The sequence below is a fragment of the Segniliparus sp. genome (genome assembly GCF_051660745.1).
GTDB lineage: Bacteria > Actinomycetota > Actinomycetes > Mycobacteriales > Mycobacteriaceae > Segniliparus.
This window is the reverse complement of record NZ_JBOFQF010000006.1, coordinates 1-55373: the sequence shown is the minus strand read 5'-3', so window position 1 is coordinate 55373 and position 55373 is coordinate 1. Positions and strand designations below refer to the sequence as shown.

57 protein-coding genes and 1 tRNA gene (1 of these 58 running past the window's edge) are annotated in these 55373 nt (G+C 68.8%); 10 read left to right on the top strand and 48 right to left on the bottom strand.

Annotated elements, in window-relative coordinates:
- The 23 genes from metK to ACRC20_RS02775 form a co-directional block, all read right to left on the bottom strand.
- A protein-coding gene (gene metK / locus ACRC20_RS02885; protein WP_438684835.1) for a methionine adenosyltransferase crosses the window boundary here: on the bottom strand, positions 1-678 show its 5' portion. It extends 534 nt beyond the left edge of the window; the window shows 678 of its 1212 coding nt (coding positions 1-678); the start codon lies at positions 676-678; its stop codon lies off the left edge, out of view.
- A gap of 148 nt (positions 679-826) precedes the next feature.
- On the bottom strand, positions 827-2104 hold the full coding sequence (coaBC, locus tag ACRC20_RS02880) for a bifunctional phosphopantothenoylcysteine decarboxylase/phosphopantothenate--cysteine ligase CoaBC (RefSeq protein ID WP_438684834.1): 1278 nt from the start codon (positions 2102-2104) through the stop codon (positions 827-829).
- Between the two features lie 51 nt (positions 2105-2155).
- Positions 2156-2431: a DNA-directed RNA polymerase subunit omega gene (gene rpoZ, locus ACRC20_RS02875; RefSeq protein ID WP_438684833.1), complete on the bottom strand. Its 276-nt coding sequence runs from the start codon at positions 2429-2431 to the stop codon at positions 2156-2158.
- Positions 2428-3039 carry a guanylate kinase gene (gmk, locus tag ACRC20_RS02870; protein WP_438684832.1) on the bottom strand — a complete coding sequence of 204 codons (612 nt, stop codon included), beginning with the start codon at positions 3037-3039 and terminating at the stop codon, positions 2428-2430. Before gmk ends, rpoZ begins: the two co-directional genes overlap by 4 nt.
- Complete coding sequence (gene mihF / locus ACRC20_RS02865; RefSeq protein WP_438684831.1) at positions 3039-3353, bottom strand: integration host factor, actinobacterial type; 315 nt, start codon at positions 3351-3353, stop codon at positions 3039-3041. The genes gmk and mihF overlap by 1 nt, the downstream gene beginning before the upstream one ends.
- Positions 3354-3577: 224 nt before the next feature.
- Positions 3578-4396 (bottom strand): orotidine-5'-phosphate decarboxylase, encoded by an 819-nt coding sequence (pyrF, locus tag ACRC20_RS02860; protein WP_438684830.1) that lies wholly within the window; start codon positions 4394-4396, stop codon positions 3578-3580.
- Positions 4397-4511: 115 nt separating this feature from the next.
- Positions 4512-7844 carry a carbamoyl-phosphate synthase large subunit gene (gene carB, locus ACRC20_RS02855; RefSeq protein ID WP_438684829.1) on the bottom strand — a complete coding sequence of 1111 codons (3333 nt, stop codon included), beginning with the start codon at positions 7842-7844 and terminating at the stop codon, positions 4512-4514.
- Positions 7845-7927: 83 nt separating this feature from the next.
- Entirely contained in the window at positions 7928-8500 is a 573-nt protein-coding gene (locus ACRC20_RS02850; protein ID WP_438684828.1) for a hypothetical protein, read from the bottom strand.
- 37 nt (positions 8501-8537) lie between these two features.
- Positions 8538-9374, bottom strand: coding sequence for an EamA family transporter (locus ACRC20_RS02845; RefSeq protein WP_438684827.1), 837 nt, complete (start codon positions 9372-9374; stop codon positions 8538-8540).
- Entirely contained in the window at positions 9375-9950 is a 576-nt protein-coding gene (locus ACRC20_RS02840; protein WP_438684826.1) for a hypothetical protein, read from the bottom strand.
- Positions 9947-10813, bottom strand: coding sequence for a DMT family transporter (locus ACRC20_RS02835; RefSeq protein ID WP_438684825.1), 867 nt, complete (start codon positions 10811-10813; stop codon positions 9947-9949). Before ACRC20_RS02835 ends, ACRC20_RS02840 begins: the two co-directional genes overlap by 4 nt.
- 4 nt (positions 10814-10817) lie before the next feature.
- On the bottom strand, positions 10818-11948 hold the full coding sequence (gene carA / locus ACRC20_RS02830) for a glutamine-hydrolyzing carbamoyl-phosphate synthase small subunit (protein WP_438684824.1): 1131 nt from the start codon (positions 11946-11948) through the stop codon (positions 10818-10820).
- Positions 11945-12466: a PH-like domain-containing protein gene (locus ACRC20_RS02825; protein WP_438684823.1), complete on the bottom strand. Its 522-nt coding sequence runs from the start codon at positions 12464-12466 to the stop codon at positions 11945-11947. The genes carA and ACRC20_RS02825 overlap by 4 nt, the downstream gene beginning before the upstream one ends.
- A complete protein-coding gene (locus ACRC20_RS02820; protein WP_438684822.1) occupies positions 12457-13770 on the bottom strand; it encodes a dihydroorotase in 1314 nt (437 codons plus the stop codon). The genes ACRC20_RS02825 and ACRC20_RS02820 overlap by 10 nt, the downstream gene beginning before the upstream one ends.
- On the bottom strand, positions 13767-14744 hold the full coding sequence (locus ACRC20_RS02815; RefSeq protein ID WP_438684821.1) for an aspartate carbamoyltransferase catalytic subunit: 978 nt from the start codon (positions 14742-14744) through the stop codon (positions 13767-13769). Before ACRC20_RS02815 ends, ACRC20_RS02820 begins: the two co-directional genes overlap by 4 nt.
- A complete protein-coding gene (gene pyrR, locus ACRC20_RS02810) occupies positions 14741-15355 on the bottom strand; it encodes a bifunctional pyr operon transcriptional regulator/uracil phosphoribosyltransferase PyrR (protein WP_438684820.1) in 615 nt (204 codons plus the stop codon). Before pyrR ends, ACRC20_RS02815 begins: the two co-directional genes overlap by 4 nt.
- A gap of 71 nt (positions 15356-15426) precedes the next feature.
- On the bottom strand, positions 15427-17115 hold the full coding sequence (locus tag ACRC20_RS02805; protein ID WP_438684819.1) for a long-chain fatty acid--CoA ligase: 1689 nt from the start codon (positions 17113-17115) through the stop codon (positions 15427-15429).
- Between the two features lie 72 nt (positions 17116-17187).
- Positions 17188-18018 (bottom strand): SDR family NAD(P)-dependent oxidoreductase, encoded by an 831-nt coding sequence (locus ACRC20_RS02800; RefSeq protein WP_438684818.1) that lies wholly within the window; start codon positions 18016-18018, stop codon positions 17188-17190.
- Between the two features lie 8 nt (positions 18019-18026).
- Positions 18027-19022 (bottom strand): alpha/beta fold hydrolase, encoded by a 996-nt coding sequence (locus tag ACRC20_RS02795; protein WP_438684817.1) that lies wholly within the window; start codon positions 19020-19022, stop codon positions 18027-18029.
- A gap of 55 nt (positions 19023-19077) precedes the next feature.
- The gene (gene nusB, locus ACRC20_RS02790) at positions 19078-19554 is read right to left on the bottom strand and encodes a transcription antitermination factor NusB (RefSeq protein WP_438684816.1); all 477 of its coding nucleotides are present in this window, start codon (positions 19552-19554) and stop codon (positions 19078-19080) included.
- A gap of 21 nt (positions 19555-19575) precedes the next feature.
- On the bottom strand, positions 19576-20139 hold the full coding sequence (gene efp / locus ACRC20_RS02785) for an elongation factor P (RefSeq protein ID WP_438684815.1): 564 nt from the start codon (positions 20137-20139) through the stop codon (positions 19576-19578).
- Positions 20140-20189: 50 nt separating this feature from the next.
- Positions 20190-21314 carry a M24 family metallopeptidase gene (locus ACRC20_RS02780; protein ID WP_438684814.1) on the bottom strand — a complete coding sequence of 375 codons (1125 nt, stop codon included), beginning with the start codon at positions 21312-21314 and terminating at the stop codon, positions 20190-20192.
- Positions 21315-21355: 41 nt separating this feature from the next.
- Positions 21356-22606, bottom strand: a complete 1251-nt coding sequence (locus ACRC20_RS02775; RefSeq protein WP_438684813.1) for an MFS transporter — start codon at positions 22604-22606, stop codon at positions 21356-21358.
- A gap of 187 nt (positions 22607-22793) precedes the next feature.
- On the opposite strand from ACRC20_RS02775, the gene ACRC20_RS02770 reads away from it, so the two are divergent.
- Positions 22794-23246, top strand: coding sequence for a MarR family winged helix-turn-helix transcriptional regulator (locus ACRC20_RS02770; RefSeq protein ID WP_438684838.1), 453 nt, complete (start codon positions 22794-22796; stop codon positions 23244-23246).
- 43 nt (positions 23247-23289) lie between these two features.
- Here the strand turns inward: ACRC20_RS02770 and ACRC20_RS02765 are convergent, their stop codons facing one another.
- Positions 23290-23646: a DUF2834 domain-containing protein gene (locus ACRC20_RS02765; RefSeq protein ID WP_438684812.1), complete on the bottom strand. Its 357-nt coding sequence runs from the start codon at positions 23644-23646 to the stop codon at positions 23290-23292.
- Positions 23647-23789: 143 nt separating this feature from the next.
- Between ACRC20_RS02765 and ACRC20_RS02760 the strand changes: the two genes are divergently transcribed.
- A complete protein-coding gene (locus ACRC20_RS02760; protein WP_438684811.1) occupies positions 23790-24329 on the top strand; it encodes a hypothetical protein in 540 nt (179 codons plus the stop codon).
- Positions 24330-24349: 20 nt separating this feature from the next.
- Here ACRC20_RS02760 and ACRC20_RS02755 read toward each other — a convergent pair whose 3' ends face one another.
- The 14 genes from ACRC20_RS02755 to ACRC20_RS02690 all read right to left on the bottom strand — a co-directional run bounded on the left by ACRC20_RS02755 (position 24350) and on the right by ACRC20_RS02690 (position 37458).
- Positions 24350-24811 carry a YbaB/EbfC family nucleoid-associated protein gene (locus ACRC20_RS02755; RefSeq protein WP_438684810.1) on the bottom strand — a complete coding sequence of 154 codons (462 nt, stop codon included), beginning with the start codon at positions 24809-24811 and terminating at the stop codon, positions 24350-24352.
- A gap of 105 nt (positions 24812-24916) precedes the next feature.
- Positions 24917-25234 (bottom strand): hypothetical protein, encoded by a 318-nt coding sequence (locus ACRC20_RS02750; RefSeq protein ID WP_438684809.1) that lies wholly within the window; start codon positions 25232-25234, stop codon positions 24917-24919.
- A 193-nt stretch (positions 25235-25427) separates the two neighbouring features.
- Positions 25428-25736: an immunity protein TriTu family protein gene (locus ACRC20_RS02745; protein ID WP_438684808.1), complete on the bottom strand. Its 309-nt coding sequence runs from the start codon at positions 25734-25736 to the stop codon at positions 25428-25430.
- Positions 25736-30313 (bottom strand): TreTu family toxin, encoded by a 4578-nt coding sequence (locus ACRC20_RS02740; RefSeq protein ID WP_438684807.1) that lies wholly within the window; start codon positions 30311-30313, stop codon positions 25736-25738. Before ACRC20_RS02740 ends, ACRC20_RS02745 begins: the two co-directional genes overlap by 1 nt.
- Before the next feature lies 1 nt (position 30314).
- Positions 30315-30608 (bottom strand): WXG100 family type VII secretion target, encoded by a 294-nt coding sequence (locus ACRC20_RS02735; RefSeq protein WP_438684806.1) that lies wholly within the window; start codon positions 30606-30608, stop codon positions 30315-30317.
- Entirely contained in the window at positions 30608-30931 is a 324-nt protein-coding gene (locus ACRC20_RS02730; RefSeq protein ID WP_438684805.1) for a WXG100 family type VII secretion target, read from the bottom strand. The genes ACRC20_RS02735 and ACRC20_RS02730 overlap by 1 nt, the downstream gene beginning before the upstream one ends.
- 166 nt (positions 30932-31097) lie before the next feature.
- Positions 31098-31442 (bottom strand): metal-sulfur cluster assembly factor, encoded by a 345-nt coding sequence (locus ACRC20_RS02725; RefSeq protein ID WP_438684804.1) that lies wholly within the window; start codon positions 31440-31442, stop codon positions 31098-31100.
- A complete protein-coding gene (gene sufU / locus ACRC20_RS02720; protein WP_438684803.1) occupies positions 31439-31924 on the bottom strand; it encodes a Fe-S cluster assembly sulfur transfer protein SufU in 486 nt (161 codons plus the stop codon). The genes ACRC20_RS02725 and sufU overlap by 4 nt, the downstream gene beginning before the upstream one ends.
- 6 nt (positions 31925-31930) lie before the next feature.
- Entirely contained in the window at positions 31931-33184 is a 1254-nt protein-coding gene (locus ACRC20_RS02715; protein ID WP_438684802.1) for a cysteine desulfurase, read from the bottom strand.
- Positions 33181-33969, bottom strand: a complete 789-nt coding sequence (gene sufC, locus ACRC20_RS02710) for a Fe-S cluster assembly ATPase SufC (RefSeq protein ID WP_438684801.1) — start codon at positions 33967-33969, stop codon at positions 33181-33183. The genes ACRC20_RS02715 and sufC overlap by 4 nt, the downstream gene beginning before the upstream one ends.
- A 57-nt stretch (positions 33970-34026) precedes the next feature.
- The gene (gene sufD / locus ACRC20_RS02705) at positions 34027-35178 is read right to left on the bottom strand and encodes a Fe-S cluster assembly protein SufD (protein WP_438684800.1); all 1152 of its coding nucleotides are present in this window, start codon (positions 35176-35178) and stop codon (positions 34027-34029) included.
- Positions 35178-35300, bottom strand: a complete 123-nt coding sequence (locus tag ACRC20_RS02700; RefSeq protein ID WP_438684799.1) for a hypothetical protein — start codon at positions 35298-35300, stop codon at positions 35178-35180. Before ACRC20_RS02700 ends, sufD begins: the two co-directional genes overlap by 1 nt.
- Positions 35300-36739: a Fe-S cluster assembly protein SufB gene (gene sufB / locus ACRC20_RS02695; protein ID WP_438684798.1), complete on the bottom strand. Its 1440-nt coding sequence runs from the start codon at positions 36737-36739 to the stop codon at positions 35300-35302. Before sufB ends, ACRC20_RS02700 begins: the two co-directional genes overlap by 1 nt.
- Positions 36736-37458: a helix-turn-helix transcriptional regulator gene (locus ACRC20_RS02690; protein ID WP_438684797.1), complete on the bottom strand. Its 723-nt coding sequence runs from the start codon at positions 37456-37458 to the stop codon at positions 36736-36738. The genes sufB and ACRC20_RS02690 overlap by 4 nt, the downstream gene beginning before the upstream one ends.
- A gap of 220 nt (positions 37459-37678) precedes the next feature.
- Between ACRC20_RS02690 and mptB the strand changes: the two genes are divergently transcribed.
- The 4 genes from mptB to ACRC20_RS02670 are packed head-to-tail and all read left to right on the top strand — an operon-like array spanning position 37679 to position 42813.
- Positions 37679-39235, top strand: a complete 1557-nt coding sequence (gene mptB / locus ACRC20_RS02685; RefSeq protein WP_438684796.1) for a polyprenol phosphomannose-dependent alpha 1,6 mannosyltransferase MptB — start codon at positions 37679-37681, stop codon at positions 39233-39235.
- Positions 39232-40128, top strand: coding sequence for an ABC transporter ATP-binding protein (locus ACRC20_RS02680; RefSeq protein ID WP_438684795.1), 897 nt, complete (start codon positions 39232-39234; stop codon positions 40126-40128). The genes mptB and ACRC20_RS02680 overlap by 4 nt, the downstream gene beginning before the upstream one ends.
- Positions 40125-40889, top strand: a complete 765-nt coding sequence (locus ACRC20_RS02675; protein WP_438684794.1) for an ABC transporter permease — start codon at positions 40125-40127, stop codon at positions 40887-40889. The genes ACRC20_RS02680 and ACRC20_RS02675 overlap by 4 nt, the downstream gene beginning before the upstream one ends.
- A gap of 16 nt (positions 40890-40905) precedes the next feature.
- A complete protein-coding gene (locus ACRC20_RS02670) occupies positions 40906-42813 on the top strand; it encodes a DUF2339 domain-containing protein (protein ID WP_438684793.1) in 1908 nt (635 codons plus the stop codon).
- Positions 42814-42842: 29 nt separating this feature from the next.
- On the opposite strand, the gene ACRC20_RS02665 is transcribed toward ACRC20_RS02670, so the two are convergent.
- Together ACRC20_RS02665 and ACRC20_RS02660 are read right to left on the bottom strand one after the other, a co-directional pair.
- Positions 42843-43856 carry a DNA polymerase domain-containing protein gene (locus tag ACRC20_RS02665; RefSeq protein WP_438684792.1) on the bottom strand — a complete coding sequence of 338 codons (1014 nt, stop codon included), beginning with the start codon at positions 43854-43856 and terminating at the stop codon, positions 42843-42845.
- The gene (locus ACRC20_RS02660; RefSeq protein ID WP_438684791.1) at positions 43856-44905 is read right to left on the bottom strand and encodes an ATP-dependent DNA ligase; all 1050 of its coding nucleotides are present in this window, start codon (positions 44903-44905) and stop codon (positions 43856-43858) included. Before ACRC20_RS02660 ends, ACRC20_RS02665 begins: the two co-directional genes overlap by 1 nt.
- A gap of 135 nt (positions 44906-45040) precedes the next feature.
- On the opposite strand from ACRC20_RS02660, the gene ACRC20_RS02655 reads away from it, so the two are divergent.
- The gene (locus tag ACRC20_RS02655) at positions 45041-45253 is read left to right on the top strand and encodes a hypothetical protein (protein WP_438684790.1); all 213 of its coding nucleotides are present in this window, start codon (positions 45041-45043) and stop codon (positions 45251-45253) included.
- A gap of 49 nt (positions 45254-45302) precedes the next feature.
- Complete coding sequence (locus tag ACRC20_RS02650; RefSeq protein WP_438684789.1) at positions 45303-46163, top strand: hypothetical protein; 861 nt, start codon at positions 45303-45305, stop codon at positions 46161-46163.
- Between the two features lie 25 nt (positions 46164-46188).
- On the opposite strand, the gene tgt is transcribed toward ACRC20_RS02650, so the two are convergent.
- Positions 46189-47424, bottom strand: a complete 1236-nt coding sequence (gene tgt / locus ACRC20_RS02645; RefSeq protein WP_438684788.1) for a tRNA guanosine(34) transglycosylase Tgt — start codon at positions 47422-47424, stop codon at positions 46189-46191.
- A gap of 285 nt (positions 47425-47709) precedes the next feature.
- Between tgt and ACRC20_RS02640 the strand changes: the two genes are divergently transcribed.
- Together ACRC20_RS02640 and ACRC20_RS02635 are read left to right on the top strand one after the other, a co-directional pair.
- Positions 47710-47799 (top strand) — tRNA-Ser (locus tag ACRC20_RS02640).
- A 164-nt stretch (positions 47800-47963) separates the two neighbouring features.
- Entirely contained in the window at positions 47964-48314 is a 351-nt protein-coding gene (locus ACRC20_RS02635; protein ID WP_438684787.1) for a hypothetical protein, read from the top strand.
- A gap of 185 nt (positions 48315-48499) precedes the next feature.
- Here ACRC20_RS02635 and ACRC20_RS02630 read toward each other — a convergent pair whose 3' ends face one another.
- From ACRC20_RS02630 to ACRC20_RS02600, 7 genes are all read right to left on the bottom strand, one after another.
- The gene (locus ACRC20_RS02630) at positions 48500-48763 is read right to left on the bottom strand and encodes a hypothetical protein (protein ID WP_438684786.1); all 264 of its coding nucleotides are present in this window, start codon (positions 48761-48763) and stop codon (positions 48500-48502) included.
- Positions 48764-48937: 174 nt separating this feature from the next.
- Positions 48938-49858 carry an acyl-ACP desaturase gene (locus tag ACRC20_RS02625; RefSeq protein ID WP_438684785.1) on the bottom strand — a complete coding sequence of 307 codons (921 nt, stop codon included), beginning with the start codon at positions 49856-49858 and terminating at the stop codon, positions 48938-48940.
- Positions 49859-49910: 52 nt separating this feature from the next.
- Positions 49911-51146 carry a fatty acid desaturase family protein gene (locus ACRC20_RS02620; protein WP_438684784.1) on the bottom strand — a complete coding sequence of 412 codons (1236 nt, stop codon included), beginning with the start codon at positions 51144-51146 and terminating at the stop codon, positions 49911-49913.
- Between the two features lie 67 nt (positions 51147-51213).
- On the bottom strand, positions 51214-52386 hold the full coding sequence (locus ACRC20_RS02615; RefSeq protein WP_438684783.1) for a DUF6670 family protein: 1173 nt from the start codon (positions 52384-52386) through the stop codon (positions 51214-51216).
- Between the two features lie 111 nt (positions 52387-52497).
- Complete coding sequence (locus ACRC20_RS02610; RefSeq protein ID WP_438684782.1) at positions 52498-53100, bottom strand: TetR/AcrR family transcriptional regulator; 603 nt, start codon at positions 53098-53100, stop codon at positions 52498-52500.
- Positions 53101-53208: 108 nt separating this feature from the next.
- Positions 53209-53979 carry an enoyl-CoA hydratase family protein gene (locus tag ACRC20_RS02605; protein WP_438684781.1) on the bottom strand — a complete coding sequence of 257 codons (771 nt, stop codon included), beginning with the start codon at positions 53977-53979 and terminating at the stop codon, positions 53209-53211.
- A 9-nt stretch (positions 53980-53988) separates the two neighbouring features.
- Positions 53989-55143, bottom strand: a complete 1155-nt coding sequence (locus tag ACRC20_RS02600) for an acyl-CoA dehydrogenase family protein (protein ID WP_438684780.1) — start codon at positions 55141-55143, stop codon at positions 53989-53991.
- Positions 55144-55373 lie beyond the last annotated feature (230 nt).

Below are 55373 nucleotides of genomic sequence, written 5' to 3'. Positions count from 1 at the left end.
GAGCACCGGCTCCACCACGGATTTGCGGATGTCCGGGGCCAGGAGGTTGTCCAGGTCGATGTCGGCGGCGTGCTGGGTGGAGACCACCACCGTGTCCACGCGCACCGCCCTGTCGCCGTCGTATTCGATGGTGACCTGGGTCTTGCCGTCCGGGCGCAGGTACGGCAGGACGCCGCTCTTGCGGACCTCGGTGAGCCTGCGCGAAAGGCGGTGCGCCAACGAGATCGGCAGCGGCATGAGCTCGGGGGTGTCGCGGGTCGCGAAGCCGAACATCAGGCCCTGGTCGCCCGCGCCCTGCTTGTCGACGTCGTCGCCGAGGCCGTCCACCCGCGACTCGTACGCGGTGTCGACGCCCTGGGCGATGTCCGGGGACTGCGCGCCGATGGCGATGTTGACGCCGCAGGAGTTCCCGTCGAAGCCCTTCGAGGAGGAGTCGTAGCCGATCTCGAGGATCTTCTCGCGCACGATGCTCGGGATGTCCACGTACGCCTTGGTGGTGACCTCGCCCGCGACATGCACCTGGCCGGTGGTCACCAGAGTCTCCACCGCGACGCGGGAAGCAGGATCCTGCGCCAGCAAGGCGTCCAAGACCGAGTCGCTGATCGCGTCGCAAATCTTGTCTGGGTGGCCCTCAGTGACCGACTCGCTGGTGAACAGCCGCCATCCTGCTTGGCTCATCTTTATTCTCCTCAAGTGCATGTATCGGGCTGCCGCCACCGCAATACACGGGCAGCGGCTCACCATAGCCAACTACGTCCGGCCGCAAGGGCTCCTGCCGCGCCGTGTTTCTGCGGTTGATTGCGCGCTGGCAACCAACGGGGTCATACTACCCGCTTCGAGACCGAAGGGCCGCAGCAGCGTCGAGAACACGGCTCGCGATCGCCGTCTTCGACCCCCGCGCGAGAGCCGTCTCGGTCCCGTCCGTCCCGAGTATCCAGCCCGCGTTCTCGTCCACCTCGAAAGCGTTCCCCTCGGTCACCGCGTTCACCACCAACAGATCGCAGCCCTTGTTGGCCAGCTTGCGACGCGCGTGGAAGAGCACGTCCCCGTTGTCGTCCCCGGTCTCGGCCGCGAAACCCACGATTGTGAGGTCCGGCGGCAGCGCGCCCTGCCTCCTCGTCGCGACGAGCGACGCGAGGATATCCTCATTGCGCTCCAAAATCACCGGGTCCGGCTCCGCGCCGGACTTCTTGATCTTCGTCGGCGAGACGGCCTTGGCCCGGAAATCGGCGACGGCGGCGGCCATCACGACCACGTCCACCTGGTCGGCCAATTGGACGACGGCCTCCCCCATTTGCTGCGCGGTGGTCACGCGCACCACCTTCACGGCGGCGGGGTCCGGCAGGCCTGCCGTCGTCCCCGCGACCAAGACAACCTTCGCGCCGCGTTGGGCCGCGAGGCGGGCTATCGCGTAGCCCTGTTTGCCGGAGCTGCGGTTGCCGAGGAACCGCACCGGGTCGAGGGGCTCTCGGGTGCCGCCCGCCGTCACGAGGACGCGGAGTCCCGCGAGGTCCCGCGGCAGCGCGTCCGACCGTTCGAGCAGCAGCTGGCCCAGCGCCGCGATCTCTTCCGGCTCCGGGAGCCTGCCTGGGCCGCTGTCCGCGCCGGTGAGCCTGCCCGAAGCAGGCTCGAGCACCACGGAGCCGCGCTCGCGCAATGTCGCCACGTTCGCCTGTGTCGCGGGATGCTCCCACATCTCGGTGTGCATCGCGGGCGCGAAGAGGACCGGGCATCGGACCGTGAGCAGTGTCGCGGTGAGCAGGTCGTCCGCTTGCCCGTTCGCCGCCCTGGCGAGCAGGTCGGCGGTCGCGGGCGCGACGACGACGAGGTCGGCCTCCTGGCCGATCCGGACATGCGGGACGTGCGGGACATCGTCGAAGACCTCCGCGCTGACCGAATGCCCGGAGAGCGCCTCGAACGTGGCGGCTCCGACGAATTTGAGCGCGGACTTGGTCGGGAGGACCCGGACTTCATGCCCGTCCTCCACGTAGCGACGGATGATCGAGCACGACTTGTAGGCGGCGATGCCCCCGCCAACGCCGATCACGATCTTTCTGCTGCCCGGGCGGCGGTCTGCGGCGTTATCGGCTCCTCGGGTACCCATACCGCCTCCGCACACGTCGTCGCCCGCTGCCTCGCATCTCATCCGCCTGGATCAGGCTTGCAGCTGGCCCTCGTTGTGCTCCAAAAGGCCCTCGTGGATCTCGCGCAACGCGATGGAGAGCGGCTTCTCCTGCAGGCCGGGCTCGACCAGCGGGCCGACGTAGTCGAACAGGCCCTCGCCGAGCTGGGTGTAGTAGTCGTTGATCTGGCGGGCGCGCTTGGCGCCGTAGATCACCAGGGCGTACTTGGAGGAGACGTGCTCCAGCAACTCGTCGATCGGCGGGTTGGTGATACCCTGCGGCGGGTCGAAAACGAGCGCTTCGCTCATGCTTGTGACTCCTTGTTGGTCGGCGTGGTCGTCAGTTCCCTCTCCAGTCTGTGGACCAACGATACCAGATCTGCGGCTGTTCGCTCCACGTCCTGGTTGACGACGACCTCGTCGAATTCCCCTTGCGCGGCCAGCTCGACCTGCGCGGTCTGCAGCCTGCGGGCCACCACGTCCTCGGCCTCGGTGCCCCGCCCGCGAAGGCGCGACACCAGCTCGTCCCAGTTCGGCGGGGCGAGGAAAACGAGGTAGGCCTCGGGGACGCGAGCCCTGAGGGCTCGCGCTCCGCCGAGGTCCACCTCCGTGAGAACGGAAACACCGTTCTCGATGGCCGCCCGCACCGGCTTTTCAGGTGTGCCGGAGCGGTGCAGGCCTTTGTGGATGCTCGCCCACTCGAGGAATTCGTCGTCGGCCACCATCTGGTCGAAGCGCTCGGGCGGGATGAAGTAGTAGTCCACTCCGTCCCGTTCGCCCGGGCGCTGCTCCCGCGTGGTCGCCGAGACGCTCACCCGGAGTTCGGGCATGAGCTGGCGCATCCGGGCCACGATCGTGGACTTGCCCACGCCGCTCGGACCGGTCAGCACCACCAGCCGCCCTTGACGGGCGGGCATTAGCTGCCGAACTTGGCCAGCAGGGCCTTGCGCTGACGCTCGCCGAGCCCACGCAGGCGGCGGGTCGGGGCGATCTCGAGCTCGGTCATCGCCTCCTGGGCCTTGACCTTGCCGACCTTCGGCAAGGACTCCAGCAGAGCGGAGACCTTCATCTTGCCGAGGACGTCGTCCTGCTCGGCGTCTTCGAGGACCTTGGCGAGCTTCACCTTGCCCTGCTTCAACTTCTCTTTGAGTTCCGCGCGGGCCTTGCGGGCCGCAGCAGCCTTGTCCAGTGCCGCCTTGCGTTGCGCGTCCGTCAACTGGGGAAGAGCCACCTTGCCTCCGTATCTTCGAATTTCGTCTTCTCGTGTTTAGGCCGTCTTAGCCAGCCGGAAAATGACCGTACCTGCTCGGTCATCGCGATTGTGGGAGGCCCCCCCTATTTTTGCGGGTCAGCGTGTTGCGGAATCCTCGGCGATGTTTCCCCCGCCCGGCTTTGTCTCGCTTCAGTCGCAGATAGGACACGGTTTTGCCACGCGTCTGCGCGGTATCCGGTATTTCAGGCGCTCAGCGCTTCCGCAAGCATGTCCGTGGTTCGTGTCGCAGCGTCCCGCAGAGCCCCGACGGCGGGCCCCGCGCGGAGCAACGACCGGGAAGCAGCGACGAGAAGGCCTTCCCGAGCGGTCGGGAAGCGTCTCGCGACGTCCGTTTCCACGGCCCCCTGCGCCCCGAACCCCGGCGCGAGGACGACCCCGTTCAGCCCCGAGAGGTCGAGCCCGTGGTCGAAGGTGGCCCCGACGACCACGCCGCCAACACCGCCTTCCGCGTTCCACCCGGCGACCTCGTCGACCACCGACTGGGCCACCCGTCGCCCGTCGTCGAGCCTCGCGGACTGCACCGCCCGAGCCTCCGGGTTCGAGGTGGCGGCGAGCACGATCACGCCCCGCCCGGCCTCGCGCGCGGCGGCCACAGCGGGCCGCAGGGCCCCTGCCCCGAGATATGGGGACACGGTGACCGCGTCGGCCTTGAACGGGGCTCCTGGGGCCAGCCAGGCTTGCGCGTAGGCCTGGAGGGTCGAGTCGATATCGCCCCGCTTCGCGTCGGCGATCACCAAAAGCCCTGTTTTCGCCGCCGCGTCCAAGCCGACCTGCAGCGCGACGAGGCCCTGCGGCCCGTGCGCCTCGAAGAAAGCGACCTGGAATTTGATCGCCGCAGCCGTGTCCGCGAACGCGTCGACGCACCGCTGCGCGAAGATCGCGAGCCCCGAGGGGTCGTTCGGCAGGTTCCACGCCGCGAGCAGCTCGGGATGCGGGTCGACCCCGGCGCACAGATGCCCGCGTTCGGCGACCACCGCGAACGCCCGCTCGTTGAAGCTCATCGCGGCCCCCAGGCGGCGATCTGCGGCGTTATCGGAGCCTCGTGTGTGCTCCGCCTCCCCAACACACATCGGCTCCTGCTGCCTTGCATCTCATCCGCCTGGAGAACCACGCTGCTCACGAACGGCTCTCCCAGATGGAGGCGTGCAGCTCCTGCAGCGACTTCACCCCGATGTCGCCCGCGATCCGCGCCTCGATGCCTTGCACCGCCGCGCTCGCGCCCTGCGCGGTGGTGACGCACGGGATGTCCGCGACGACAGTCGCGCCTCGGATCTCGTAGCCGTCGCTGCGCGTCCCAGAATGCCCGGCAGGCGTGTTGATCACCATGGCGATCTCGCCTGCCCGAATGGCCTCCACAATGCTCCTCGGGCTCTCCAGCCCCTGCTCGCGAGCCGCGAGCACCTCGGAGTGCTTGGCCACGACTTCGCAGTCGATGCCGTTGCGGCGCAGCATGTGCGCGGTGCCCTCCGTCGCCACAATGGAGAACCCGAGCGAGGCGAGCCGGGAAACCGCGAGCAGCAGCGAGCGCTTGTCCCGGTTGGCGATGGACACGAACACCTTGCCGGAGGTCGGCAGCTCGCCGTAGGCCCCGGACTGGCTCTTCGCGTATGCCCGGCCGAAATCGGTGTCGATGCCCATGACCTCGCCGGTGGACTTCATCTCCGGGGAGAGCAGGATGTCGAGGCCCTCCCCCCCCGGCTTGCGGAACCGGTTGAACGGCAGCACCGCCTCCTTGACCGCCACCGGGGCCGCCACGTCGAAGTCCGCGCCGTCGCTGTTCTTCGGCAACAGGCCCTCGCCGCGCAGCTGCGCGATGCTGGAGCCGAGCATGATCCGGGCCGCGCACTGGGCGAGCGGCAGCGCCATCGCCTTGGAGACGAACGGCGTGGTGCGCGAGGCGCGCGGATTCGCCTCAAGGACATAGAGCTGGTCGTCTTTGAGGGCGAACTGCACGTTCATCAGGCCCCGCACGCCGATGCCGAGCGCGAGCGCCTCGGTCTGGCGGCGCACTTCGGCGATATCGGCGCGGCCGAGCGTCACCGGCGGCAGCGCGCACGCGGAGTCGCCGGAGTGGATGCCCGCCTCCTCGATATGCTCCATGATCCCGCCGATGAACACCTCGTCGCCGTCGCAGAGCGCGTCCACGTCGATCTCAAGGGCGTCTTCGAGGAACCGGTCGACGAGCACCGGGTGCGCGGGCGACGGCGCTGTGGCGCGGTCGACGTAGCTGTGCAACGAGGCCTCGTCGTAGACGATCTCCATGCCCCGCCCGCCGAGCACGAACGAGGGCCGAACCAGGACCGGGTAGCCGATCTGGTCGGCCACCGCCGCGGCCTGCGCGACGCTGGTCGCGACCCCGAACTTGGGCGCGGTGAGGCCGAGCCTGCCGAGCAGCTCGCCGAACTGGCCCCGGTCCTCCGCGAGGGCGATGGCCTCCGGGCTGGTGCCGACGATGGGCACGCCCGCCGCTTCCAGCGCCTCGGCGAGGCCCAGCGGGGTCTGCCCGCCGAGCTGGACGATCACGCCCGCGATCGTCCCGGACTCCCGCTCGGCGTGGTACACCTCCAGCACGTCCTCGAAGGTGAGCGGCTCGAAGTAGAGCCGGTCGGCCGTGTCGTAGTCGGTGGAGACGGTCTCGGGGTTGCAGTTCACCATGACCGTCTCGTAGCCGGCCGCCGAGAGCGCCCGCGCGGCGTGTACACAGGAGCAGTCGAACTCGACGCCCTGGCCGATCCGGTTCGGGCCGGAGCCGAGGATCAGCACCTTCGACCGCTCGCGCTGCGGGGCGACTTCCGTCTCCGCCGCCGGGTCGAGCTCGTAGGCCGAGTAGTGGTACGGGGTCTTCGCCTCGAACTCGGCGGCGCAGGTGTCCACTGTCTTGAAGACCGGGCGCACGCCGAGCCGCTGGCGCAAAAGGCGCACGCCCGCCTCGCCCGCGAGCTCCGGGCGAAGGGCCGCGATCTGCCGGTCCGAGCAGCCGGAGCGCTTGGCGCGGCGCAGCAGCTCGGAATCGAGCACCGGGGCGGACTCCAGCTCGCGGCGCAGTTCCACGAGGCCCTCGATCTCGGCGAGGAACCACGGGTCCACGCCGGAGGCCTCCGCGACCTGCTCGATGTCCGCGCCGAGGCGCAGCGCCTCCTCGATCTGGTAGAGCCTCCCCTCGGTGGGGGTCCGCAGGGACTCCAACAGCTCCGCCACGCTCTTGCCGGAGTCGGGCAGGGTCCAGAAGCCGACGGCCTTGGTCTCCAAGGACCGCATCGCCTTGCCGAGGGCTTCGGCGAAGTTGCGGCCGATGGCCATCGCCTCGCCGACCGACTTCATCGTGGTGGTGAGCGTCGTGTCGGCTCCGGGGAACTTCTCGAACGCGAAGCGGGGCGCCTTGACGACGACGTAGTCGAGGGTCGGCTCGAAACACGCGGGGGTCTCGCCGGTGATGTCGTTGACGATCTCGTCCAAGGTGTAGCCGATGGCGAGCTTCGCGGCGATCTTGGCGATCGGGAAGCCGGTGGCCTTCGAGGCCAACGCCGAGGAGCGCGAGACCCGGGGGTTCATCTCGATGACGATGATCCGCCCGTCGACGGGATTGATGGCGAATTGGACGTTGCAGCCGCCGGTTGCGACGCCGACCTCCCGCAGGATGTCGATGCCGAGGTCGCGCAGCCGCTGGAACTCGCGGTCGGTCAAGGTCATCGCGGGCGCGACGGTGACGGAGTCCCCGGTGTGCACGCCGACCGGGTCGAAGTTCTCGATGGAGCAGACGACGACCACATTGTCCTTGCCGTCGCGCATGAGCTCGAGCTCGTACTCCTTCCACCCGTAGATGGACTCCTCGATGAGCACGTTCGCGGTCGGCGACGCGGCGAGTCCCGCGCCCGCGATCAGCTCCAGGTCCTCTTGGGTCCGCGCGAGGCCCGAGCCGAGCCCGCCCATGGTGAAGCTGGGACGCACCACGACTGGAAGACCCAGCTCTGCGACGGTGTCCTGCACCTCGGCCATGCTGTGGCAGACCCGCGAGCGAGCCGACTCGCCGCCGATTTTCGTGACGATGTCTTTGAAGCGCTGGCGGTCCTCGCCGCGCTGGATGGCCTCAACGTCGGCGCCGATGAGCTCCACGTTGTACTTCTCCAGCACCCCGTTCTCGTACAAGGCGATGGCTGTGTTCAGCGCGGTCTGCCCGCCGAGGGTGGCGAGGATCGCGTCGGGGCGCTCGCGGGCGATGACTTTCTCCACGAACTCCGGCGTGATCGGCTCGATGTAGGTGGCGTCCGCGAACTCCGGGTCGGTCATGATGGTGGCCGGGTTCGAGTTCACCAGCGAGACGCGCACCCCCTCCGCGCGCAAAACCCGGCACGCCTGGGTGCCGGAATAGTCGAACTCGCAGGCCTGCCCGATGACAATGGGGCCGGAGCCGATGACGAGGATGTGCTTCAGATCGTCACGACGTGGCACGTCGAGACCTCCTTTCCCGCCTCACTGGACGGTCCGTTAAAGGATGTCGAACGGCCTGAGTCTAGCAGCAGTCGGGGCGTGGGTCAGAACGTCCAGCTGCCGTCCGGGGAGAGCACGAAGCCAGAGTCCCCGCTCCAATGCGCCACGCACGCGATCATCCCTGCGTCGCCGACGGCGCAGGCGGCCCCGAACTGTTCCGAGCCCAGCTCGATCTTGTGGCCGGGCGTGAGCAGGCGGTAGGCGCTCGGGTCGATGGAGCGCTTCGTGAACTGGCCCGAGCCGTCCGGCTCGGTGACTTGCTCGAAACCGGCGAGGTCGACCTCCTTCAGCGTTGCGCCGAACGAATGCTGGCCGTCTGCGCCGGTGGAAATGTCCGGGGCGCTCACCGCGTTCTCCCCGTGCTCGACTCCCGGCAACGGGCCCCAGCACCTCGCCCAGAAGGCAGGGCCGCGCGAGTAGGTCGGCATCCGGCAGCGCACGCCCTCCTGCGTCACGAACTGCACGCCGCGCACCCCGTAGGTCTGATAGGTCTCGTAGCTTTTCGCGTCGACCGCCGCGTAGCCGTCCAGGTCCGGGAACTCCGGATGCGCGGCGGCGTTCGGCGCGGCGAGCGACCCGAAGATCGCCGTCAAAACCAGCGCCCCATAGATCCTCATGCGCCGAGTGTAAGGACTAGCGCTTGATCTCAGGCGCTCAGCCCAGGGCGAGAAGGCTCACGGACCCTGCCGCCAATGCCAGACCGATCTGCTGGATCCGGGCCACCCGCTCGCGCAGCACAAGCCAGGCGAGCAACACCGTGGCCGCCGGATACAGCGCAATGATCACGGTGGTCACGCTGAGCAGCCCGGAACGAGAGCCGAGCAGGAAGAACATGTTCGCGAGCTCGTCGAGCACCCCTGCCACAAGGGCAGGAACGACCGCCAACGGCTTGCCCCGCAATTTCCGCCACGAGAGCAGCGCAGCTGTCAGCAGAATGCCGCTCGCCACGGCGCGGCCCACGATGAGCGGCGCGAGACCGCTGCTGTGCGGAGCTTGGTGCAGCGCGATGAGCTGCGCCGCGATCGCGACGCCTGCCACGAACGCGAGTCCGAGGCCTTTCGCGCTCGGACGGCTATGCGCCTCCTCCCCGCCCCGCGCGACGAGGACGATGGCGGCAGCCGCGAGCGCCATGCCGAGCCAGGCCTTCGGCGACAAGACTTCTCCGGAGAGCACCCCGACCGCCACCGGCAGCACCGCGCTGACCACAGCGGTGACCGGGGAGAGCACAGTCATCGGCCCGATCGCGAGCGTGACGTAGAGCAGCGTGAACGCGGCCGCCGAGGCCACGCCGGAGAGCGCCCCCCAGACGAGCGCGTCGTGGTCGAAGTCGGCTCCGAGGAACGGCGCGAGGGCAGCCGCGAGCACGAGGCTCGCCGGGGCGCTGATCGCCACCACGCAGAGCACATGAGAGCGCCGGGCCGCGACGCCGCCCGCGAAATCGGCCACGCCGTAGCTGATCGCCCCGACGAGGGCGAGGATGATCGCCAGCATTTAGAACGTCCAGCTCCCCTCGGGCGACAGCACGAAGCCGTGGCGCCAACCGTCTTCGTTGTCGGACGCCGCTTTCTCCATCTGGCACACCGTCAACCCGCCGTCGCCGACCGCGCACGTCGTCGCCGCCCCTGCCCCGGCGGCGACGATCTTCTGCCCCGGAGCCAACACCGGGTAGTCCTTCTTGGCCAACGGGATCAGATCGTCCTTCCCCGGGAGGCCCAAGTTCTTGTACCCGTAGCCCTGCCGGTCCGACTTCGCGAAGACCGGCGCAGACGGAGCCGAAGCCTTGTCCAGCTCGATGGAGCTCTCTCCGCCAGCGACGCCGGGAAACGCGCCCCAACACGCGAGGGACGCGAACCCGGCGCGACTGTTCTTCTGGATTCTGCACAACACCCCGCCCGGAGTCGCGAACTGCCATCCAGTCGTCATGTACGCGGAGTACGTCCGATACCCCTCCGCGTCCACTGCCGTGAAGCCGTCCAGGTCCGGGAACTGCGGTTCCGCGCCCGCCTCGGGAGCGACGACGGAGCCGAGCACCGCGACAGCCGCCAGCGCCCCACGGAATATTCTCATCGATCGATGATATCGCTCGCGGCCTGCGATCTGGCCAGGCCGAACGTCGCGCCGACCATGACGAGCACGCACGCCGCGATCAGCGCCCATCCTGCGCCATGGACCTGCAGATGCTCGTCGAAGACCACAGATCCGCACAACGCGGCGGCAATCGGCTCCGCCACCGTCAACGCGGGCAACGAAGCGCTGATCTCGCCCGATTGGAAGGCAAGCTGCTGCAGGTAGAAACCGCTCGCCCCGGCCGCGACCAACGCCCACGTCTGCCAGGCGAACGGGAGCGCGAGGAGGTCCGTGGAGCCGATGGCGATCACCGACTTGGTCAATGGCGCGCCTATGCCGAACAAGACGCCCGTGGACGCGCCGAGCAGCAGCGCCCGAGCGTTCCCGCTCGCGAACTTCGCAGCCACGACACAAGCTCCCGCGACGAGGCCTCCGGGGATCAACGCGACCAGCCACTGCCGCAGGGGAGCCGACTCAAGCCCCTCGTCAGGGTGGCCCAGCAGCACGAAGAACGCCAACGCGGCGGTGAGCGCCATGGCGAGCAGCACAGCGCGGCGCGTGAGCGGCCGCCCGGTGAGCGCGGCAGAGATGGGGAGCGCGAACAAGAGCGAGGCCACCAGCAGCGGCGAGACCAGCAGCACCGAGCCGACGGCCAGCGCGGCGGCTTGCACCAAGTAGCCGCCGCCGTCGCCGAGCACGCCCGCCCACCAACGCGGCTGTTTGACGAGCGAGCGGACGAAGGCGAGCCCCTGCGCGTGCTCCTGCGGCACGTCTTCGGCCACGCTCTGCTGGGCCGCCGAGGCCGCCGCGAACAACAGCGCGGCGAAGAGCGCGAGGCCGATGGCGAGGATGTCGGAGCTCATCGGGCTACTTGCCCAAGAGCGACACGAATTGGTCGAAGTGGTTCGCGGCGTCGTGCGGGCCTGCCGCGGCCTCGGGGTGGTACTGCATCGAGAACGCCCGGCCGCTCGCCAGCGCCACGCCCTCGACCGTGCCGTCGTTGGCGCAGGTGTGGGTCACCAGGGCCTCGCCGAACGGCGTGTCGAACCGCTGCCCCGCCTCGCCCTCGATCGCGAACCCGTGGTTCTGCGAGGTGATGATCGCCCGGCCCGTCGCATGCTCGATCACAGGGATGTTGATGCCCCGGTGGCCGAACTTCATCTTGTATGTGGACAGGCCGAACGCGCGGCCGAGGAGCTGGTTGCCGAGGCAGATGCCGAAGAACGGCAAACCTTCGCCGAGCGCCTCGCGCAGCGTCTCGACCACGCCGGTCGCCGTGGCCGGGTCGCCGGGCCCGTTGGACGCGAAGAGCCCGTCCACGCCGAGCTCTTTGATCTGCGCGTAGCTCGTGCTCGCGGGCACCACGTGCACCCGGACGCCCCGCTGCGCCAGGAGCCTCGGCGTCATCGTCTTGATCCCGAGGTCGAGCGCGGCGACGGAGTAGCGGGCCTCGCCGTCCGGCTCCACGACGTATGCCTCCGGCGTGCTCACCTCGCCCACCAGGTCCGCGCCCGCCATCGACGGCTGGTCGCGGACGATCCCGACCGCCTCTTCCCTGCTGGTCAGCGCATCCCCCGAGAAAACCCCTGCCTTCATCGAGCCGACATCGCGCAGCTTGCGCACCACGGTGCGGGTGTCGACGCCTTTGATGCCGACGATCCCCTGCCGGCGCAGCTCGTCTTCGAGACCGCCCTCGGACCGCCAGTTCGAGGCGCGGCGGGCGAGGTCGCGGATCACGTACCCGGCCACCCAGACCCGGTCCTTGGCCGCGTCGGGCCGGTAGGACTCGGAGTCCTCGCTGTTCCAGCCGGTGTTGCCGATCTGCGGAGCCGCCGCGACGACGATCTGGCGGCGGTAGCTCGGATCGGTCAGCGTCTCCTGGTAGCCGGTCATCGCCGTGCAGAACACGGCCTCGCCGAGCGTCTGCCCGGCCGCGCCGAACTGCTCGCCGGGGAACACAGTTCCATCTTCAAGGACCAATACAGCAGTATTGTTCATCTCATCCTTCCTGATTGGTCGTTGGAGCTCAGCCACGCAGCCTGCGCGGCGGGGTTGTCGGCGCGGAACGCCGTGTCGAGGAGCGTCCCGTTCGGCAAGGTCCAGCGGATCACGCCGAACGCGCCGTTGCGGGCCACCTTGCCCGCCGCGGCGCGCTCGGACCGCACAGCGACCACGGCGGCGGCAGGCACCCACAGCCCGTCCGGCTGCCCCGGCGCGTCGATGTCCAGCAGAAACCCGCCGGTCTGGCTGGTGAGCGTCGCACGAGACCGGAGCCCGAGCCCCGCCCACGCCACTCGCTCCTGCCAGTTCGGCGCGAAAGAGCTCCCGACATACACCCCGCTCACCGGGCCGAAAAGCACGTCGCCGCGCTTGTCGGCGGGCGGAGTCGGGTGCAGGCTCCCGAATCGGACCTGCTGCGCGCGCTGGCGGCGTTGCCAGCCTCGGCGCATCGCCCATGCCGCGACGACAAGGAGCAGCAGGAACACCAGGATCTGCACCACGTAGCTCACCTCCACGAGGGCTCCCCGTTCCGAGCCGTGACCGTGCCGCGCAAGAGCGTCGCCACCGCCCTGCCGCGCAGCCGCATCCCCTCGAACGGCGTGTTCGTCGCGATGCTCGTGAGCTCCTCGCCGCGCACGGTCCACTCGGACTCCGGGTCCACGACCACGAGGTTCGCGGGCTCGCCCACCGCGATCGGCCTGCCTTGGTCGGCGAGGCCCGCGATCCGCGCCGGGTTCTCGCTCATCACGCGCGCCACGCCGCGCCAGTCCAAGAGGCCGGGGCGCAGCATGGTCTCCAACACGATCGGCAGGGAGGTCTCCAAGCCAAGCATCCCGGGCCGGGCGAGCGCGAACTCGCGGTCTTTGTCGTGTGCCGCGTGCGGGGCGTGGTCGGTCGCGACCGTGTCGATCACGCCGTCGGCGAGCGCTTGGCGCAGGACCGCGACGTCGCTCTCCTCGCGCAGCGGCGGGTTCACCTTGTAGACCGGGTCGTAGTCCTCCAGCCGCGAATCGTCGAGCAGCAAGTGGTGCGGGGTGACCTCGGCGGTGATGGCGATCCCCTGCTCTTTCGCCCACCGCAGGACGGACACGCTGCCCGCCGTGGAGACATGGCAGATATGCACCCTGGCCTTCGCGTCCCGAGCCAGGATCGCGTCCCGCGCGACGATGGAGTCCTCCGCCGAGCGCGGCCACCCGGCAAGGCCGAGCCGCGCCGCCGTCGGCCCCTCGTGCGCGCAGGCGCCACAGGTCAGCCTCGGATCTTCCGCATGCTGGGCGATGAGCGCCCCGAGGCCCGATGCGTACTCCAACGCCCGGCGCATCACCAACGGGTCGCTCACGCAGTAGCCGTCGTCGGAGAAGACGCGCACCTGCGCCTCGCCCGCCGCCATGATGCCCATCTCGGCGAGCCGCTCGCCCTTCTGCCCGACCGTGACCGCGCCGACCGGATGCACGTCCACCAGGCCGACCTCCTGCCCGCGCCGCCAGACGTGGTCGCAGACCAGCGCCGTGTCCGCGACCGGGTCGGTGTTCGGCATCGCGAAGACGGCGGTGAAACCGCCGACCGCCGCAGCGGCCGAGCCCGTGGCGATGGTCTCCGCGTCCTCCCTGCCGGGTTCGCGCAGGTGGACGTGCATGTCCACGAGGCCGGGCAAGAGCACGCCCTCGCCGCCGTCCACGACCTCTGCGCCGTCCACGGAGAGGCGCGGGCCGATCTCGGCGATCACACCATCCTCGACGAGCACGTCGACCGGTTCGCCCTCGCCGTACAGGCGGACGTTCTTAATCAGGACAGACGCGCTCACTGGCTGCTCGCTCACTGGCTCACAGCCTCCTTCGCGGCGGGCGCCTGCGATCCAGCCAGCAACCGGTACAAGACCGCCATCCGCACATGCACGCCATTGCGGACCTGCTGGAGCACGGTGGACTGCTCCGAGTCCGCGGCGGCGTCGGAGATCTCCACGCCTCGGTTCATCGGCCCGGGGTGCATGACCACGGCTTCCTCCTTCAACTGGTCCAGCCGCTTCGGGCTCAGCCCGTACAACGTCGAGTACTCGCGCAGCGAGGGGAAGAAGCCGCCGTTCATCCGCTCCGCCTGCAGCCGCAGGGCCATCACCGCGTCGAGCCCACCCAGCTCCGCGTCCAGCTTGGAGGAGACCCGGATCCCGTCTCGCTCGAAGCCGGGCGGGACGAGCGTCGGCGGGGCGATGAGGACGACCTCCATGCCGAGGAGCGCGAACAGGCGCGCCCCCGAACGCGCGACCCGGCTGTGCAGGAGGTCGCCGACGATGCCGATGCGCTTGCCCTCCAAAGATCCAGTGCCCTGGTCGCCGAGCCGCTCCCGCAGGGTGAGCGCGTCCAAGAGCGCCTGCGTCGGATGCTCGTGCGTGCCGTCCCCCGCGTTCACCACCGATGGCCCGCCGCCATCCGGCTCGGCGGTCCACTCCGCGATCCGCCGCGCGGCGCCGGAGGCCGGGTGGCGAACCACGATCACATCCGCCCCCGCCGCCCGCAGCGTCAGCGCCGTGTCGCGCAACGACTCGCCTTTCGCGGTCGAGGAGCTAGAGGCCGAGACGTTGACCACGTCCGCGCTCATCCATTTGCCCGCGATCTCGAACGAGACCCTGGTCCGGGTGGAGTTCTCGTAGAAGAGGGTGATGACGGTGCGCCCGCGCAGCGTGGGGAGCTTGCGCACCACACGCCCTTCGAGCAGGTGCGAGAAGTGCGCGGCGTCGTCGAGGAGGGCTGTCGCCTCGTCCCTGCTGAGGCCCTCGACGCCAAGGAGGTGCTTCATGCGCCGCTCCCAGGATCGCCCGCAGGCTGAGGCGCAGTGCGGATGAGCGCGACTTCGTCGCGGCCGTCGTGCTCCACAAGGCGCACGGCGACGCCCTCGGAACGCGCGGTGGGAATGTTGCGGCCGACGTAGTCGGCGCGCAGCGGCAGCTCGCGGTGGCCCCGGTCGACAAGGACTGCGAGCTTCACGACAGCGGGCCTGCCGAGGTCGCGCAGCGCGTCGAGCGCCGCCCGGACGCTGCGCCCCGAGAACAGCACGTCGTCCACCAGGATCACCACCGCCCCGTCGACTCCGGGGGGCGGGATCTCTGTGACGCCGAGGGGCCGGTTCGGGCGCTCTCGCAAATCGTCTCGGTACAGCGTGATGTCCAAAGCGCCCGCCGGGACCTGCGTCCCGGAGAAACGCTCGACCTCGGCGGCCAGCCTGCGGGCGAGCGCCACGCCACGGGTCGGGACGCCGAGCAGGACGACCGGGGGCGAGCCGGGGCTGCCGGGGGAGGTGGTCTCGATGATCTCGTGCGCGATGCGCGCAACGCAACGGGAGAGGTCGGAGGCGTCCAGCAACAGCCGTTCGGCTGCACGGGCCTCTTCAGAAGGCGAGTTTTCCGTCATGCTCCTGACTTCCTTGTCCGCCTCACTGGACGGACCGTTAAAGGACGTCGAATCTGGTCGAGCCTAGCAGATCACCGGCGTTGCGGTCCAGGCACGGAAGTCACGGCCAGATCGCCCTTCTCCCGGCCCTGGCGCAGAGTCTTCTTGTCGAATTTGCCGACCGAGGTGCGCGGCACCTGGTCGATGAAAGCCCAATGCTCCGGCACCTGCCAGCGGGGGAAGCTCGCCTCGAGGTGCGCGCGCAGCTCCGCGATCCGCTCCAGCGCGGAGGCCGTGCCCGTCTCTGCGAGCACGACGCAGGCCAGCGGCCGCTCCCCCCAGGTCTCGCAGGGCACGGCGACGACCGCGGCCTCCCGCACCGACGGGTGCGCCATGAGCTGGTTCTCCAAATCAACCGAGCTGATCCACTCGCCGCCGGATTTGATGACGTCCTTCGTGCGGTCCGAGATCACCATGTAGCCGTCGTGGGTCAGCTCGCCGACGTCGCCGGTGCGCAGCCACCCGTCGTGGAACTTCTCCGGGGCGTCCACCCGGTAGTAGCTCGTGGTGACCCACAGCCCGCGTATCTCGATCTCGCCGACTCCGCTGCCGGGGGGAACCGTCCCGCCCTCGTCGTCCACGATCCGGACTTCGACTCCCGGCGCCGGTTTGCCGACATAGGAGCGGTAGCGCCAGTAGTCGTCGCTCTCCGGGCCGAGGTCGTCGCGCGGGACCGGAACCGTCGCGACCGGCGAAGTCTCGGTCATCCCCCACAGCTGCACGAGGTCGACGCCGTGCTCCGCGCGGAACGCCTTCATGAGCGACACCGGCACCGCCGACCCGCCGGAGTAGAGATTGCGCAGCGAGGAGAAGTCCACGTCCCCCGGGTGCTCGCGCGCGAAACGCAGCATATCGGCCCACACCGTCGGCACGCCGGAGGACAACGTGACCCGGTGGTCGTGGATGAGCTTCGCGATGGGCTCGCCGCCGAGGAACCGGTCGGGCATGACGAGGCCGCTGCCCGCCATGAAGCCCGCGTGCACCAGCCCCCACGCGTTGGCGTGGAACATCGGCACCACGGGGAGGACGCGGTCCACCGGGGAGAGGCCGAGCAAGCCCGCGGTCGTCACCGCCATCGAATGCAGATACAGCGACCGGTGGCTGTACACGACCCCTTTCGGGTCTCCGGTGGTGCCAGAGGTGTAGCACATCGAGGCCGCCGAGTCCTCCTCGACGTCCGGCCACTCCCGCAACGGGTCGGCGGACGCGAGCAGCCCCTCGTAGTCGTGCGTCTCGATCCGCGACGCGGAGGCCGCCACCGCCTCGGCAAGGAGGGCCGAGTCCGCCTCGCCCGGAGTCCCCGACACGATGATGTGCCGGACGGTCCGCATCGACGGCAGGATCTTCGCGAACAGCGCCACGAGGCTCGCGTCGACGACGACGACCGCGTCCTCGGCGTGATTGGCGATCTGGGCGACCTGCTCAGGCGCGAGACGAATGTTCAGCGTGTGCAGCACGGCCCCCATCGCTGGGATCGCGAAGTACGCCTCGACGTGCTCCGCGTTGTTCCATTGGAACGTCCCCACCCGCTCGTCCGAGCCGATCCCGAGCCCGCGCAACGCCCCGGCGAGGCGGGTGGCGCGCTCCGCGGACTCCGCGAACGTCCTCGTCGTGAAACCGGATTCGGTTTTCGTGACGATCCGCTGGTCGCCATGGATGTCGCGGGCGTGCTGCAGGATCGCGCCGACATTCATCCGCCCGCCCGACATAGTGCCTCGCATCGCACGTCCTCCATCACTTCGATCAGCCTGTATGAGATACGGCACTCATTCTAGCCTTGGCAGATTTTTTCTTCAGAAGAGGTCGAGGCGGGCAATAAGCCGCGAGAGCCACGGCGCGAAGCGGTACTGGCGGTAGCCGAGCTGCGCCTCAAGGGTGACCGGGACGACCGACTTGTTCTTCTTCACCGCCCAGAGGATCCGCTCGGCCACTTTGTCCGGCGTGAAGCCGCGCCGCTTGTAGAGCTTGTCGATCCGACCGACCTTCGCGAGGCGGTCCTCCTCGGAGAGGCCCGCGATCTGCGTGGTCCGGATGATGTTCGTGTCCACGACGCCGGGGCAGATGGTCGACACGCCAACGCCCGCCGCGTGCAGCTCGGCGCGCAGCACGTCCGAGAACATGAACACTGCCGCCTTGCTCGTCGCGTAGAGGCTCAAACTGCGCTGCGGGGAGTACGCCGCCATCGAGGCGATGTTCACGATATGCCCGCCGATGCCCCGCGCGACCATGTGCTTGCCGAAGAGCTGCGATCCGGAGATGACGCCACGCAGGTTGATCCCAAGGACCCGGTCGATCTGGGCCTGTGTGACGTCGAAGATCGGGCCGCCGAAACCGATCCCCGCGTTGTTCACCACGATGTCCGGCGTCCCGTGCTCGGCGAGCACCCGCAGGGCGAATGCCTCGAAAGCCGCGTGGTCGGAGACGTCGAGCCGGTACGCGTGCGCGACGGCTCCGGACTGCGCGATGAGCGCGACGGTCTCTTCCGCCGAGGCGAGGTCCACATCGCTCACCACGACCTCGGCCCCTTCGCGGGCGAAGGCGAGCGCGGTCTCTCGCCCGATCCCGCTGCCCGCGCCGGTGATGGACACCAGCTGCCCCGCGAAATCGCCCTGTGCCGTTGACAAGCGCTGTGTCATTTCGCGACCGCGACCCGAGCCCGTTCAAAGACCCGCGAGGGCTTGCCGCCGAGGCCGTCCACGAAGTCCTCGACCAGCGTGGCGATCGCCTCGGGGCGGGCGTAGGCGACCCAGTGCCCGGTGCTCAGGTCGTGCCGCCACAGGTTGGCGGCCCAACGGGGGTAGTCGTCGTAGGTGGCCGCCCGGACCGCGATGTCGTTGCGGTTCACGAGGAGCTGGACCGGGATGTCGGTTGGCCGGGGGTTCGGCGCGGCGAACACTGCCCGCGAGGAGTTCGCCCAGTAGACCCGCAACCCGTTCGCCATGTCCTTGCCGAAGGTCGGCGCGAGGTTGACCCGCTCGGCGGGAGTCCCCTCGATCAGCTTGAGGAAAAACCGCCACACCTTTGGCCGCCCGAGCACGGCGGCGAAGAGCGCCTGCGGCAGCGGGGTCATGTGGAAGAAGATCTGGTAGAGCAGCGACGCGATCTGGCTGGCCGCCCACGGGGCCTTGCGCAGCTGCCGTTTGGTGAACACCTCGCGCAGGTTGACGCCGAGGTAGTCGAGGCTCGGCCCGGAGATCGAGGTGAACGAGGCGATCCGCCCCTTCGCGCGGTCCTGGACCACCGCCTCCCAACTAGCGCAGGAGCCCCAGTCGTGCGCGACGAGGTGGGCGGGCCGGTCCGGGCTGACCGCGTCGATCACCGCGAACACGTCGTCGGCGAGGTCGACCATCCGCCACTCGCGGAAGCTCTTCGGGCTGGTGCTGCCGCCGTGGCCGCGCGAGTCGTACGCGACGACGTGGAACCGGTCCTCCAACAAGGCCGCCGTCTGCTCCCACATATGGTGGCTGTCCGGCCATCCGTGGGTGAAGACGAGGGTGGGGTTCTTCGGGTCGCCCCGCTCGAACACGGCGAGGGAGACAGGTCCGGATTGCACCCTGCGCTCGCGCACGGGGAAGGCCTGCTGCGCGGCAGCGACTGTTTCGATGGAAGTGACCGATTCGTCAGACATGGCTGCGAGCCTACTCCCGGCCACATCCGGGCGCGCGGGGCGGGCGGCTTCTCGGTCAGTCCTCTTCTTCGCCTGCGGGCACGCCCGCGCGGACCTCGTCCGCCAAGCCCACCAATTGGCCGAGCACCCCGTTGATGAAGCCCGGCGACTCGTCCGTCGAAAGCTCCTTCGCGAGCTCCAACGCCTCGTCCACCGCGACGACGGCGGGCACCTCGGGGGCGAACAGCAGCTCCCACACGGCGATGCGCAGGATCGAGCGGTCCACGGCGGGCAGCCGGTTCAACGACCAGCCGCCGCGCAGGTGGTCGACAATGGTCTGGTCCACCACGTCCAGGTTGTCCCGCACGCCTTCGAGGATGAGCAGCGCGTACGGCGTGAGCTGCGGCGCGGAGAGGTCTTTGACCAGCGCGGCGGAGCGCTCCGCCGCGAGCTCGGCCGGGTCGAGGTCGCGCGCCTCGGCCTCGAAGAGCAGCTCCACCGCGCGCAGCCGCGCCTTGCGGCGCGAGCCTGCGCGTTTCGCGGGGTCGGACAAAGCGTTCAGGCCCGGATCCCGTTAAGCGTTCACGCGCCCGAGGTAGCTCCCATCGCGGGAGTCCACCTTGAGCTTGTCGCCGGTGTTGATGAAGAGCGGGACCTGGATCTCCGCGCCGGTCTCCAACGTCGCGGGCTTCGTGCCGCCGGTGGAGCGGTCGCCCTGCAGGCCGGGGTCGGTGTGCGACACCACGAGCTCGACGGTGGTCGGCAGCTCGACGAACAACGGCACGCCGTTGTGGGTCGCGATCTGCACCACCGTGCTCTCCAAGAGGTACCTCGCGCCGTCGCCGAGGACCGAGGGGGAGACAGGCTCCTGCTCGAAGGTCTCGCCGTCCATGAACACGAAGTTCTCGCCGTCTTTGTAGAGGTAGGTCATGTTGCGGCGGTCGACCGTGGCGGTGTCCACCTTCACCCCGGCGTTGAAGGTCTTGTCCACGACCTTGCCGGAGACCACATGCTTGATCTTGGTGCGCACGAAGGCCGGGCCCTTGCCGGGCTTGACGTGCTGGAACTCGGTGATCTGCCACAGCTCGCCGTCGAGGGACAGCACCAGGCCGTTCTTGAAATCACTTGTGGAAGCCATTGTCTCGCTGCTCTTCTTCGTGTCTGAATAGTCTCTCGTGACCGCTGCGGTCACGGCTCCAGGATGGTAAGCGCCTTGTCGGTGAGTGTCAAAAGCAAGTTCTCGGACTCGCCGACCACCAGGGTGTCCTCGATCCGGACCCCGCCCTTGCCCGGCAGGTAGACGCCCGGCTCGACGGTGAGCACGGAGCCGACCGGCACCAGGCCGTCGGAAAGCTTGGAGAGCGCCGGCGACTCGTGGATGTCGAGCCCGACCGCGTGGCCGAGCCCGTGGTCGAAGTGGTCCTTGTGCCCGGCCGCGTCGATCAGGTCCCGAGCGGCCGCGTCGACCGATTTCAGCTCCGCCCCCGGCTTGAGCGCCGCGCGCCCGGCGGTCTGCGCCGCGAGCACCAAGCCGTACACCTCGCGCTGCCAGGCGGCGGGCTCGCCGAGCACATAGGTGCGGGTCATGTCGGAGTGGTAGCCGAGCCAGAGCGCGCCGAAGTCGATCTTCACGAAGTCGCCCGTCTTGAGGACCGCGTCCGTCGGCCGGTGGTGCGGCATCGCGGAGTTGGGCCCCGCCGCGACGATCGTCTCGAAGGACGGGCCCTCCGAGCCGAAGTCCAACATGCGGGACTCCAGCTCCCTGGCCACCTCCAACTCGGTGCGCCCGGCGCGCACTCCCCCGCCCGCGAGCAGCGCGGCGAGCGCCTGGTCGCCGATCTCGGCGGCCTTGCGCAGCGCTTCGACCTCGTGGGGGTCCTTGACGACCCGCAAAAGCTCCACCACGCCCGCGACCGGGACGAGCTCCGGGGCGACGAACGCCACCTGGTCGGCGGCTTGGCCCGCCGCCGCGACCAGCGCCCGGTGCTGCTGGAGCGTCACGATGTGGCTCTCGACGCCGAGCTTGTGCGTCTTCTGCTTCGCCGCGTGCGCGACCAGGGCCGTCGCGACCCCGCGCGCGTTGAGGACGACGAGGTCCGGGGCTTGCTCGGCGACCTGCGTCGTGTACCTGCCGTCGGTGGCGATCCGGGACTCGGCCTCGCCCCTCGCGTCGACCAGCAGGCCTCCGTTGGAGCCGGTGAAACCGGAGAGGTAGCGGACGTTGGTGAGATCGGTGACGAGGAGGGCGTCGAGGCCCCTCTCCCGCAGCGCCGCCCGCAGCGCTTCCCTGCGAGCCAGATGGTCGAAAGTCATGCGTCGAGCCTACCGCCTCGCCCCGGCCGCCGAAGGGCGGATCACACCGCTTCGCAGACGAGCGCGTCGTCCGCTGCCGCTTGGGCCTCGTCCCTGCCCCCTGCTTGTTCGCCATCCGCTTGTTCGCCATCCGCCCCGTTCCGCGCCCGCTGGCGCAGAGCAGTGTCCGCCACGAGCGCCGCGAGCGCCAGAGCCGTCATACCCGCCCCGACCCACAGCGGCGAGACGAAGCCGTAGCCCGCGCCGATGGCGAGGCCCGCGAGCCACGGGCCGAGCGTGTTGCCGACGTTGAACGCCGCGACATTCGCGCCCGAGGCCAGCGTCGGCGCGTCGGCGGCGCTGCGCATGACACGGGTCTGCAGCGCCGGGCACATGGCGAACCCGAAGGCCCCGAGCAGGGCCAGCGCGACCAGGACGACCGGTTTCACGTCCGCCGCCAGCGCGAACACCACCAGCGTCGCGACCACGCCGCCGAACGCGACCAGCAGCGCGCCGGTCGGCCTTCGGTCGGCGGATTTGCCGCCGAAGTAGTTCCCGACGCACATGCCGAGCCCGAAAAGGATCAGCAGCCACGGCACCGTGGCGCTCGCGAACCCGCCCACCCTGGTGAGCGTGAAGGCGATGTAGGAGAACCCGCCGAACACCCCGCCCCAGCCGAAGATGGTGAGCCCCATCGAGAGCCAGACCTCCCCGGAGCGCAGGCCTGCGATCTCGGCGCGCAACGAGCCGCCCTCGCGATCCCTCGCCCCGTCCGCCGGGGTGAGCGCCGCGATCGCGACGAAACCGACGACCCCGATGGCAGTGATCGCCCAGAACGTGGAGCGCCACCCGAAATGCTGGCCGAGGAAGGTGCCGAACGGCACGCCGAGGACGTTGGCCAGCGTCAGGCCGCCGAGCATCATCGAGACGGCCGCCGCCTGCCTGCCCGGCGCGACCAGGCTCGCGGCGACAACCGCCCCGACGCCGAAGAACGCGCCGTGGCACAGCGCCGCGACCACCCTGCCCAGCATCATCGCCTCGAAAGTCGGCGCGATGGCGGAGAGCAGGTTGCCGATGATGAAGAGCACCATGAGCCCAAGCAGCACGCGCTTGCGGTCGAACCGGGACACCCCGGCGGTGACGAGCACCGCGCCGATCGCGACGGCGAGCGCGTAGCCGGAGATCAGATAGCCTGCGGTCTGCTCTGAGACCGCGAAGTCGCGGGCGAGCTCCGGCAGAAGGCCCATGATCCCGAATTCGGTCAGGCCGATCCCGAAACCGCCGATGGCGAGGGCGATGAGGCCGAGCGGCATAAGAACTCTCCCATGTTTGCCAGCGAAGCGAGTGCTGCGATGATTGGATGTTGCGAGTGCATTAATTGCACGCGCTCTCTAATATATTTGCATACGCTGATTAATTGCGCAAGGTGATACACTGTGGGGCCGCGCTCGTGTGAGAGAACCGACAACCCGCTACCCCACCCCGAAGGAGGCGACCGCCATGGGCTACCCGGAGGACTCCGTGGAGATCCGCGCCAGGGGCTGGCGCACGCTCGCCGCGCTGCACGGGGCGCTGGAATCCGCGCTCGAACAGGCCCTGCAGCGCGACCACGCCCTCTCGGTCGTCGAGTTCACCGTGCTCGACGCGCTCAGCAGGCAGACGGACTACCACATGCGGATGGCGCAGCTCGCGAGAGCCGCCGCGCTCTCGTCCAGCGCGACCACCCGCCTGGTCACCCGGCTCGAAGAGCGCGGCCTGCTCGCCCGGTTCCTCTGCGCGGACGACCGTCGGGGCATCTACACCGAGCTGACCGAAGAAGGCCGCAAACTCCTCGCCGAGGCGACGCCGACGCACGACGCGACGTTGGAGGAAGCCCTCGCCGAAGCGTCCCAGACCCCCGAGCTGCGGCCCCTGATCGACGTGCTGTCCCAGCCGCCGGTCAGCGCGGTCTGAGTGAGCGCCGCCCGCCCGGACCGCGACCAGCCCCGCAGCGGGGCTACTTGACGAGGCTCTCCCGCGCGAACGCGTAGAACGGGATCGCCGTGCCGATGCCCACCGTGAACGTCAGCACGAACGAGGCGACCCACCAGCCGAAGATCCCGTGCCGCCTCGCGTCCACGAGCGCCCACGCGTGGAAGCCCCACACCACCAACAGCAAGTCCACCATCGCGAACCGGCCCGGCGTGCTCTTCCAGATATCGCCGACGAAGAAGTCCTTGGCGGACCCAGGGCCGTTCTTCGCCACGTACGGCAACGCGATCGCGTTCTGCGCGAAGAACGCCACGACGAGGGCGACCAGCAAGTCGAGGCGCTTTCCACCCTTGGCTTTCACGATGAGTTCTTGGTCCGACAACGGGGGTTCCTCCTTGGAATATGGTGTAGCCCATATGGCCTAACCCACAGTCTAGCCCCGGCCTCTCCGGTCGGGGAAAGCCCTCCGCCCGCTTTCGCCGACTAGACTGGCCGGAAACCACAAGCCGAATGAGAGTGAGAACCATGGACCACCCCGGCCTGGACACATCCGCGAAGCGGCGCCTGACGGCGGCCGCGTTCGCGTTCGCCGCGATCGCCAGCCTCTGGTCGAGCCCCGCCGCCTTCGCCGACGACAACGACGACGCCGCCTCCGACGGCCCGTCCGCCGAGGCGCTGCGCAACGCGCGGAACCCCTACGTCAGCGGCCCCCTGGCGGGGATTGGCGGCCCCAGCGCGGGCGGGCAGCAAGACATCGGGAAAGCCATCGGCGACGTCCTCGGCAACGACGGCCAAGGCGTGAACCTCGACGGCGTCGGCGACCTGCTGGGCGGCGACGGGCAGGGCGTGAACCTCGACGGCGTCGGCAAGATCGTCGGCGACGTCCTCGGCAACGCCGGGAACGGCCTCGGCGCGATCGGCTCCGGTCCCGTTGCGGGCAACGGCCAATCCGAGAACCAGCTCCCCGACGCGGTGCGCAACGGCGTGCGCGCGCTCAACCGGGCGCTCGGCGACAAAGGCGCCAACAGCCAGGACCCCGCCGCCGAAGCGGACGACGACAACTAGCGCCTGCACGGCGCCGTGCCCTACGCGCGTTCGAGCCAGGACGCCGGTTGCTCGTAGTCCTCGTCGCCCGGCTGCGGGCCATTCGGGGCAGGGGCCTTCACGGTCGGAGCCGGAGCCTGCGCTCCCGCGAGCACGCTCCCGGCCGCCGCCTGGATCTCCCGCATCTTCGCCCCCACCACCGGATCTGCGACCAGCTCCGCCACCGCCTCCTGCGCCTGCTTCGCCGCGTCCGCCAACGCCGCGCGCGCGGCGGACTTGATCGAACTCTCCAGATCCTCGAGCCGCAGGTCTCCCGCCTGCGGATTGAGCTTCAGATCCAAGAACTTCCCGCTCACGTCCACCTCGAACACGATGTGCCCGTTGTGCGCGGTCCCCTTCCCCCGAACCTTGGCCAAATTCTCCTGCGCCCGAGCCTGCTTCGCCTTCAGCTCCGCGAGCTCAGCCTCGAATTTGACGTCCTCAGCATCTTGATCAGTGGTCATCAAACATCCTCGAATCTTTTCTAGCTAAAAATAATAAAAAACTACATACGTGCAGAATGGAACTAGTTGCGCTTCAAAAAATTTCAGTGCTTGTCATTCATCGAGCTATCGCGATGAATCCAATAGCTCCAAGCAGACAAAACGGTCTTCTAGTAAGGTTTTTAAAATTCCAAAACTAATAACGACAGGTTTGAACGACTCTGCTTCTTCTTCGATTAGATTGTAGTCGATTGATGCTAACTTCTCGTCGTAATCCAAACTAGCCTCGTAGACATTGCCCCCAAAAAATACACTACCAGAGCGATCCTCCGCGAGAGCATCGCGGAGACCTTCCAGATAAACGGGGGTGCATTCGTCTCTCAAAAATAAGTAGAGCACCTCTTCCTGACTATTCGAAAGTCTAGGATCTCCAATATCAATCACAGCGGGTATCCTGTCTTAATAACGTTTCCAGGCGTAACCACAACTCGGGCGGACGAGGTCGGGCTTTCAAAGCTATCTCTACCTATAGCCTTTCCGAAATCATGCACGTAACCCGTGGACCCCTCCCCCCGCGTTCAATCCCGCTTTAGAGCCGGAACCTTCAATACCCAGACCGGTGGAAACATCTCTTCTCTTAGGAATCTCCAGAGACAAGTTTCACGAAATTATCGAGAACTTCTAAAGTTTCCTCTTCTTGTTCCAGTTCAAAGTATTTACTAGCCACCATTTCTTCGGATTCGATTTCAACTACATCAAGGTTTGTTTCCCCGGTGGACCAACACGTGATAGTGCCAAGCCTTGCCGCAGAATCTAGGTCGATTTTGACACTAGCTTTCGGCAGAGATCCCATGCCTTCAGAAACAGAGATGCTAGCAGTTAAACCAAGACTTCCGAACCGGTCCTCGTTTTGCGCAAACCACTGGGCGACATAATCGTTAATCATCAGAGCCTCGATGCTATCCAGCTAATATTCGACACACTCGGCATACTTGTTATCGGCATACCTTTTGATGCCGCTAGACGTCCAGCAAGACTATTCGGCCCCGCTATTGAAGCCCAACCTTCTTTGCCGCCTTGACGCAAAGCGGACGAAGCAACATCGAATTCAACATAGCGAGAACCTGACGGCGCTTGTCTTGCGAAAGCGTTGACATCAGAAGGATTCGCCACGTGGGTAGTTCCGGAACGACTCTCTTGTGCCAAGCCTGTGCGTTCCATAGCCTCGTGTTCCTCCTTGGACATCCATCGGCCAACTCTGCTAGTTTCTCCCACATCGTAGCTCTTCAGCCCTAACGGGTCGATCCACATCGTGGGGTCGTGGGGGTAGGAGTGCTGGTTCGGAGCAGGCGCAAGGCCGAGGGGGTCCGGGCTGATGTAGCGCGCGGTCCTGGGGTCGTAGTACCGGTGGTAGTTGTAGTGCAGCCCGGTCTCGTCGTCGTGGTACTGGCCGGGGAACCGCAACGGGCACGTCGCTGTCGAGCGCGGGTTCCACTCGGTCTGCCCATAGAGCGTGCTCCGGGTCTGGCCCGCGAGCAGGCCCGTGTCCGGGTCCCACAGCTCCCTCGGCGTGCCGACCAGGTCGGTGACGATGGCGTAGAACTTGCGGTCCACCCGCCCCTGCTCGTCCACGACGCTGCGCACCTGGCCGTAGGGCGCGAAACCGCCCTCGTCCTCGTAGGCGAAGGTCAACGCCTCGCCCGAGCCCAGCGTCTCCACGACGCGCTGGCCGTCCCAGGCGAACAGGGTCTCGGACAAGAGCGTCGCCCCGTCCGCCGCGAACTGCCGCTTGGCCACCCGTCTGCCCAGGCCGTCGTAGCTGTACCGCCATACCGAGCCGTCCGGCGTGACGGCCTCGCGCAGCCGGTCGTACGCGTCCCAGTCGTAGCGCCACACGTCGGGCTTGCGGTCCGGGCGCGCGACCACGGTCTGGACCAGCCTGCCGTCCGCGTCGTACTCGTAGCGGGACCGCCCCGCGCGGACGAGCAGCGTCCCCCGGTGCTCGGTCGCCAGGCCGCCGGGGGCGACGACCGGGGCGACGACCGGGTCGACGGCGGGGAAGGCGGTGACGTTGTCGGCTCCGTCGTAGGCGTATTCCTCCCGCCACGCGCCTTGGGGGCCTTCGCCGGAGGCGGCGACGATCCGGTCGCGCTGGTCGAAGTCGAAGCGGGTGGCTCCCCATTGGGTGTCGCCGACCGCCGTCAACCGCCCGGCCCGGTCGTAGGACCAGGTCCGCGACACTTCCGGCGCGTCCCACCGACCCGCTCCCTCGAGGTCGCGCACGACGTTCTTGGCCGCGAGGCGGCCGCTGCGGTCGAAGCTGCGCCCGACCGACAGCTTCGCGCCGAAGTCCCACCAGACGCCGCGCCCGAGCTCGTCCCGCCGCACCGCGACGGCGCGCCCTGCGGTCTGCTGGCCGACCAGGTCGCCCGCCGCGTCGTAGGCGTACTGCGTGGAGACCCCCGCCGGGGTGATCATCGCGATGCGCCTGCCCGCCGCGTCGTAGGCGAAGCGCAGCGCCCGCCCGTCGGTCAGCTCCGCTGTGACCCGGCCCGCCGCGTCGCGCTCGAAGGCGAGCCGCGCTCCGGGGCCGTCGGCGGCGCGCAACCGGCCCGCCGCGTCATACGAGAAGCGGGTGGTCTCGCCCGCGTCCGTGGTCTCGGCGACCATGTTGCCGAGCAGGTCGTACTCGAAGGCGACCCATTGCCCGCTCGCGTTCGTCTTGCGCGCGACCCGGCCCATCGCATCGTGCTCGAACCGGACGACGGAGCCGTTGAAGTCGGTCTCCTTGACCCGCCGTCCCGCCGCGTCGTGCTCGTAGGACCAGACCAGGCCCGCCGGGTTGGTCACCTTTGTGACGCGCAGCTCGGGGTCCCAGTCGTATTCGGTGCGCGAGCCGTCGGCCTCCACCGTGGCCCGGACCAGGTCGAACTCGCGGTACTCGACGCGCTTGCGGCCCCCGGCCTCGTCCACGACGGCGACGAGGTTGTCCTCGCCGTCGTACTCCCAGCGTTTGGTCGCGCCGTCCGGGCCGACTTGCTCGAGCGGGTCGCCCTTCGTCGTCCACTTCAGGCGGGTGACCGCGCCGTCCGGGGCGACAACTTTCGCGACGCGTCCGAAAAGGTCGCGCTCCCACTCGGTGGCGCGGCCGTTCGGGTCGACCACCGCGACGGGCAGGCCCGCCGCGTCCACCCGCACCCGGGTCGTGTTGCCGAGCGGGTCGGTCATCGCCGTCACCGCGCCGGACTGGCCGCGCGCCACCGTGGTGCGCGCGCCGACGGGGTCGACCACGGCGACGAGCTCGCCGAACTGGTCATGCTCGTAGGACCAGGCCGAGCCGTCGTAGTCGACGAACCGGGATACCCGGCCGGGCGCGGCGTACTCGTAGGACGAGACGCTCCCGTCGGGCCTGGTCGCCGTCGCGAGGTCGCCGTCCTTGGTGTGCGTCCACTCGGCGCGCCCGCCGTCCGGCGTGGTCCGCGCGAGCAGACGGCCCGCGTCGTCCCACTCGAACCTGGTGACGTTGCCGAGCGCGTCCGTCTCCGCGACGACGAGCGAGCGGTGGTTCGCCTCGTACCGGCTGGACGCGCCCTCGAAGTTGGTGATGGTCGTGGCGAAGCCGCCGTTCGGCAGGCTCTCGTAGGCGTAGCCGTACTCCAGCACCCCGTTCGTCCCGGACTGCGAGACGCAGCGGCCCTTCGCGTCGTAGCGGTAGTCGTACGTGATGCCGTTGCGGTCGTGCCAGCGCGTCAGCCGCCCCACCCCGTCATAGGAGTAGGCCAGCCGCCCTTCGGACCCGTTGTTGATCCCGGCCAGGTTCCCCGCCGCGTCGTACTCGAAGCCGCGGAGGAACACCGGGGCGGGCGCGGGGGCTCCGGACTGCGGCGCCGTGGAGCCGGTCAACGACAGCCCGACGACCCGGCCTTCCTCGCTCGCCACCAGCACCGTGGAGCCGCCGGAGTGCTCCACCCTGGCCGGGACGCCCGCGCCGTCGTAGCGGAACCGGATCCAGTTGCCGTGCGCGTCCTCGATCTCCCGCAGCGGGATCTCCGTCGCGCCGTCCTCCGCGCAGGCGGGGCGCTGCGGAGCCGGGCCGAAGCGCTTGACCACGCCTGTCCTCGGGTCTGCGAGCTCGTAGCCGTCCGAAGCCAGGCGCAGCTGCCACTGCGGGCCGCGCGGGGCGGCGACCGGCGCGCCGTCCTTGCCGGGAAGCGGGAACTGTTGGAGCACGCCGTCGTCCCAGACCACCATGACGCTTTCGTGGTCCACCTCGATCCGCTGCTCCAGGCTGGAGAACCAGCTCCTCCCGAAGAGCCGTCCCGCCGTGTAGAAGGACTGGTAATGCCGCCCGAGGCGCAGCGGCAGGACGCCGGGCAGCTCAAGGTCGAGGTCGTCGAGGAGCACTTCGCCGGTGGCCATGTCCACCGGATCGCCCTTGGTGACCTTGCACTTGACCTCGCGCCAAGCGTCCTTCATCTCTTCTGCAGCCTCTTTGGCGAGTTTCTTCTCGCCTTTGAGCAGCGCCCTGACGGTGGCCTGCGCCCCGCGCACCCCCCGAGAGCCCGCCTTGCCCGCCTGGGCGAGCCTGCGCATGATGGTCGCGAGCTTCGCGACCAGGCCCTTGAGCAGGCCGACGACTTTCTCCGCCAGGCTGATCAGCTTGCTGAGGATGGACCGCACCCGGTTCACGATCCTCATAATGGTGGCGCTCCCTGCGATGGCTCCGACCGCCGCCCCGATCGGTCCGCTGAAAATAGTGATCACGAGGCTGATCGCCGCTTCGGCGAGAATCTCTTTCGCCGCGCTCTTGAGCGCGGCGATCAGTTCGTTGCGCGTGTTCACGACATAGCCGGAGTACTCGCCGCAGGCGTCCCCCATCGCCTTCGCGGCCTCGACGAACGAGTCGAAGTCCTTCTTCAGATCCGTGTGCTTCTGTGCCACGAGCGAGACCTCCGGAGCCTGCTGCGCGTTGATCAGGGCCAGGACCGAGGTGATCTGCTCGCCCGCCGCCTGCACGGAGGACGCGGCGGAGCTCCAGGTCGATTTGGCCGAGTTCAGCCGCCCCTCGTCGCCGTTCGGCCACAGGTAGCCGACCTTGCCTTTGATCGCGTCCCAGACCTCCGCGACGATCCCGTCCGGCTGCCCCTCGCTGCTGTCGAGGCAAGAGGGCACCGACGGCGCGGAGAAATCAGCGGGCGAGGGGGCTGCGCCAAGGGCGGAGTCGCCGCCGCCGATGGTCGAGTTCCCGTCCGCCGTGGCGTGGTTCGACCCCGTGGCGTGCAGCAGCGTCGCGTACAGCCCCGCGTTGTTGATGAGGTTCGCCGCCGCGTCGAGCGCCTGCTTGGCCCCTGGGTCGTACACCTCCGCGAACCTCTTCGCCGGGTCGTCGCTCCCGGCCATGCCGCTGGATCCGCCGAGCCCTCCGGCCAGCGCGCTGACCGCGGAGCGCGCCGAGGAGCCCACCCCGTCCATCGTGGTGGCCGCCGAAGCGTAGTCGTTCGGGTCGACGTCGTGCACCGCCATCTCAGAAGCCCCACATCTCTTTGTTCTTGTTCCCCGCGTCGGTGTAGTTCGTGTGCCCGTCCGTTGCGATCTTCTTGAGCGCCGCCAGGTCCGCTTTCATCGAGGCGATGCCCGCGACCCATTGGTCGTGCGCCGCCTTCTGCGCGGCCGCCGCCTCCCCCGACCACGTCCCGTGCAACGACTGGACGTCGGAGTCCACCTCGTCGCACCAGGACTCGGCCTGGCTCGTGAACTGCGTCATCTTGTCGATGGTCTGGGACATGTGCTCGAGGTCGATTTTGAATTTGCGCGCCATCAGAAGTTCGCCTGCACATGGGCCGCCGCGGCATTCTTCAAGAGGGTCTTGTTGTCGTCCTCCTGGCCCGCGTACTCCTGGGCGCTTTGGGCGAGCAGTTCGGCCATGGCCGAAAGGGCCTGTTGCACCTTCTTGGCATTGTCGACCCAGTCCTTGAAGGGCGGCTGGAACGCCTCGGAGGCCTGGCCGTGCCATCCGCCCGAGAGGAACGCGTCCACCTCGGCCGAGAAGGTGCTGATCCCGCTCTCCATCTCGCCCGCCTTCCCCGACGCGAACTGGCCCGAGGCCGTGATCTGCTCGGTCGAGCCCGTCAACTTTCCCATTCGAACTACCTCCCAGGTCTGTTCGGTATCAATTGGCACAAGCGTACCCGAACACGACGAGGCGACAGCGACGACCCCGCCGGTTTCCGTCCTAGAAAGTTTTGGACTGCAAAACTATAGCCCTGACCTCGGGAAAGAGGGTATAAGAAAAGCGGAGATCGCTCTCTCAGACGGTGAAGCCGAGGGCACGAAGCTGTTCGCGGCCGTCCTCGGTGATCTTGTCGGGGCCCCAGGGCGGGGTCCACACCCAGTTGATTTTGAGCTCGTCCGCCAGGCCCGAGCCAACGACCGCCGCGGAAGACTGGTCCTCGATCACGTCGGTCAGCGGGCAGGCGGGCGAGGTGAGGGTCATGTCCAGGAGCACTGTGGTCTTCTCGCCGCGCTCCACGGTGAACCCGTAGACCAGGCCGAGGTCGACGACGTTCACCCCGAGCTCGGGGTCCACCACGTCCCGCATCGCCTCTTCGAGCTCGCCGAGGAGCCGGTCGTCTTCGCTCAACAAGTCGCTCATCTCGCGCCTTCCTTTTCCCTGTCTTGCTTCTCTTCGTGCTGGCCGTCCACCGCTTGCGCCAGCGCGTCCTTGAACGCCATCCAGCCGAGCAGCGCGCATTTCACCCGCGCCGGGTACTTCGAGACGCCCGCGAAGGCGACGCCGTCGCCGATGAGGTCCTCGTCGCCCTCGACCTCGCCGCGCGAGGAGATCATCTCGTTGAACGCGGTCACCGACTTGAGCGCGTCGCCGACCGTCTGGCCGATGACCTGGTCGGCGAGGACCGAGGTTGCGGCCTGGCTGATCGAGCAGCCCTGCCCGTCGTACGACACGTCCTCGACGCGCTCCCCGTCCGCCGAGACCGCGACCCGCAGCGTGATCTCGTCCCCGCAGGTCGGGTTCACATGGTGCACCTCGGCGCCGTACGGGTCGCGCAGCCCGCGGTGGTGCGGGTGCTTGTAGTGGTCGAGGATGACCTCTTGGTACATCTGGTCAAGTCGCATACGCCGTCAGACTCCGAAAAATTCCTGGGCTCGGCGGACGCCGGCGACGAGCCGGTCCACCTCGTCGTGGGTGTTGTAGAGCGCGAAGGAGGCCCGAACGGTAGCGGCCACGCCGAAGCGGCGGTGCAGCGGCCACGCGCAGTGGTGCCCGACCCGGATCGCCACGCCCTCGTCGTCGAGGACCTGCCCGACGTCGTGCGCGTGCACCCCGTCGACCACGAAGGACACCGCGCCGCCACGGTCTTCGGCTGTTGTCGGGCCGACGATCCGGACACCCGCCAGCTCGCCGATCCCGGCGAGGGCGTGCTCGACGAGCGAGTGCTCGTGCGCGGCGACCGCGCCCATGCCGACCTTCGAGAGGTACTCGACGGCGGCGCCCAGCCCGACAGCCTGCGAGGTCATCGGCACCCCGGCCTCGAACCGCTGCGGCGGGGGGGCGTACGTGGAGCGCTCCATGGTCACGGTCTCGATCATCGATCCGCCGGTGAGGAACGGCGGCATGGCCCCCAGCAGCTCCGCGCGCCCGTACAGCGCGCCGACCCCGGAGGGCCCGAGCATCTTGTGCCCCGAGAAGGCCGCGTAGTCCACGCCGAGCGCGGCGAAGTCCACCGGCATGTGCGGCACGGACTGGCAGGCGTCGAGGACGGTGAGCGCGCCGACCTCGCGGGCGCGGCGCACCAGCTCGGCGACGGGCGAGATCGCGCCGGTGACGTTCGACTGGTGCGTGAACGCCACCACCTTGGTCCGGTTGGTCAGCACGAGGGAGTCGAGGTCGATCCGCCCCTCCTCGGTGACGCCGTACCAGCGCAACGTCGCGCCGGTGCGCCGGGCCAGCTCCTGCCAGGGCACGAGGTTCGCGTGGTGCTCCAGCTCGGTGATGACGATCTCGTCGCCAGAGCCGACGGCGAAGCCGGTGAACCGGTCGTCGCCGAGGACGTGCGAGACGAGGTTGAGCGACTCGGTGGCGTTCTTGGTGAAGACGATCTCCTGGTCGCGAACGCCGACAAAGCCCGCGACGAGCTGCCGGGCCCGCTCGTAGGCGTCGGTGGCCTCCTCCGCGAGCTGGTGCGCCCCCCGGTGCACCGCCGCGTTCGAGGCCAGCAAGAACTCACGCTCCGCGTCGAGCACTTGGAGCGGACGCTGCGCGGTGGCCCCGGAGTCGAGGTACGCGAGGGGCTTGCCGCCCCGGACCGTGCGCGACAGGATCGGGAAGTCCGCGCGGATCGCCTCGACGTCGAGCGCCACGGGAGCCTGCGTCATGCGCTGACCTCCTCCGTCACACTGTGCTCATCCGTCAAGAAACGCTCGTAGCCGGTCGCCTCCAGCTCTTCGGCGAGCTCGGGGCCGCCCTCGGCGACGATCCGGCCCTTCGCGAAGACGTGCACGAACTGCGGGCGCACGTACTTGAGGATCCGGTTGTAGTGGGTGATGAGCAGCACCCCGCCCTGCTCGCGCTCCTGGTAGCGGTTCACGCCCTCGGAGACGACGCGAAGCGCGTCCACGTCGAGGCCGGAGTCGGTCTCGTCCAAGATGGCGAACTTCGGCTTGAGGAGCGACAGCTGCAAGATCTCGTGCCGCTTCTTCTCGCCGCCGGAGAATCCCTCGTTGACGCTGCGCTCGCTGAAGGAGGAGTCCACGCCGAGCTCGGCCATCGCGCCCTTGACCTCTTTGATCCAGTGCCGCAGCGCCGGGGCCTCGCCCCGCACCGAGGTGGCGGCGGTGCGCAGGAAGTTCGCGGTGGACACCCCCGGCACCTCCACCGGGTACTGCATCGCGAGGAACAGGCCCGCCCTGGCGCGCTCGTCCACGCTCATCTGGAGCACGTCCTCGCCGTCGAGGGCGATCGAGCCGCCGGTCACCTCGTAGCGGGGATGCCCGGCGATCGCGTACGAGAGAGTCGACTTCCCTGAGCCGTTCGGCCCCATGACCGCGTGCGTCTCGCCGGAGCGGATGGTCAAGTCCACCCCGTGCAGGATCGGGATGAGGTCGGCGTCATCGGAAGGCTTGACCGCGACGCGGAGGTCTTTGATTTCCAAAACAGACATTTGAGGTCCTTTGTCTCTTTCTCTCTATAGCTCAATCCCCCGTCGACGGGGAGTTTCTCAGGTCTTGTCGTCCGCCGATGGGCGGTGCCCCCAGCCCGCGCGGGCGAGTTTGTTCTCGATCAGCTCTGCGAGGCGCGTCCGGACGGACTCGTCGGAGATCTTCGCGAGCACCTCGCCGAAGAATCCGCGCACCACCAGCCTGCGCGCCTCGTCCTCGGGAATGCCGCGCGAGCGCAGATAGAACATCTGCTCCTCGTCGAACCTGCCCGTTGTGCTCGCATGCCCGGCCCCGGCGATCTGGCCGGTCTCGATCTCGAGGTTCGGCACCGAGTCGGCGCGGGCCCCTTTCGCGAGCAAAAGGTTGCGGTTGAGCTCGTAGGTCTGCGTGCCGGTCGCCTCCGGGCGGATCCGCACGTCGCCCACCCACACGGTGCGCGCCGTCGAGGTCAAGAGCGCGTTCTTGTACAGCACGTTGGAGGCGCAGTTCGGCTGGTCGTGGTCGATGAACAGCCTGTTCTCCAGATGCTGGCCGTCGTCCGCGAGCGCGACGCCGTACAGCTCGGCGCGCCCGCCCGGACCCGCGAAGCGGGCGGTCGAGACGGTGCGCACCACGGCGCCGCCGAGCGCGACCTCGACCTGGCGGAACGTCGCGTCCCTGCCGACCAGCGCCGCGTAGGAGGCCAGCCGGATCGAGTCTGGGTCGTCCGCGTTCACGACGACGAACGTGACGTTCGCCCCGTCGCCGACGACGACTTCGAGGTTCGCCGCGATCTGCGTGGCGCCCGTGTTGTCGACGACCAGCGTCGCCTCGGCCCCCGGTCCGACCTCGACGACGTTGTGCGCGTACACGCGCCCGCCGAGCCCGACCCGCGACAGTTCGATGGGCGCGTCCAGCCGGGCCTGCGGGTCCACCACAATGTGCAGCCCCTGCTCGGCGCGCGCCATCGCGAACGCGGAGACCCGGTCGGACGGAGTCAGCGCCGCGCCGAAGGCCGCGATCGAGGACAGCGGGACGGTCTCGATCCGCACGCCCGCCGGGACGGCGGGCTCCCCGACCGAGGAACGCCCGTCCGGGGCGAACGGCTCGAAGAACTGTCGGATCTTCCCGAGCGGGGCGAACTTCCAGTTCTCCTCATGGCTCGTCGGAGCCGGGAAAGCCTCTGGGTCGCGCGAGGCGAACCGCTCGCCCAAAACTGGTGCCAACGTCATTAACCGACCGCTCCTTCCATCTGCAACTCGATGAGCCGGTTCAACTCCAAGGGCGCTGTGTCCATCGGCAGCTCCTTCGCGATCGGCTCGATGAACCCGCGCACCACCATCACGACACTCATTAACCGACCGCCCCTTCCATCTGCAACTCGATGAGCCGGTTCAACTCGAGCGCGTATTCCATCGGCAGCTCCTTCGCGATCGGCTCGATGAACCCGCGAACGACCATGGCCATCGCCTCGTCCTCGGTCATACCCCGGCTCATGAGGTAGAAGAGCTGGTCCTCGCTGACCTTCGAAACCGTCGCCTCGTGGCCCATCGTCACGTCGTCCTCACGGATGTCGACGTACGGGTAGGTGTCCGAGCGGGAGATGTCGTCCACCAGCAAAGCGTCGCAGCGCACCGTCGCCTTGGAGCCGACCGCGCCTTTGTGGACGCTGACCAGGCCGCGGTAGGAGGTGCGGCCGCCGCCGCGCGCCACCGACTTGCTCACGATGTTCGAGGACGTCCTCGGCGCGAGGTGCAGCATCTTCGACCCGGTGTCCTGATGCTGGTCGGGCCCGGCGAACGCGAGCGAGAGCACTTCGCCCTTGGCGTACTCGCCGGTCAGCCAGACCGCGGGGTACTTCATCGTCACCTTGGAGCCGATGTTGCCGTCGATCCACTCCATCGTCGCGCCTGCCTCGGCCCGAGCGCGCTTGGTGACCAGGTTGTAGACGTTGTTCGACCAGTTCTGGATGGTCGTGTACCGGCAGCGCCCGCCCGGCTTCACGATGATCTCCACCACCGCCGAGTGCAGCGAGTCCGACTTGTAGATCGGCGCGGTGCAGCCTTCCACGTAGTGGACGTACGCGTCCTCGTCCACGATGATGAGCGTGCGCTCGAACTGGCCCATGTTCTCGGTGTTGATCCGGAAGTACGCCTGCAGCGGGATGTCCACCTGCACGCCCTTGGGGACGTAGATGTACGACCCGCCGGACCAGACCGCGGTGTTGAGGGCGGAGAACTTGTTGTCCCCCGCCGGGATCACCGTGCCGAAGTGCTCGCGGAAGACGTCCGGGTGCTCCTTGAGCGCGGTGTCCGTGTCGAGGAACACGACGCCCTGCTGCTCGAGGTCCTCCCGGATCGAGTGGTAGACCACTTCGGACTCGTACTGCGCGGCCACCCCGGCGACGAGGCGTTTCTTCTCCGCCTCGGGGATGCCGAGCCGGTCGTAGGTGTTCTTGATGTCGGCAGGCAGGTCTTCCCAGCTGGCGGCCTGCTTCTCGCTCGACCGGACGAAGTACTTGATGTTGTCGAAGTCGATGCCCGACAGGTCGCCGCCCCAGGAGGGCATGGGCTTGCGGTTGAAGATGGCCAGCGCCTTCAGCCGCGCCTGGAGCATCCACTCCGGCTCGCCCTTCTTCGCCGAGATGTCCGCGACGACATCTTCGGAGAGGCCGCGCCGCGCCGCGGCTCCCGCGACGTCCGCGTCTGCCCAGCCGTAGTCGTAATTGCCGAGCGACGCGATGACTTCGTCTTGGCTGGGAGCAAGGATTTCCTTCGCGAGTTCCTGGGTCATGAGATCTCCTCTTTCACTGGGACGCCTTGATTGACTGGGATGTGGGTCGTGCACACGCAGTTGCCCTGCGCGATGGTCGCCAACCGCTGCACATGCGTGCCGAGCAGTTCGCTGAACGCCGCCGTCTCCGCCTCGCACAGCGCCGGGAAGTCCGCCGCGACGTGCGAGACCGGGCAGTGGTGCTGGCACAGCTGCACGCCGGAGGCGACCCGGGTCGTCGAGGCCGCATAGCCCGACGAGGTGAGGGCTTGCGCGAGGAGCTCCACCTTGGCCTGCGCGTCCGCCGCCCGGAAGTCCGGCGCGTCGAGGCCGATCCCCGACAGCATCGCGCCCGCCCGCTTCCGCGCGAGCAGGGCGACCGCGGCTTCGCCGCCGAGCTCGCGCAGCTCCCGGAACGCGAGTTGCGCGAGCTCGTCGTACGCGTTGCCGAGCCGGTCCTGTCCCTGCGGCGTGAGCTGGTACACCTTGGGCGGCCTGCCGCGCCCCGCCTTCGGCTTGCGCTGCACGACGACCGCGTCGCCCGATTCGACCAGCTCGACCAGATGGCGGCGGACCCCGACCGTGGAGAGCGCCAGATGCTCCGCGATCGCCGGGGCGGTCAGCGAGCCGTGCTGCGCGAGCAGGCGCACGATGGCCCGCCGGGTCACGCCGACCTCGTGCTGCGACGGGGAGCCCGCGACCACGGGCTCCTCCGGAGCTTCCAGGCCGACCTTTTTCATAACACAAGTGTGTCGCAAATACAGAGCGTCCGCCAGCAAGGTAAGGCTATGCTCACTTTTTCGCCAGTTCGCCCGAGCTGCCGACTTGGCGAAAACAACCGCCGATCCGCGCCCGCAGTGTGCGAGAAGACACTGCGAGAAGGCCGAGCAGGCGGGGAAACAATCCACCGATGGCGCCGAGCGGGTCGGCGATAGCCGCCGCGCACGTTAGGCTACCCGCGTGCCTTTCGCCTCCAGCTCCGACCGATTCGCCCTCATCCGGCAGTTCGGAGCGGCTGGATCGATCCTGATCGCCCTCGGCGGGCTCGGCGTCGGCGCGCAGCCCGTCCTCCAAGACCCCGTGCGCGGAGTGCGGCTGTTCGGGCTCTTCGAGCGGACCCTCGCCGCCTCCGCGACCATGGTGTTCGTCGGCCTGGCGGTCCTCGTTCTGGCCTGGCTCCTGCTCGGGCGCGTCCTGCTGGCCCAGCAAACGGACGTCGGCGGCATCGGCGTCTTGCGCCGGGTCGCGGTGCTCTGGGCCGCGCCGCTCGTCCTCGCGCCGCCGATGTTCAGCCAGGACGTGTACTCCTACCTCGCGCACGGGATGGGCGCGAACCGGGGGCTCGACCCGTATCGCTACGGCCCCGCCGACGCGCTCGGGCACACCGACGTCTTCGTCCGCTCCGTGCCGACCATCTGGCAGGACACCCCAAGCCCGTACGGGCCGCTCTTCCTCGTCATCAGCAAGTTCATCGCCCAAGCGACGGGCTACCACGTCGTGGCCGCGGTGCTCGTTCACCGGCTGGTCGCGCTCGCGGGAGTCGCCATGATCCTCTGGGCGCTGCCCCGTCTGGCGCGGCGCTGCGGGGTGGACGAGGCCAAAGCCTTCTGGCTCGGGGCGCTCAACCCCCTCATCTTCCTGCACCTCGTCTCGGGGACGCACAACGACTCCCTCATGATCGGCCTCATGCTCGTCGGGGTCGAGCTCAGCCTCCACGGCGCGGCGGACTGGCCCGCGCGCCGCGCCCTCGCCGAAGTCCTCGCCGGAGCGGTCGTCATCACCGCCGCCGCGATGGTGAAGCTGCCCGCGGAGCTCGCCCTCGGCTTCGTCGGGGTCCAGCTCGCGGCCAAGGCCGCCCCCGCAGGCGCGGGCCTGCTCAAACGGGCGCTCGCGGTCGGCGTCGTCGGAGGAGCCTTCGGCCTCGTCTCGCTCGCGGTCACGCTGCTCCTGAACCGGGCCGCCGGGCATGGCTTCGAATGGACGCACACGCTCAACGCGGCGACGAAGACCCTGAACTGGCTGTCCCCGCCGACCGTCGTCGCCAGGCTCACCGGCTATCTCGGCGAGTTCGTCGGCCTGGGCAACCACACCACTTCGGTCCTCGCGGTCACTTGGGCGCTCACCACCCTCGCGGCTTCTTGCGCGGTCGGCTGGCTGCTTTTCAAGACGTTGCAGGGACGGATCCACCCGATCGGCGGGATCGGGGTCGCGTTCACCATCGTGGTCGCCCTCTTGCCCACCATCCACACCTGGTACGCCCTGTGGGCGCTCGTGCCGCTGTCCGCCTGGGTGGTGCGCGCGGAGCACCGCAAGGCGCTCGTCGTCATCATCACAGTGCTGAGCTTCATGGCCTACCCCAGCGGCGGCTTCTCCCTGCCGTTCATCCTGCTCTTCGGCCAGACAACGGGGATCGCGGCAGCGGTCGCGCTCGGCGGGCTGGTGTTCGGGTGGAAGTGGTTGACCGAGCCCTGGTCCGCGTGCCGGAACCGGGCGGGGCGCAGGATAGAGACATCATGAACGACGCAGTGCGACTGACCGGCGTGGTCAAACGTTTCGGAGCCACCGTCGCCGTGAACGGCCTGGACCTCGTCGTCCCACGCGGCGAGGTGCTGGCCCTGCTCGGCCCCAACGGAGCGGGGAAGACCACCACCGTGGAGCTCTGCCAAGGCCTCACCGCCCCCGACGAGGGCGTGGTCGAGGTGCTGGGCGGCGACCCCCGCGACGACTCCTCCAGAGTCGGCTTCATGCCCCAAGGCGGGGGCGGGTACCCGGGAGCGAAGGCGGGCGAGCTGTTGCGGCTCGCAGCGGCGCAGTTCGCCGATCCGCACGACCCGGACTGGCTGCTCCGCGTCCTCGGGCTCGACGACGCGAAGCTCACCTCCTTCCGGCGGCTCTCCGGCGGCCAGCAGCAGCGCCTCTCCCTGGCCTGCGCCCTCATCGGCAAACCCGAGCTGGTCTTCCTCGACGAGCCGACCGCCGGGCTGGACGTGCACGCCCGCAGACTGGTGTGGGACCTCGTCGAACGGCTGAAAGCCGACGGGGTCACCGTGCTGCTCACCACGCACCTCATCGAGGAGGCCGAGTACCTCGCGGACCGGGTGGTGATCGTCGCGAAAGGCAAGGCGATCGCCTCGGGCACCCCCGCCGAGCTGGTCGAGACCGCGCGCCGGGCCCGGCTGCGGCTGACCGCGCAGGCCGGGGTCGACCTCGGCGGGCTGGTCGCGCGCTGGCCGCAGCACAGCTGGCAGGAGCTGCGCCCCGGCGAGTACGCCATCGACGGCGAGGTGACCCCGGCACGGGTCGCCGAACTCGCCGCCTGGCTCGCCGAGCACGACGTGCTCGCCAACTCGCTGCGTGTGCAGGGCGGCAGGCTCGAAGACGTGTTCCTCGAACTCACGGAGGCCAAGTGACCGCGTTCCCGCCCGGCACCTTCGCGCCGGACCCGAAGCCGAGCCCCTTGGGCCGCGCGCTGGCCGCGCAGACCAAGTTCGAGCTCGTGCTGTTCCTCCGGCACGGGGAGCAGCTGCTGCTGAACCTGTTCATCCCGGTGATGCTCCTGGTCGGCATCGACGTGCTGCCGCTCGGCTCGGTCGGCTGGGCCACGATCGACCGGGTGGCCCCCGTGGTGATGGCGTTGGCCGTGGTGTCGAGCGCGTTCACCGGGCAGGCCATCGCCGTGGCCTTCGACCGGCGCTACGGCGCGCTGAAGCGCTATGCCGCGACCTCGGTGGGCAGGGGGACGCTCATCGCGGGCAAAGTCCTCGCCGTGGTGGTCGTCGTCGCCCTGCAGTCCGCCGTGATCGGGGCGGTCGCATTGCTCCTCGGCTGGCGGCCCTCCGTCGAGGGGCTGCTCCTCGCCGCGCCCGCGCTGGCGCTCGGCACCGCCGCGTTCGCCTCGGGCGGGCTCCTGCTCGGCGGGGCCGTCAAGGCGGAGATCGTGCTGGCCGGGGCGAACGTGCTGTGGTTCCTCATGCTCGGAGTCTGCGGCCTCGCCCTCTCCAGCGCGCCGGGCTGGCACAGCTGGCTGCTCAAGCTGGTCCCCTCCGAAGCGCTCGCCTCGGCCCTCGGCGCGGCGCTGCAGCTCCGAGTGGACGTGTTCTGCGTCGTGGTCCTCGCGGTGTGGGCCGTTGCCCTCGCTTGGGCGGCCAAGCGTTGGTTTAAATTCGTCTAGGGTTTAGATTTGTCCCATGAGTGGGGCAGATGAAATCCTTGACCAGCTAGCTCGGCGATTCCAGGTCGTCAGCGTGCATCTCGCCGAGGCCGCGGGCGAGCTCGCCGCGTTGCGCGAAGCGCTCGCCGAAGCCGCGCCCTCGCCCGCCCCGCCGCCCGCGCAACCCCAACAATCGCAACCGCCGCCCGTGCCTGCAGCGCCCCAGCCCGCAGCGCCCCAGAACCCGTGGCCCATGCAGCCGCCCGCGCCGCAGCCGTGGCCGCAGCCTGTGCCCCAATTCGCGCCGCCCCCATTCGTGCCGCCGCCCCCGCCCCCGCCTTGGGCGCGACCAGCGCCCCAGCAGGCGCTGCGGCCACGGGCTCCCAAAGACCGCACGCCGTGGTGGCAGCGCGAGGCGGTCGTGAGCAAAGTGCTCGCCGTCGCCGGGGCAGGCGTCACGCTGGCTGGCGTCGTCCTGCTGCTCGTGCTCGCGGCGCGCGCGGGCATGCTCCGGCCAGAGGTGCGGGTGGGCATGGGCGTCGCGCTCGCCGCGGCCCTGTGCTTCGCAGGAGTGCGGGTGCGCGAGCTGCCCGGCGGCCGGATCGGCGCGGAGGCGCTGGTCGCGACGGGCGTCGCCGCAGGATATCTCGACGTGATCGCCATGGTCGGGATCTACCATTGGCTGCCGCCCGAAGCAGGTCTCGTCTTGGCGTTCGGGGTCGCGGGCGGCGGGCTCGCCTTCTCCCGCCGCTGGGCCTCCGAGATCTTGGGCCTGCTCGTGGTGATCGGCGTGGCCGTGCTGGCCCCGGTGCTGACCCGAGGCGTGACGCTGCCGCTCGCCGAGTTCTACCTCGTGCTGCGTGTCGCCGCGTTCGTCCCGCTCCTCGGCCACAACTGGCCGAGGCTGCACGCCTTGAGCGTCGTCCCCGGGGTCGGAGCGCTGCTCCATCTGGCCTTCTCGATCCCCCCGCACGACCGAGACGGGCTGCGCGCGCTCGGCGTGCTGGCGGTGGGCGTGGCCGGCCTCGGCTTCGCCGTGCTCGCCGCGTTGCTCCTGCAGCGCCGCACGAGCACGGACATCACCTCGTCCGTCCTCGTCGGCGTGTCCGCCGCGCCGCTGCTGTGCGGCTGGGGCGTCCTCTCGCGCTGGCCGAGTGTGGTTTTCGCGCTGGCGCTGGCGGCTGCTATGGCAGCTCTCCTCGTCTTCGCGCGCTCCGCGACCCCCCACTTGCGCGCCAGCGCCTCGCTCGTCGCCGCGTTGGCAGTCTTCAGCGCGAGCGTCACGGGATCGGCCGAGCGGCTGCTCCCCCTCACGCTCCTCCTCTCGGCGCTCGGCTATTTCGCCGTGGCGCGCCAGGCGGGCTCGAAGCTCTCCTACCGCATCGGGCTCGTGTTCAGCGCGTTCGGCTGGCTCGGCACGTTCCCCCTCATGCCGCCCGCAGCGTTGCTCGACTCGGACTGGACGGCGAGCAGGACGAGCCCGTCCGTCGTGCTCACGATGGTGGCCGCCGTGCTCGCCGTCGCCGGGGCGATAGGCGCATGGGCGGGCCGCTCCGTGCGGGACGAAGCGACCCACCGGGAGAACTGGCTGCTCGTCGCGGCAGGCGCGTGGACGCTGTATCTGACCACTGCGGCGATCGTGCCCGCAGGCGTGCTGCTCTTCGGCGGGCAAAGCGGTTTCGTCGTCGGCCACGCGATCGCCACCATCCTTTGGATGGTCGTGGCCACCGCCGTCCTCTTGAACGCTCGGCAGCTCAGACTGCCCGGCAGGGCCGCCGCAGGCGTCGGGCTCGTCCTCGCCGCGGCTTCTGTGGCCAAGCTCTTCCTCTTCGACCTGTCCCGGCTGGACGGCATGATCCGAGTCGTCGCCTTCATCGCGGTGGGGCTCCTGCTCCTCGTCGTTGGCACCCGGTACGCGCGCAGCATCGCGCAGCGCGAGGACTAAACGGGAGCCGACAACGCGGCAGACCGCCGTCAGGGCCGTCGGCGGTCCTTGTCCTTGCTCGGCTGGACCCGCTTCGGCTCGTCCGGCATCTTCGGGTACTGCGGCGGGTAGGGCAAAAGCGGGGTCTCCTGCGCCAACAGCTGCTCAAGGGAGCCTGGCTCGCAGCCCGCGAAGGGGTCGGGCTCGCCGAGCGCGTAGTCGGCGGCGCTGGTGATTGTGAAGTCTCCCGGCTCGGCTTTTTCGAGCGCTTCCCAGCTCAACGGCATCGAGACGGTGGCGTTCGGAGTCGCGCGGACCGAGTACGGCGCGGCCAGGGTCCGATCCCGCGCGTTCTGGTTGTAGTCGATGAAGATCCGCTCGCCCCGCTCTTCCTTCCACCAGGAGAGGGTCGCCTTGTCGGCGCTGCGCCGCACCACCTCCTGCGCCAGGGCGATACCGGCTCGGCGCACGTCGGCGAACTCCCAGCGCGGCTGGATCGGGATCAAGACGTGCAGGCCGCGCCCCCCGGAGGTCTTCGGGACTCCGGCAAGGCCGAACTCGCCGAGCAGGGGGCGCAGCACGTCGAGCGCGATCCGGCGCGCGTCGTCGAACGTCGTCCCCGGCTGCGGGTCGAGGTCCACCCGCAGCTCGTCGGGGTGCTCCGTGTCGGGGACGTGGCACGGCCACGGATGGAACGCCACCGTGCCGAGGTTCACCGCCCACAGCACATCCGCCGGACGCTCCGCCACCACCGAGTCCGCGTGCCGCCCCGACGGGAAGGTCACCTGCGCGGTTCGGACATAGTCGGGCTTCCCCTTCGGGGCGTGCTTCTGATAGATCGCCTCGCCCTCGATCCCGTCGGGGAAGCGCTGCAGGTTGACCGGCCTGCCGCGCAAGGCGCGCAGGATCGGGCCGTCCCCGGCCGCCAGCTTCCGGTAGTGCTCGAACAGGGCGCGTTTCGAGCCCCTGGCTCCAAGCTCGGGGAAGTACACCTTGTCGGGGTTCGACAGGCGCACCGCGATCCCCTCGACATCGATCTCCTCGGCGGGCGTTTTGCTCGGCATCAGCTCGCCCCCGGCCCGTCGGCGGGCGCGTCAGCCCAGATCTGCCGCACGTCGTAGCGCTTTGGCGCGGCCAGCTGGTCGAATCCGCAGCTCTGCGGCTCGCGGTCGGGCCGGAACCGCAGGAAAGTGACGGCGTGGCGAAAACGTCGGCCTTGCATCTGGTCGTATGCGACCTCGACCACCAGCTCTGGGCGCACCGGCACGTATTTCGCCTGCTCGGCCTTCTTCCACCGGTTGGCCTCCCCCGAAGCCTCCTCGCCGGTCTCCAACGGGCGAAGCGTCGCGAGGAGCTCCTCGCGCATCTGGTTCGAGAACGAGCCTGCTCCCCCGACCAGGCGGAACTCGCCGTCTTCGAAGAGGCCCAGCATGAGCGAGCCCACGCCGACTCCTTTTTGGTGCGGGCGGTAGCCGACGACCGCGCAGTCCGCCGTCCGGGCGTGCTTCACCTTCACCATGTCCCGCTTGCCCGGCCGGTACGGCCCGTCGAGGCGCTTGGCGACCACGCCGTCGAGCCCCGCGCCCTCGAATTCGGCGAGCCAGCTCGCGGCAAGCGCCCCGTCCGTCGTCGCGGACGAGAGATGGACTGTCTCCGTCGGCCGGAAAAGGGCCTCAAGCCGCTCGCGACGGACGGCGAACGGCTCGTCCAGCAGCTCCGTCCCGTCCTCCTCCACCAGGTCGAAGGCCACGAAATGGGCTGGCGTGGCCTCGGCGAGCAGCTTGATCCGGCTTGCCGCCGGGTGGATCCGGGCCGAGAGCGCCTCCCAGTCCAGGCGGGCCCGGCCGTTTTCGAGCACCGGCACGACGATCTCGCCGTCGAGCACGCATGGCGTGGGCAATGCCCGCGCCAGCGCGTCGCACAGCTCCGGGAAATACCGGGTGAGCTCCTTCTCGCCGCGCGAGCCGATCACGACCGACTCGCCGTCCCAGAACACGACTCCCCGAAACCCGTCCCATTTCGGCTCGTAGCTCCAACACGGCGGGTCGTCCTGCTCGGGCGCCGCTTCGGCGGCCTTGGCGAGCATCGGCGCGAACGGCGCGGCAAGTGCCATGCCTTCTATCCTGCCCCACCGCAAGCCGTTTTGACATACGCCACCTCGTATGAGAGTTTGATGGCGCATCCGCGCCGCTAGTCTGAGCCACAGCGCGAACCGCGCGGACCGATCGACAGAGAACGGCAGGGATCCTTGAGCGAGAGCACGGCGCGGCTGCGGGAGACATTGGGCGGCGGCCTGGAATTTTTGGACCAGCTCACCGACGAGGAAGCCCGCCAGCTGCGGATCATGGTGCTCGAGGCCCAGGGCCGAGACCACGAGCAACTGCACGAGGCCGCGATGACGGCCCTGGACAACCTGCCGTTCTTCATCCGCATCCCGGTGCGGGCGATGTTCTTCAACTGACCCGTTTTCCGCAACTGAGACCTCGGACGAAGGCTTAAGGAGACCAAGGATGAGCGACTTCGTCGCGACAGCGCAGATCCATCTGCTCGCCGACCTGCTCGGCGTTGCCCCGGAGAAGATTGCCCACCTCGAACGGCTCGGCCCGGAGAACCTGGCCCAGCTGCGGATGCGGGTCTCGGACCTCAAGTTCGACTCGCAGGAGAAGCAGGTCGCCATGATCGGCAAGGCCGCGCCGATCGTCCCGGACCCGGTGATCGCCACGCTCGCCGAGAAAGTCGTCGGGCCCGTGGTCTCCGCGGCGGTCGCGAACTCGCTCGCCAAAGACCACGCCCACCGGCTCAACGGCCTCCTGCGCAGGCTGCGCGTGCCGTTCGTCGCGCAGACGCTGCGCTACCTCGACCCGAGGGCGGTGCCGACGCTCTCGAAAGAGGTGCCGGTCCGCGTGTGGGCCCCGGCCCTGCGCCGCCTGCTCGCAGACGGCCATTACGCCTCGGCCGCAGTGTTGATGGAGCAGGCCCCGGTGGAGCTCTTGCTCGCCGTGGAGCGCGAGGTGGACGACCGCGAGGCGATCGCCCGCACCCTCGCCTACACCACCGACTCGCAGAAGTTGGAGGAACTGCTCGCCGCGCTGCCGCAGGAGCGGCTCCTGTCCATCGTGGACAGCTTCGGCACCGGCAAGGCCGAGACGATCCTGGCCGGGTTCTCCTCGCTCACCAGGATCTCGCTTGAGAGCCGCCGCAGACTCGCGACGCTGCTCATGGAGCGGCTGGACGACGAGCGCATGACCCGTTTCGCGCAGACCGTCGTCGAGGCCGGCGCCGAGACGCAGCTGCGCGAGCTCGTCAACGAGACCCTCGAAGGCGACGAGCTCACGAGGGCCTTAGCCGCCATCGACGGCAGACTGGTCTGATCCCCGGACTCTCGTATCCTTCGGCTCAGCGCTTCGCGTAATACCGGCCGAGCGTCTGCGCTTTGTACTCCTCGTAGCGGCCCTCGAGGATCGCGGACCGCATCCTGGCCATGAGCGTCACCAAGAAGCTCAAGTTGTGCACGCTCACCAACGTGCCCGCGAGCGGCTCGCGGATCTTGAACAAGTGGTGGATGTAGGCGCGGGTGAACGAGCTGGACGAGTTCTCCAGCCCCTCGTCCAGCGGGCGGAAGTCGCGCTTGAACCGCGCGTTCGTGACGTGGTAGCGCCCGTCCCAGCCGAACACCACGCCGTTCCGGGCGAGGCGGGTCGGCGAGACGCAGTCGAAGGTGTCCCCGCCCGACTCGACGGCCGCGAAAAGGTCGTCGGGCTCCCCGATGCCGAGCACGTGCCGGGGCTTGTGCTCGGGCAGCTCCTCGGCGCACCAGCCGATGATCTCGCCGAGCCGCTCTTTGGCGATGGCGCCCCCGATGCCGAACCCGCCGAACCCGACGCCGCCCTCGGCCTCGTCCGCCTCGCTCATCGCGACGAGCTCCTTCGCGCAGCGCCTGCGCAGATATTCGTACTGCGCCCCCTGCACCACCGCCCACAACGACTGCGGCGCCCCGGTCGCAGCCGCCACGCCCTGTGTCCGGTTGTGCTCGGCGAGGCAGCGCCGCGCCCAGCGCAGCGTGCGGTCGACCGAGGAGCACTGGTACTCCTCGCTGTGCAGCAGGGTGGTCAGCTCGTCGAAGGCGAAGATGATGTCCGCGCCGATGTCGCGTTGGACGGAGATCGACACCTCGGGGGTGAACCGATGCCGCGAGCCGTCGATATGGGATTTGAACGTCACCCCGTCCTCGTCCACCTTCGCCAGACGCTCCTCCGGTCTCGCGATCACTTGGTCCGCGCCGAGCTCCTTCGTGTCCATGGCGAGGATCTTGCGGTGGCCCGAGCCGAGGGAGAGGACCTGGAAGCCGCCGGAGTCGGTGTACGTCGGCCCCCGCCAGCCCATGAACGCGCCGACGCCGCCCGCTTCCGCCACGAGCTGCGGCCCAGGACGCAAATAGAGGTGGTAGGCGTTGGCCAGCACCGCCTGCGCCCCGAGCCCCGCGACAAGGCTCGGAGGCACGGTCTTCACCGCGGCGGCCGTGCCCACCGGGATGAACGCGGGAGTCTCGATGTCGCCGTGCGGGGTGCGGACCACGCCCGCCCTGCCCCGCTCGTCGGGCAGCCTCCCTGCGAGGCTGAAGCTCAGGCTCATCGCAGCTGTGCCCGCGGGCCGGACGACGCGAGAGGACCGGGCCCGAGCAGCGGCTCCGCCATGCCGAGGACCATGGTCGTCTCCTTTGTCTCCCGAGCCTCCGGCGGCGGCCCGCCCGGCTCGGCCCAAGGATGGCGGTCGCTATCGATGCCGGCCAGTGTACCGAACCCCTGGCCGGATCCTCGTTGCGCCGGAAGGGCGAGAGCCGCCCGGACACGTGCGCGCCGGGATCAGAATGGACACAGCGTCCAGGGAACAGGTAGACTCCCCAGTCGCTATAGCGATGGAGACGTGCCAGAGCGGCCGAATGGGACACACTGCTAATGTGTTGCCCGGGTAACCGGGCCGAGGGTTCAAATCCCTCCGTCTCCGCCATGCCCCTGAACAGGGGATATTCACTATTGGCACTCGTCGTGCCCGTTTGCCCGTAGCCCTGTTTCGTGGAGCGCGCAGGCTCTGCCCACAGTTTTTCGGCGAGACCCGGCGCAACATGGCGATAGAACACGTCATGCTGTCACATCTCGCCCTAACATAAGCGTATGGGCGGCGAACCGGAACAACTGCTCGCGCTCGACGCGGAGGGCAACGCGATCAGCGTGGCCCGGTGGGAAGAGCTCAGCGACCGAACTGGCGAGTACTTCAAACGCTATTCCGTCAGCGAGAAGATCGGGCAGCACACGGTGTGGACCCGCTGGGAGGGCTACGTGTACGTGGGGATCCAGCAAACCCGCGACCGACTATTCCCAACATCCCGCATCAGCGAGGCCGATCCGCATCGCGGGGAAGACTGGTACGCCACCAACTGGGAGGACGCCCTCCTCAACCATCGCCGAATCGTCGAAGGCACCCGCGAGCGGGAAGCGGCAAACGGCGGTGGCTCCCGCCGCTGACGCGCACGATCAACCCCGAACCGAGCAGACCGCCGTCAGGCTCGACCGACGCGCCATCAACTCCAAACTCGACCGATTCGCGCGCGTGTCGCGCCGAACGGGCCAATGCGGCCGTCACCCCGGGACCAGCGGAGCAGCCGTCTTCGAAGCGCCGCCCCCGTCAGGCAGAAGGCGAGAGAGCCGCACTAGTGGAAGCCAAGGACGTCCTCGACCATCAGCATGGGATCGCTTCTGCACCCCGACTTCGCCTGGGACAGGGCCTGGAACCGGTCTCCGTCTTGGAAATTCGTCCGTTTGCTCGCAATAAGCCTATCGATCACCGCGTACTGCGTCACAGGGTCTTCTGAGAGGAACATCTTGCACCACGTCGAATGCCACGGGGGTTCCGCTGAGGCGCTCGCTGCCGGAGCGAATGCGGCCACGACCAGGGCAAAGATTCTCACCGTCATGGGCCAATACTACTCCGGCCGCATCGGCCCGTGCTCACAACACCGGGCGGCCTCGTCGCAGTGCTGCGCCGAGAGCGCAGGGACGGTCGTAACGTCGAAGCCAGCGGGCCGGGAAGCTCGGGACTACGGGGAGCCCTGGCCTGCGCTAGCGGTCCCGAGATCGCTCAGAGCTGGTCACGCCACCGTGCCGCTTTGGGCCCGCGCGAGGGCTTTCTCCTCGTAGTATTTGGCGCGCTCGTCGAGGAGGCCGAGGAATCGCGTGAGCTCGTCGCGGGCCTGCTCGCCTTCCGCCCCGAAGTCGGACCTTTCGAAGACGCGCCAGAAGCGGAGCACCGGCTGCAGCACGTCGTCGTGGTGGATGCGCAGGTCGTAGATCCCGGCCTTCGCGATCAGGATCGAGTTCTTCGCGAAGTCGGCCATGCCGATCCCCGGCATCCGGAAGCCGACGGCCTCGTCGCAGATCGCTCGCATCGCGGCGTCGGGATTGATCTCCAAAGCCGCGGCCATGAGATTGCGGTAGAACACCATGTGCAGGTTCTCGTCCGTCGCGACGCGCGCCAGCAGCTGGTCCGCGAGCGGACAGCCGGACGCTTTGCCGGTGTTGCGGTGCGACACCCGTGTCGCGAGCTCCTGGAACGACACGTACGCCAGCGCCTGCAGCGGAGTCTTGTCCCCGGAGTCGTACCCGGCGACGGTGTGCTCCATGCGCATCTGCTCCAGCGCCACGGGATCGACCCCGCGCGTGACGACGAGGTAGTCGCGCAGGGCGATGCTGTGACGGCCCTCTTCCGCCGTCCACTGCCCCACCCATGTGCCCCATGCCCCGTCCCTGCCGAATCGTGTGGCGATCTCGCGGTGGTAGGAGGGCAAATTGTCCTCGGTGAGCAGGTTGAGGGTCAACGCCACCTTGGCGACAGGGTCGAGCGGCGAGTCTTCGGGGCGCCAGTCCTCGCCGCCGAGGAACGCGAAGTCGCGCCCCCGGCTCCACGGCACGTAGTCATGGGGCAGCCAGGGCCGCGCCGCCGACAAATGCCGGTTCAAGTTCTCGGCGACAACGGGCTCCAGCTCGTGCAGGAGCTCTGTCTGAATATCCACGGTCAATACTTCCCTTCCAGGGCTTTGGGCAATTCGGCGGTGGTGAGCGTCTTCACGAGACGGCGGCGGCGGACCGCGCGCCCTTCCAGGAGCGTTTGGCGGCGGCATACGCGGACCGGAGGCCGCGCCGGGCGCCGGTGACGGGGTCGGCTGTGGGCCCAGCGGGGCCGCCGTGGGCCCGGAAGCGCAGCTCGGACGAGGTCTCCGGGGCGTTGTCGCTGGTGGCGCGCAGGAAGCGGTCCGGCAACGAGAGCTTCGCGATCGTCCGCCATGTGACCAAGTACTGCTTGAGGAACGGTCCCGTGGTGTACGGGAGGTCGTATTTCTCGCACAGGGCCCGGACCCGGCGCTGGATCTCGTGATAGCGGTTGCTCGGCAAGTCCGGGAACAAATGGTGCTCGATCTGGTGCGACAGGTGTCCGCTCAGGAAGCCCAGCGCCCGGCCCGCGTCGAAATTCGCCGAGCCCAGCAGCTGCCGCAGATACCACTGGCCCCGAGTCTCGTCCTCGGCCTCGGCCTGCGTGAACTTCTCGGCGCCGTCGGGGAAATGTCCGCAGAAGATGGTCGCGTTCGCCCACACGTTCCGGACCAGGTTCGCCGCGAAGTTCGCGGTGAGCGTCCTGCGGAACGCCTTCCCGGCGAGCGCGGGGAACAGCAGGTAGTCCTTCGCGAGCTGGCGGCCCACCTTGCTCCGCAACTGGCGGATCTTCGCCTTGGCCTCCGGGAGCTTCTCCCCGAAGCTCACGCCTTGCAGCGCCACGCCCCACTCGAAGGACGGGGTCAGCAAGGCATGCCACACGACATTGAAGAGGTGCTTGCGCTGCCACGGCTCGTCGCGGGTCACCCGGACCACGCCGTAGCCGATGTCGTCGTCGAGGCCGAGGATGTTCGTGTGCTTGTGGTGCAAGTGGTTGTGGTTGTGCCGCCAGTGCGCCGACACGCTCACGTTGTCCCATTCCCACGCGGAGGAGTGGATCTCGGGGTCGTTCATCCAGTCCCACTGCCCGTGCATGACGTTATGGCCGATCTCCATGTTCTCGACGATCTTCGCGAGACCGAGCACAGCCGTCCCGAACCACCAGAGGCCGCGCCTGCGGCTGCCGACGAGCGCGGCCCTGCCCGCCAGCTCCAGTGCCCGCTGGAAACGGATCGTGCCGCGTATGTAGCGCGCGTCGCGCTCCCCTCGCGAGCGTTCGACGTCCGCGCGGATCGCGTCGAGCTCCAACCCGATGGCCGCCATGTCGGCTTCCGTCAGGTGGGCGAACTCTTTGATGTCGCTGATCGCCATAGTGGACACGCTCCTTCTCCAGCCGAACGGCCCGGCCATGCAGAGAGCGTAGCACTGTTTGAACCGATCATTCTAGAATGATCGGTTCAAACAGTGCCGCGCCTACGCCGCCCCCGCCCTTGCCGGAGCCTTCGCCCTCGGGCCTGCAGTCGACCCATTCGAGGTAGCCGCTCCCCGAGACAAGGCGGCCCGCCCAGCTCCCGTTGTAGGCGTACGCGCCGACATAGCCTCGGCCGTGCCCGTAGCGCAGCGGCGAGTCGACCGATGCTTCGAAGCGCACGATCTCCTCGCCCCCGTCGCGGACGGTCCACCGGATGCGCTCGGGAACGCGCATCCGCCGCCCGCGCTCGTCAATGGCGGGCTCGTCCCGATAGGCGAGCACCTCGAAGTCGACATCCTGGTAGACGCAGGCCTGGCCGCCGACGGTCCGGATATGCGCGAGCCGAGCGGCGACCGCCCCGTCCGCCCGGACATCGGTGAGCAAGAGCTGGGTCCGCTCGTCGAGGTTGACGATCTGGTAGGTGAAGAAGTCCACCGGGAGCTTCAGCGACGGCGGCAACGGCTTGCGGGACAACGCCTGCGGCGACGCGCATTTGGCGTACTCGACGGTGCAGAGCCCGCCGACCTCGACGACGCCGGTGTGGTCCGCGATCGTGCCCGCGAAGGTGGCCAAGAGGCTCAGATGATCGTAGATCGGGGTCCGGACGAACCAGGAGACCTGGTCGGTCGCGGTGACGGCCAAGTCGACCGTGAACTTCCCGTAACGGCCCCTGACGGTGAACGACGGATAGTCCGACGTGATCGTCAAATCCTCGCCCCACGCCAGTTGCGAGCCGTCCTCGGCGAACGAGCAGTCCGCGCTCGCGTCATAGGCGCGATAGTGGTGCTGGTCCCCGAATGCGGTCGAGGAGAGCACGGTGGCCGTGTCGCGGGCGTCGGGAGCGGCGAGGTAGTCGTTGTCGAACACCGTGGTGCCGGTGGCGCCGATGAGCGTCATCGTGTTCAGGTACCGGTACGGCTCGGGCAGCAGCGGGACGAACACGCCGTAGTGCGTCCAGGCCACCCGCCTCGACTTCGAGTAGGGCTTGAAAATGTCGGGCCTGGCGAACGGCCGGGCCGACTCCTCGATCCGACGGTCGATCAGCGGGAGGCCGCGATCGACCACCACGCGGGCCACGGCCCGCAACGCCTTGTTCGGCAGAGGCTCGCCCTGCGGCTCGATATTCGTGGAAGAAGCCATGGTCAGATCCTCTGAAGCGCTCTCGACGGACCGGCGCGCGGCCACAGCGCGCGCCGTGTGGCGAGGCTAACAGTGATTTGACTGCACTGTCAAATAACCTGTCGTGAACGCTCAGGAAGTGAGCAGCGCGAAGATCCGTCCGCTCCGTTCAGTCATCTGCTGCGCGCTCTGGTCCGGATTGCGCAGCCACCAGTTCACCATCGCGGTCACGACGTTGGTCCACACGTACACGAGGGCGGACAGGTCCTTCGGGTCGTCCAACTCGTCGGAGTACCTGCCGGAAAGCGCGGCCGCGCCCTGCCTGATGAGCAGCTTGCGGTAATGCAGCGAAGCCTCCTCCGCCGCGCTGCCCGCCGGGAGCGTCGTGTCGAGCAGGACTTTCCAGTCGTACGGGCGGGGCTCGAGGGCGACGTACATCGAGTGCAGGACGTCGACGGCTTTGTCGATCACCGACGCGGGCGGCTTCGCGAGCACCTCCGCGATGCGGCTGGTGACCTCCTCCCCCGCACGGCGCACGCAGGCGCAGTACAAGCCCTCTTTGGAGTCGAAGTACGCGTGGATCAGCGGCTTGGAGATGTCCGCCCGCTCGGCGACCTGCGCGAGCGTGGTCCCCGCGTACCCGCGCTGGCTGAACTCCAATGCCGCCGCGTCCAAGATCAAGACTTCCCGCTCTGCCCGAGGGACGCCTTTCGAACCAGATCTGCTACTTGCCATCGGCCCGCTCCGCCTCTTGGCGCGTTCGGAGATCACCGCTTGGCTGCATACGTATTGTGGTAGACATTCTGCGCAAAGTATAGCGTCCGACACGTTGAATCTGGTTCGTTAGCCGCGCAACACCCATTGTGGCTCTCGCTTCTGGAAGAACGCCGCAATGCCCTCCTGCGCCTCGCCGGTGCCGAAGAGCCGCGCGGAGAGCGCCGCCAAATCGGGCAACGCCGCGAAACGCTCCAGCATGTGGGCGTTCGCGAGGCGCTTGGACTCCGCCAAACCCTGCGGAGACCCCTTGGCCAACGCTCCCTTGAACGCTGCGAGCTGCTCGCCCGCGTCGCCGGAGCCAGCGGTGACCAAGCCGATCCGTTGCGCCTCCGCCGGGCCGAAGGCCTCGCCGGTGAGGAAGTACCGGCTCGCCGAGCGGGAGTCCAGCCTCGGCAGGACGGTGAGCGAAATGACCGCAGGCGCCACGCCGAGGCGCGCCTCGGGCAGCGCGAAGCTCGCATTCGGCCCTGCCACGGCGATGTCCGCCGCGGCCACCAGCCCCATGCCGCCGCCCCGGACGTGTCCGTCGACCACGGCGACGACCGGTTTCGGCAGCTCCAAGATCTGGCGCAGCAGCTCGCCGAGCCCGAGCGTCGCGAAATCCGCGTTCGCCGCCGCCGCCGAGGACAGGTCCGCCCCCGCGCAAAACGTCTTCCCCTCGTGGGCCAGCACGACCGCCCGCACGGCGGGGTCCTCCCCCGCCGCGCGCAGGCCCGCGCGCAGTTGCTCGATCAAAAGCGGCGAGAGGGCGTTGCGGTTGTGCGCGGAGTCCAGGACCAGCGTCGTGAACCCCGCCGCCGTTTCTACCCGGACGAGCTGCTGCGTTGCTTCGGTCATCACAGCCTCTCAGTACGACTTCGGCAGGCCGAGGACGTTGTTGGCGACATAGTTGAGCAGCATCTCCCGGCTGACTGGGGCGATACGGAGGAACCTGGCGTTGGCGAGCTGGGTGCCGAGGTCGTACTCCACAGTCAAGCCGTTGCCGCCGAGGGTCTGCACCGCTTGGTCCGTCGCCCGCAGGCCCACCTCGGCCGCCGCGTACTTGGCCATGTTCGCCGCTTCCGCCGCGCCCGCGTCGTCGCCCTCGTCGTAGAGGGTCGCCGCCTTCTGCAGCATGAGTTTCGCCAGCTCCAGCTCGATCTTGATCTCCGCGAGCGGATGGGCGATCGCCTGGTGCGCGCCGATGGGGACTTTGAACACGGTGCGGGTCTTGGCGTAGTCTACGGCCCTGCCCAGCGCGAACCGGGCCGACCCGATCCCGCTCGCCGCGCCCATGATCCGCTCCGGGTTCAGGCCCGCGAACAGCTGCATGATCCCCGCGTCCGGATCGCCGACCAGGGCCTCCTCGGGCAAGCGCATGTCGTCGAAGTACACCGAGAACTGCCGTTCCGGCAGCCGCACCGCCATCTCGATCGGCTTGTACTCGAACCCTGGGGTGTCGCGCGGGACAAGGAAGAGCGCGGGCTTGAGCCTGCCGGTCTTGGCGTCCTCGGTGCGCGCCACGACCAGCACCGCAGTCGCGTTCTCGACCCCGGAGATGAACACTTTGCGCCCGGTGATCAGCCAGTCCGACCCGTCGCGCTTGGCGGTGGTGGTGATGTTGTGCGCGTTGGACCCGGCGTCCGGCTCAGTGATCGCGAAGGCGAGGATCTTCGACCCGTCGGCGAGGCCGGGCAGCCACTCTTGCCGCTGCTCCGGGGTGCCGAACCGGTTGATCACGTTGCCGCAGATGGCCGGGGAGACGACCATGAGCAGGAGCGGGCAGCCTTGCGCGGCAAGCTCTTCGAACACGATCGCCAGCTCGTACATGCCCGCGCCGCCGCCGCCGAACTCCTCGGGGATGTTCACGCCGAGGAAGCCCAACTTGCCCGCGTCGCGCCACAGGTCCCAGGGGTACTCGCCGTCCCGGCAGCACTTCTCCATGTATTTCGGGCCGTAGCTGGCGGCGAATTTGCTGACCGCCGCGCGCAGCTCCTGGCGCTCTTCCGATTCCCTGATCATGAGTTTTCTCCTGTTTCCTGGACCACGGCGCGGACCGCGCCCTGGTTGGCCTGGTCGCCAACCGCGACATCGAGCTCCACAAGCGTCCCGCCCGCAAGCGAATTGATCGCGTGCACCGCAACTCCGTATCGCTTCGAGCCAGAGGACCGCCTGCCCGGCGACAACGCTCTCCCCGACCCGCGCATCACTCCCCCACCTCCTGGACCACGGCAAGGACCGCGCCCTGGTTG

Bases quoted from the DNA above. Each gene is read 5' to 3' on its own strand.
- ACRC20_RS02615 (WP_438684783.1), bottom strand. From the start codon at position 52,386: ATGGCTTCTTCCACGAATATCGAGCCGCAGGGCGAGCCTCTGCCGAAC.
- ACRC20_RS02840 (WP_438684826.1), bottom strand. From the start codon at position 9,950: ATGAGAATATTCCGTGGGGCGCTGGCGGCTGTCGCGGTGCTCGGCTCC.
- ACRC20_RS02670 (WP_438684793.1), top strand. From the start codon at position 40,906: ATGAGTGGGGCAGATGAAATCCTTGACCAGCTAGCTCGGCGATTCCAG.
- coaBC (WP_438684834.1), bottom strand. From the start codon at position 2,104: ATGGGTACCCGAGGAGCCGATAACGCCGCAGACCGCCGCCCGGGCAGC.
- ACRC20_RS02850 (WP_438684828.1), bottom strand. From the start codon at position 8,500: ATGAGGATCTATGGGGCGCTGGTTTTGACGGCGATCTTCGGGTCGCTC.
- ACRC20_RS02660 (WP_438684791.1), bottom strand. From the start codon at position 44,905: ATGGCACTTGCCGCGCCGTTCGCGCCGATGCTCGCCAAGGCCGCCGAA.
- ACRC20_RS02610 (WP_438684782.1), bottom strand. From the start codon at position 53,100: ATGGCAAGTAGCAGATCTGGTTCGAAAGGCGTCCCTCGGGCAGAGCGG.
- ACRC20_RS02735 (WP_438684806.1), bottom strand. From the start codon at position 30,608: ATGGCGCGCAAATTCAAAATCGACCTCGAGCACATGTCCCAGACCATC.
- ACRC20_RS02740 (WP_438684807.1), bottom strand. From the start codon at position 30,313: ATGGCGGTGCACGACGTCGACCCGAACGACTACGCTTCGGCGGCCACC.
- ACRC20_RS02745 (WP_438684808.1), bottom strand. From the start codon at position 25,736: ATGATTAACGATTATGTCGCCCAGTGGTTTGCGCAAAACGAGGACCGG.
- ACRC20_RS02605 (WP_438684781.1), bottom strand. From the start codon at position 53,979: ATGACCGAAGCAACGCAGCAGCTCGTCCGGGTAGAAACGGCGGCGGGG.
- ACRC20_RS02835 (WP_438684825.1), bottom strand. From the start codon at position 10,813: ATGAGCTCCGACATCCTCGCCATCGGCCTCGCGCTCTTCGCCGCGCTG.
- pyrR (WP_438684820.1), bottom strand. From the start codon at position 15,355: ATGACGGAAAACTCGCCTTCTGAAGAGGCCCGTGCAGCCGAACGGCTG.
- ACRC20_RS02650 (WP_438684789.1), top strand. From the start codon at position 45,303: ATGAGCGACTTCGTCGCGACAGCGCAGATCCATCTGCTCGCCGACCTG.
- ACRC20_RS02730 (WP_438684805.1), bottom strand. From the start codon at position 30,931: ATGGGAAAGTTGACGGGCTCGACCGAGCAGATCACGGCCTCGGGCCAG.
- ACRC20_RS02755 (WP_438684810.1), bottom strand. From the start codon at position 24,811: ATGACCACTGATCAAGATGCTGAGGACGTCAAATTCGAGGCTGAGCTC.
- ACRC20_RS02715 (WP_438684802.1), bottom strand. From the start codon at position 33,184: ATGACGCAGGCTCCCGTGGCGCTCGACGTCGAGGCGATCCGCGCGGAC.
- efp (WP_438684815.1), bottom strand. From the start codon at position 20,139: ATGGCTTCCACAAGTGATTTCAAGAACGGCCTGGTGCTGTCCCTCGAC.
- ACRC20_RS02620 (WP_438684784.1), bottom strand. From the start codon at position 51,146: ATGGCGATCAGCGACATCAAAGAGTTCGCCCACCTGACGGAAGCCGAC.
- tgt (WP_438684788.1), bottom strand. From the start codon at position 47,424: ATGAGCCTGAGCTTCAGCCTCGCAGGGAGGCTGCCCGACGAGCGGGGC.
- rpoZ (WP_438684833.1), bottom strand. From the start codon at position 2,431: ATGAGCGAAGCGCTCGTTTTCGACCCGCCGCAGGGTATCACCAACCCG.
- sufC (WP_438684801.1), bottom strand. From the start codon at position 33,969: ATGTCTGTTTTGGAAATCAAAGACCTCCGCGTCGCGGTCAAGCCTTCC.
- ACRC20_RS02680 (WP_438684795.1), top strand. From the start codon at position 39,232: ATGAACGACGCAGTGCGACTGACCGGCGTGGTCAAACGTTTCGGAGCC.
- pyrF (WP_438684830.1), bottom strand. From the start codon at position 4,396: ATGAGCTTCAACGAGCGGGCGTTCGCGGTGGTCGCCGAACGCGGGCAT.
- sufB (WP_438684798.1), bottom strand. From the start codon at position 36,739: ATGACCCAGGAACTCGCGAAGGAAATCCTTGCTCCCAGCCAAGACGAA.
- ACRC20_RS02690 (WP_438684797.1), bottom strand. From the start codon at position 37,458: ATGAAAAAGGTCGGCCTGGAAGCTCCGGAGGAGCCCGTGGTCGCGGGC.
- ACRC20_RS02630 (WP_438684786.1), bottom strand. From the start codon at position 48,763: ATGACGGTGAGAATCTTTGCCCTGGTCGTGGCCGCATTCGCTCCGGCA.
- ACRC20_RS02795 (WP_438684817.1), bottom strand. From the start codon at position 19,022: ATGTCTGACGAATCGGTCACTTCCATCGAAACAGTCGCTGCCGCGCAG.
- ACRC20_RS02700 (WP_438684799.1), bottom strand. From the start codon at position 35,300: ATGAGTGTCGTGATGGTGGTGCGCGGGTTCATCGAGCCGATCGCGAAG.
- ACRC20_RS02770 (WP_438684838.1), top strand. From the start codon at position 22,794: ATGGGCTACCCGGAGGACTCCGTGGAGATCCGCGCCAGGGGCTGGCGC.
- ACRC20_RS02665 (WP_438684792.1), bottom strand. From the start codon at position 43,856: ATGCCGAGCAAAACGCCCGCCGAGGAGATCGATGTCGAGGGGATCGCG.
- ACRC20_RS02780 (WP_438684814.1), bottom strand. From the start codon at position 21,314: ATGACTTTCGACCATCTGGCTCGCAGGGAAGCGCTGCGGGCGGCGCTG.
- ACRC20_RS02775 (WP_438684813.1), bottom strand. From the start codon at position 22,606: ATGCCGCTCGGCCTCATCGCCCTCGCCATCGGCGGTTTCGGGATCGGC.
- ACRC20_RS02725 (WP_438684804.1), bottom strand. From the start codon at position 31,442: ATGAGCGACTTGTTGAGCGAAGACGACCGGCTCCTCGGCGAGCTCGAA.
- ACRC20_RS02760 (WP_438684811.1), top strand. From the start codon at position 23,790: ATGGACCACCCCGGCCTGGACACATCCGCGAAGCGGCGCCTGACGGCG.
- ACRC20_RS02600 (WP_438684780.1), bottom strand. From the start codon at position 55,143: ATGATCAGGGAATCGGAAGAGCGCCAGGAGCTGCGCGCGGCGGTCAGC.
- carA (WP_438684824.1), bottom strand. From the start codon at position 11,948: ATGAACAATACTGCTGTATTGGTCCTTGAAGATGGAACTGTGTTCCCC.
- ACRC20_RS02815 (WP_438684821.1), bottom strand. From the start codon at position 14,744: ATGAAGCACCTCCTTGGCGTCGAGGGCCTCAGCAGGGACGAGGCGACA.
- gmk (WP_438684832.1), bottom strand. From the start codon at position 3,039: ATGCCCGCCCGTCAAGGGCGGCTGGTGGTGCTGACCGGTCCGAGCGGC.
- ACRC20_RS02635 (WP_438684787.1), top strand. From the start codon at position 47,964: ATGGGCGGCGAACCGGAACAACTGCTCGCGCTCGACGCGGAGGGCAAC.
- sufD (WP_438684800.1), bottom strand. From the start codon at position 35,178: ATGACGTTGGCACCAGTTTTGGGCGAGCGGTTCGCCTCGCGCGACCCA.
- sufU (WP_438684803.1), bottom strand. From the start codon at position 31,924: ATGCGACTTGACCAGATGTACCAAGAGGTCATCCTCGACCACTACAAG.
- ACRC20_RS02845 (WP_438684827.1), bottom strand. From the start codon at position 9,374: ATGCTGGCGATCATCCTCGCCCTCGTCGGGGCGATCAGCTACGGCGTG.
- ACRC20_RS02805 (WP_438684819.1), bottom strand. From the start codon at position 17,115: ATGCGAGGCACTATGTCGGGCGGGCGGATGAATGTCGGCGCGATCCTG.